Annotated in this window: 54 protein-coding genes, 1 tRNA gene and 1 riboswitch (1 of these 56 running past the window's edge); of the genes, 49 read left to right on the forward strand and 6 right to left on the reverse strand. The window is 41.8% G+C overall.

Annotation, left to right across the window (positions count from 1 at the left end; genetic code table 11):
• The 8 genes from HMPREF3108_RS01950 to HMPREF3108_RS01985 all read left to right on the forward strand — a co-directional run.
• Nucleotides 1–868 carry the 3' portion of a YeiH family protein gene (locus HMPREF3108_RS01950; protein WP_012130517.1) on the forward strand. The gene continues 110 nt to the left of window position 1, outside the view, so only the last 868 of its 978 coding nucleotides appear in the window; its start codon lies beyond the left edge, outside the window; it ends in the stop codon at nucleotides 866–868.
• A gap of 12 nt (nucleotides 869–880) precedes the next feature.
• Nucleotides 881–2113, forward strand: a complete 1233-nt coding sequence (locus tag HMPREF3108_RS01955; RefSeq protein WP_012130516.1) for an FtsW/RodA/SpoVE family cell cycle protein — start codon at nucleotides 881–883, stop codon at nucleotides 2111–2113.
• Nucleotides 2114–2126: 13 nt separating this feature from the next.
• Nucleotides 2127–2675, forward strand: coding sequence for a DJ-1 family glyoxalase III (locus HMPREF3108_RS01960; RefSeq protein ID WP_048779844.1), 549 nt, complete (start codon nucleotides 2127–2129; stop codon nucleotides 2673–2675).
• 152 nt (nucleotides 2676–2827) lie between these two features.
• On the forward strand, nucleotides 2828–3406 hold the full coding sequence (locus tag HMPREF3108_RS01965) for an HAD-IA family hydrolase (RefSeq protein ID WP_048779846.1): 579 nt from the start codon (nucleotides 2828–2830) through the stop codon (nucleotides 3404–3406).
• Between the two features lies 1 nt (nucleotide 3407).
• Nucleotides 3408–5357 (forward strand): DNA topoisomerase (ATP-hydrolyzing) subunit B, encoded by a 1950-nt coding sequence (gene gyrB / locus HMPREF3108_RS01970; RefSeq protein WP_048779848.1) that lies wholly within the window; start codon nucleotides 3408–3410, stop codon nucleotides 5355–5357.
• A gap of 85 nt (nucleotides 5358–5442) precedes the next feature.
• Nucleotides 5443–7167, forward strand: coding sequence for a septation ring formation regulator EzrA (gene ezrA, locus HMPREF3108_RS01975; protein ID WP_012130512.1), 1725 nt, complete (start codon nucleotides 5443–5445; stop codon nucleotides 7165–7167).
• A gap of 293 nt (nucleotides 7168–7460) precedes the next feature.
• Complete coding sequence (gene serB / locus HMPREF3108_RS01980; protein ID WP_012130511.1) at nucleotides 7461–8108, forward strand: phosphoserine phosphatase SerB; 648 nt, start codon at nucleotides 7461–7463, stop codon at nucleotides 8106–8108.
• Nucleotides 8109–8117: 9 nt separating this feature from the next.
• Complete coding sequence (locus HMPREF3108_RS01985) at nucleotides 8118–9236, forward strand: glycerate kinase (RefSeq protein WP_048779852.1); 1119 nt, start codon at nucleotides 8118–8120, stop codon at nucleotides 9234–9236.
• Here the strand turns inward: HMPREF3108_RS01985 and HMPREF3108_RS01990 are convergent.
• The gene (locus HMPREF3108_RS01990) at nucleotides 9233–9571 is read right to left on the reverse strand and encodes a nuclear transport factor 2 family protein (protein ID WP_048779854.1); all 339 of its coding nucleotides are present in this window, start codon (nucleotides 9569–9571) and stop codon (nucleotides 9233–9235) included. The two genes, HMPREF3108_RS01985 and HMPREF3108_RS01990, sit on opposite strands and share 4 nt — an antisense overlap.
• 1 nt (nucleotide 9572) lies before the next feature.
• Nucleotides 9573–10022 (reverse strand): DUF1694 domain-containing protein, encoded by a 450-nt coding sequence (locus HMPREF3108_RS01995; protein WP_048779916.1) that lies wholly within the window; start codon nucleotides 10020–10022, stop codon nucleotides 9573–9575.
• A gap of 205 nt (nucleotides 10023–10227) precedes the next feature.
• Between HMPREF3108_RS01995 and eno the strand changes: the two genes are divergently transcribed.
• The 3 genes from eno (at nucleotide 10228) to HMPREF3108_RS02010 (ending at nucleotide 12706) form a co-directional block, all read left to right on the forward strand.
• On the forward strand, nucleotides 10228–11532 hold the full coding sequence (eno, locus tag HMPREF3108_RS02000) for a surface-displayed alpha-enolase (RefSeq protein WP_048779856.1): 1305 nt from the start codon (nucleotides 10228–10230) through the stop codon (nucleotides 11530–11532).
• A gap of 80 nt (nucleotides 11533–11612) precedes the next feature.
• Nucleotides 11613–12203 (forward strand): hypothetical protein, encoded by a 591-nt coding sequence (locus HMPREF3108_RS02005; RefSeq protein WP_048779859.1) that lies wholly within the window; start codon nucleotides 11613–11615, stop codon nucleotides 12201–12203.
• A gap of 98 nt (nucleotides 12204–12301) precedes the next feature.
• On the forward strand, nucleotides 12302–12706 hold the full coding sequence (locus HMPREF3108_RS02010; RefSeq protein WP_046165370.1) for a PaaI family thioesterase: 405 nt from the start codon (nucleotides 12302–12304) through the stop codon (nucleotides 12704–12706).
• Between the two features lie 121 nt (nucleotides 12707–12827).
• Here the strand turns inward: HMPREF3108_RS02010 and HMPREF3108_RS02015 are convergent, their stop codons facing one another.
• Nucleotides 12828–13013 carry a hypothetical protein gene (locus HMPREF3108_RS02015; RefSeq protein WP_045503673.1) on the reverse strand — a complete coding sequence of 62 codons (186 nt, stop codon included), beginning with the start codon at nucleotides 13011–13013 and terminating at the stop codon, nucleotides 12828–12830.
• Between the two features lie 73 nt (nucleotides 13014–13086).
• The gene (locus HMPREF3108_RS02020; protein WP_061596640.1) at nucleotides 13087–14097 is read right to left on the reverse strand and encodes a lactonase family protein; all 1011 of its coding nucleotides are present in this window, start codon (nucleotides 14095–14097) and stop codon (nucleotides 13087–13089) included.
• A gap of 275 nt (nucleotides 14098–14372) precedes the next feature.
• Between HMPREF3108_RS02020 and HMPREF3108_RS02025 the strand changes: the two genes are divergently transcribed.
• The 28 genes from HMPREF3108_RS02025 to HMPREF3108_RS02160 all read left to right on the forward strand — a co-directional run bounded on the left by HMPREF3108_RS02025 (nucleotide 14373) and on the right by HMPREF3108_RS02160 (nucleotide 46778).
• On the forward strand, nucleotides 14373–14636 hold the full coding sequence (locus HMPREF3108_RS02025) for a hypothetical protein (protein ID WP_008809359.1): 264 nt from the start codon (nucleotides 14373–14375) through the stop codon (nucleotides 14634–14636).
• 30 nt (nucleotides 14637–14666) lie between these two features.
• Nucleotides 14667–15920 (forward strand): efflux RND transporter periplasmic adaptor subunit, encoded by a 1254-nt coding sequence (locus tag HMPREF3108_RS02030; RefSeq protein ID WP_061596638.1) that lies wholly within the window; start codon nucleotides 14667–14669, stop codon nucleotides 15918–15920.
• Nucleotides 15907–16587, forward strand: coding sequence for an ABC transporter ATP-binding protein (locus HMPREF3108_RS02035; protein WP_061596636.1), 681 nt, complete (start codon nucleotides 15907–15909; stop codon nucleotides 16585–16587). Before HMPREF3108_RS02030 ends, HMPREF3108_RS02035 begins: the two co-directional genes overlap by 14 nt.
• Nucleotides 16588–16594: 7 nt before the next feature.
• A complete protein-coding gene (locus tag HMPREF3108_RS02040; protein WP_008809356.1) occupies nucleotides 16595–17812 on the forward strand; it encodes an ABC transporter permease in 1218 nt (405 codons plus the stop codon).
• Nucleotides 17813–17830: 18 nt separating this feature from the next.
• The gene (locus tag HMPREF3108_RS02045) at nucleotides 17831–18487 is read left to right on the forward strand and encodes a response regulator transcription factor (protein ID WP_008809355.1); all 657 of its coding nucleotides are present in this window, start codon (nucleotides 17831–17833) and stop codon (nucleotides 18485–18487) included.
• On the forward strand, nucleotides 18484–19845 hold the full coding sequence (locus HMPREF3108_RS02050; RefSeq protein ID WP_061596634.1) for a sensor histidine kinase: 1362 nt from the start codon (nucleotides 18484–18486) through the stop codon (nucleotides 19843–19845). The genes HMPREF3108_RS02045 and HMPREF3108_RS02050 overlap by 4 nt, the downstream gene beginning before the upstream one ends.
• A gap of 644 nt (nucleotides 19846–20489) precedes the next feature.
• Nucleotides 20490–23663: a CocE/NonD family hydrolase gene (locus HMPREF3108_RS02055; RefSeq protein WP_060553364.1), complete on the forward strand. Its 3174-nt coding sequence runs from the start codon at nucleotides 20490–20492 to the stop codon at nucleotides 23661–23663.
• A 391-nt stretch (nucleotides 23664–24054) separates the two neighbouring features.
• Nucleotides 24055–27336 (forward strand): ATP-dependent nuclease subunit B, encoded by a 3282-nt coding sequence (gene rexB, locus HMPREF3108_RS02060; protein ID WP_048779867.1) that lies wholly within the window; start codon nucleotides 24055–24057, stop codon nucleotides 27334–27336.
• Nucleotides 27333–30983: a helicase-exonuclease AddAB subunit AddA gene (gene addA, locus HMPREF3108_RS02065; RefSeq protein ID WP_070493081.1), complete on the forward strand. Its 3651-nt coding sequence runs from the start codon at nucleotides 27333–27335 to the stop codon at nucleotides 30981–30983. The genes rexB and addA overlap by 4 nt, the downstream gene beginning before the upstream one ends.
• Before the next feature lie 33 nt (nucleotides 30984–31016).
• On the forward strand, nucleotides 31017–31322 hold the full coding sequence (locus HMPREF3108_RS02070; RefSeq protein ID WP_045503652.1) for a DUF4298 domain-containing protein: 306 nt from the start codon (nucleotides 31017–31019) through the stop codon (nucleotides 31320–31322).
• Nucleotides 31323–31793: 471 nt separating this feature from the next.
• Entirely contained in the window at nucleotides 31794–32852 is a 1059-nt protein-coding gene (gene hisC / locus HMPREF3108_RS02075; RefSeq protein WP_070493084.1) for a histidinol-phosphate transaminase, read from the forward strand.
• Between the two features lie 55 nt (nucleotides 32853–32907).
• Nucleotides 32908–33897, forward strand: coding sequence for an ATP phosphoribosyltransferase regulatory subunit (locus HMPREF3108_RS02080; RefSeq protein WP_070493087.1), 990 nt, complete (start codon nucleotides 32908–32910; stop codon nucleotides 33895–33897).
• Nucleotides 33894–34538 (forward strand): ATP phosphoribosyltransferase, encoded by a 645-nt coding sequence (gene hisG, locus HMPREF3108_RS02085; protein ID WP_070493090.1) that lies wholly within the window; start codon nucleotides 33894–33896, stop codon nucleotides 34536–34538. The genes HMPREF3108_RS02080 and hisG overlap by 4 nt, the downstream gene beginning before the upstream one ends.
• The gene (gene hisD, locus HMPREF3108_RS02090) at nucleotides 34535–35827 is read left to right on the forward strand and encodes a histidinol dehydrogenase (RefSeq protein WP_083277165.1); all 1293 of its coding nucleotides are present in this window, start codon (nucleotides 34535–34537) and stop codon (nucleotides 35825–35827) included. Before hisG ends, hisD begins: the two co-directional genes overlap by 4 nt.
• A gap of 11 nt (nucleotides 35828–35838) precedes the next feature.
• The gene (gene hisB, locus HMPREF3108_RS02095; RefSeq protein WP_048779878.1) at nucleotides 35839–36423 is read left to right on the forward strand and encodes an imidazoleglycerol-phosphate dehydratase HisB; all 585 of its coding nucleotides are present in this window, start codon (nucleotides 35839–35841) and stop codon (nucleotides 36421–36423) included.
• A 34-nt stretch (nucleotides 36424–36457) separates the two neighbouring features.
• Nucleotides 36458–37081 (forward strand): imidazole glycerol phosphate synthase subunit HisH, encoded by a 624-nt coding sequence (hisH, locus tag HMPREF3108_RS02100; RefSeq protein ID WP_070493093.1) that lies wholly within the window; start codon nucleotides 36458–36460, stop codon nucleotides 37079–37081.
• A complete protein-coding gene (gene hisA, locus HMPREF3108_RS02105) occupies nucleotides 37059–37781 on the forward strand; it encodes a 1-(5-phosphoribosyl)-5-[(5-phosphoribosylamino)methylideneamino]imidazole-4-carboxamide isomerase (RefSeq protein ID WP_048779884.1) in 723 nt (240 codons plus the stop codon). The genes hisH and hisA overlap by 23 nt, the downstream gene beginning before the upstream one ends.
• Before the next feature lie 2 nt (nucleotides 37782–37783).
• Nucleotides 37784–38542 carry an imidazole glycerol phosphate synthase subunit HisF gene (hisF, locus tag HMPREF3108_RS02110; RefSeq protein ID WP_048779886.1) on the forward strand — a complete coding sequence of 253 codons (759 nt, stop codon included), beginning with the start codon at nucleotides 37784–37786 and terminating at the stop codon, nucleotides 38540–38542.
• Nucleotides 38542–38886, forward strand: a complete 345-nt coding sequence (gene hisI, locus HMPREF3108_RS02115) for a phosphoribosyl-AMP cyclohydrolase (RefSeq protein ID WP_060553374.1) — start codon at nucleotides 38542–38544, stop codon at nucleotides 38884–38886. The genes hisF and hisI overlap by 1 nt, the downstream gene beginning before the upstream one ends.
• A 117-nt stretch (nucleotides 38887–39003) precedes the next feature.
• A complete protein-coding gene (gene hisE / locus HMPREF3108_RS02120) occupies nucleotides 39004–39318 on the forward strand; it encodes a phosphoribosyl-ATP diphosphatase (protein ID WP_048779891.1) in 315 nt (104 codons plus the stop codon).
• 33 nt (nucleotides 39319–39351) lie between these two features.
• Nucleotides 39352–40101 carry a PHP domain-containing protein gene (locus HMPREF3108_RS02125; protein WP_060553375.1) on the forward strand — a complete coding sequence of 250 codons (750 nt, stop codon included), beginning with the start codon at nucleotides 39352–39354 and terminating at the stop codon, nucleotides 40099–40101.
• A 212-nt stretch (nucleotides 40102–40313) separates the two neighbouring features.
• A complete protein-coding gene (locus HMPREF3108_RS02130; protein WP_045773250.1) occupies nucleotides 40314–41576 on the forward strand; it encodes a UDP-N-acetylglucosamine 1-carboxyvinyltransferase in 1263 nt (420 codons plus the stop codon).
• Nucleotides 41577–41623: 47 nt separating this feature from the next.
• The gene (locus HMPREF3108_RS02135) at nucleotides 41624–42175 is read left to right on the forward strand and encodes a GNAT family N-acetyltransferase (protein WP_060553376.1); all 552 of its coding nucleotides are present in this window, start codon (nucleotides 41624–41626) and stop codon (nucleotides 42173–42175) included.
• Entirely contained in the window at nucleotides 42168–43445 is a 1278-nt protein-coding gene (spxR, locus tag HMPREF3108_RS02140; RefSeq protein ID WP_060553377.1) for a CBS-HotDog domain-containing transcription factor SpxR, read from the forward strand. Before HMPREF3108_RS02135 ends, spxR begins: the two co-directional genes overlap by 8 nt.
• Nucleotides 43446–43466: 21 nt before the next feature.
• Nucleotides 43467–44324: a methionyl aminopeptidase gene (locus HMPREF3108_RS02145; protein WP_008809335.1), complete on the forward strand. Its 858-nt coding sequence runs from the start codon at nucleotides 43467–43469 to the stop codon at nucleotides 44322–44324.
• 148 nt (nucleotides 44325–44472) lie between these two features.
• Nucleotides 44473–45366 (forward strand): YihY/virulence factor BrkB family protein, encoded by an 894-nt coding sequence (locus tag HMPREF3108_RS02150; RefSeq protein ID WP_070493096.1) that lies wholly within the window; start codon nucleotides 44473–44475, stop codon nucleotides 45364–45366.
• 237 nt (nucleotides 45367–45603) lie between these two features.
• The gene (locus tag HMPREF3108_RS02155) at nucleotides 45604–46053 is read left to right on the forward strand and encodes a MarR family winged helix-turn-helix transcriptional regulator (RefSeq protein ID WP_070493099.1); all 450 of its coding nucleotides are present in this window, start codon (nucleotides 45604–45606) and stop codon (nucleotides 46051–46053) included.
• Between the two features lie 17 nt (nucleotides 46054–46070).
• Complete coding sequence (locus HMPREF3108_RS02160; RefSeq protein ID WP_070493102.1) at nucleotides 46071–46778, forward strand: B3/B4 domain-containing protein; 708 nt, start codon at nucleotides 46071–46073, stop codon at nucleotides 46776–46778.
• A 96-nt stretch (nucleotides 46779–46874) separates the two neighbouring features.
• On the opposite strand, the gene HMPREF3108_RS02165 is transcribed toward HMPREF3108_RS02160, so the two are convergent.
• Together HMPREF3108_RS02165 and HMPREF3108_RS02170 are read right to left on the reverse strand one after the other, a co-directional pair.
• Nucleotides 46875–47297: a GNAT family N-acetyltransferase gene (locus HMPREF3108_RS02165; RefSeq protein WP_045635357.1), complete on the reverse strand. Its 423-nt coding sequence runs from the start codon at nucleotides 47295–47297 to the stop codon at nucleotides 46875–46877.
• A gap of 31 nt (nucleotides 47298–47328) precedes the next feature.
• A complete protein-coding gene (locus HMPREF3108_RS02170) occupies nucleotides 47329–47766 on the reverse strand; it encodes a GtrA family protein (protein WP_045635189.1) in 438 nt (145 codons plus the stop codon).
• Between the two features lie 28 nt (nucleotides 47767–47794).
• Nucleotides 47795–47929, forward strand: a riboswitch (PreQ1 riboswitch).
• On the opposite strand from HMPREF3108_RS02170, the gene HMPREF3108_RS02175 reads away from it, so the two are divergent.
• From HMPREF3108_RS02175 to HMPREF3108_RS02220, 10 genes are all read left to right on the forward strand, one after another.
• Nucleotides 47927–48436 (forward strand): QueT transporter family protein, encoded by a 510-nt coding sequence (locus HMPREF3108_RS02175; RefSeq protein ID WP_045635190.1) that lies wholly within the window; start codon nucleotides 47927–47929, stop codon nucleotides 48434–48436. It overlaps the preceding riboswitch by 3 nt.
• 146 nt (nucleotides 48437–48582) lie before the next feature.
• The gene (gene ligA / locus HMPREF3108_RS02180; RefSeq protein WP_060970174.1) at nucleotides 48583–50541 is read left to right on the forward strand and encodes an NAD-dependent DNA ligase LigA; all 1959 of its coding nucleotides are present in this window, start codon (nucleotides 48583–48585) and stop codon (nucleotides 50539–50541) included.
• 9 nt (nucleotides 50542–50550) lie between these two features.
• Nucleotides 50551–51507: a diacylglycerol kinase family lipid kinase gene (locus HMPREF3108_RS02185; protein ID WP_048776139.1), complete on the forward strand. Its 957-nt coding sequence runs from the start codon at nucleotides 50551–50553 to the stop codon at nucleotides 51505–51507.
• 18 nt (nucleotides 51508–51525) lie between these two features.
• Complete coding sequence (gene pulA / locus HMPREF3108_RS02190; protein WP_070493105.1) at nucleotides 51526–53823, forward strand: type I pullulanase; 2298 nt, start codon at nucleotides 51526–51528, stop codon at nucleotides 53821–53823.
• A gap of 189 nt (nucleotides 53824–54012) precedes the next feature.
• Nucleotides 54013–55395, forward strand: a complete 1383-nt coding sequence (gene sufB / locus HMPREF3108_RS02195; protein WP_012130473.1) for a Fe-S cluster assembly protein SufB — start codon at nucleotides 54013–54015, stop codon at nucleotides 55393–55395.
• Between the two features lie 483 nt (nucleotides 55396–55878).
• Nucleotides 55879–56145 carry a chorismate mutase gene (locus tag HMPREF3108_RS02200; RefSeq protein ID WP_012130472.1) on the forward strand — a complete coding sequence of 89 codons (267 nt, stop codon included), beginning with the start codon at nucleotides 55879–55881 and terminating at the stop codon, nucleotides 56143–56145.
• Nucleotides 56142–56516 (forward strand): fluoride efflux transporter CrcB, encoded by a 375-nt coding sequence (gene crcB, locus HMPREF3108_RS02205; RefSeq protein ID WP_070493108.1) that lies wholly within the window; start codon nucleotides 56142–56144, stop codon nucleotides 56514–56516. Before HMPREF3108_RS02200 ends, crcB (HMPREF3108_RS02205) begins: the two co-directional genes overlap by 4 nt.
• Nucleotides 56513–56839 carry a fluoride efflux transporter CrcB gene (gene crcB / locus HMPREF3108_RS02210; protein ID WP_012130470.1) on the forward strand — a complete coding sequence of 109 codons (327 nt, stop codon included), beginning with the start codon at nucleotides 56513–56515 and terminating at the stop codon, nucleotides 56837–56839. Before crcB (HMPREF3108_RS02205) ends, crcB (HMPREF3108_RS02210) begins: the two co-directional genes overlap by 4 nt.
• Before the next feature lie 115 nt (nucleotides 56840–56954).
• Complete coding sequence (gene rplS / locus HMPREF3108_RS02215) at nucleotides 56955–57302, forward strand: 50S ribosomal protein L19 (RefSeq protein WP_008809321.1); 348 nt, start codon at nucleotides 56955–56957, stop codon at nucleotides 57300–57302.
• A gap of 39 nt (nucleotides 57303–57341) precedes the next feature.
• Nucleotides 57342–57413, forward strand: a tRNA-Arg gene (locus HMPREF3108_RS02220).
• Nucleotides 57414–57671 lie beyond the last annotated feature (258 nt).

Consider the following 57671-nt stretch of genomic DNA (forward strand, 5'->3'; position numbering starts at 1 on the left):
ACTTGGTATTCTGTTGAATCATTTTTGGAAAATTCCTCAGAAATTTCATCTAGGTTTGGCTTTTTCGGGTAAGAAACTCTTGCAGTATTCTATTATCTTGCTAGGTTTTAGTCTCTCTATTTCAAAAGTTTCTGCAACTGGCTTATCATCTTTAAAAATCAGTATTCTTACGATTTTACTAGCCTTTTTATCCGCTTATCTTATTGGGCGCTTTTTGGGAATGGGACGAGTCTTAACCTTGTTGATTGGATTTGGAACTGCTATTTGTGGGGGTTCTGCTATTGCGGCAGCTTCACCTATTTTAGAAGCTAAAGAAGAAGAGATTGCTCTTTCGATTTCAACTATTTTCTTCTTCAATATTTTGGCAGTTTTCATTTTTCCTTTTCTTGGACATGTTATGCAGATGTCGGCCGAAACCTTTGGAACCTGGGCAGGAACAGCTATCAATGATACTTCGTCTGTAGTAGCTGCTGGCTATACCTATGGTCAGACCGCTGGTGATTTGGCAACCATTGTTAAATTAAGTCGAGCTCTAATGATCGTGCCGGCTTGCCTCATTTTTGCAGGTGTTCGGTATCTTAAGTCCCAGTCATCTAAGCAAAAAGTAGATCTAAAGAAAATTTTCCCTTGGTTTATTTTATGGTTTGTCTGTGCATCTCTGATTAGTAGTACGGGTGTTTTACCTGCTTCCTTTATTTCCTTTACAAAAATTCTATCTCAATGGCTGATGGCAATGGCTTTAGCAGGAATAGGCTCTCGGGTCTCTTTTGCTCAGTTTAAACAAGCGGGAGCAGCTCCACTTTTAACTGGCGCCTTTGCTTGGTTTGTTGTTGCAGTATCTAGCTTGATTATTCAGTATTTTTTCTAGATAGGAGTGAGTATGTCTTATTTTAAACCCTCGATTGATTCGCGAGTGGATTATAGTTTAATTTTACCAGTTATTTGTTTATTGATTTTTGGCATCATGGCCATTTATATAGCAGTGAATCATGACTACCCTGCTAGTGCCTGGGCAATAGTTGGACAGCAAATTGCTTGGATAGCTTTAGGGATTGTGATTAGTTTTGTCGTCATGTTTTTTAACACCAAATTTCTTTGGAAGATGACTCCCTTTCTCTACGTTCTAGGTTTAGGTCTCATGGTTCTACCCCTGGTCTTTTATAGCCCGTCTCTTGTTGCTTCAACAGGAGCTAAAAACTGGGTAACTATTGGTGGTACGACCCTCTTCCAGCCGTCAGAGTTTATGAAAATCTCTTATATTCTGATCTTATCGCGTTCAGTTGTTCAATTCAGCCAACGAAATAAAGACAAGATTAGGACGATCAAAATGGATTGGCTATTGATTTTAGAGCTCTTTCTCTATACTGTGCCAGTCTTGATTTTATTGACTTTACAGAGTGATTTGGGGACGGCTCTTGTTTTCATGGCCATTTTTTCAGGAATTGTTCTCTTATCTGGAGTCTCTTGGAAAATTATTCTTCCTATCTTTCTAACGGGCGTTTCGCTTTTTATAGCTTTTATGCTAATCTTTACCTGGGAAGGTGGTAGGGCATTTCTTCACAATCTAGGCATGCCGACTTACCAAATTAACCGGATTTTAGCATGGCTTCATCCTTTTGAATATGCCCAAACGACTACTTATCAACAAGCTCAGGGCCAGATTGCTATTGGTAGCGGTGGAATCTGGGGGCAAGGTTTTAATGTATCCAATTTATTAGTGCCGGTGCGAGAAAGTGATATGATCTTTACGGTAATTGCGGAAGACTTTGGTTTTATGGGCTCGATCTTCCTGATTGCCCTCTACCTTTTGCTTATTTATCGCATGTTAAGGATTACTCTGAAATCAAATAATCAATTTTATACCTACATTTCTACTGGGCTCACTATGATGCTGATTTTCCATATTTTTGAAAATATTGGAGCTGTGACGGGCTTACTTCCTTTAACAGGAATTCCCCTGCCCTTTATTTCCCAAGGAGGCTCCTCTATTATCAGTAACCTAATCGGAGTAGGTCTCTTGCTTTCTGTTAGTTATCAAAATAATCTTTTAGAAGAGCAACAGACAGGATATTCTAGGAGACGAAAGAAAATAATTCTGAAAAAATTAAAATAGGAGGATAGAATACATGACGAAAGTTGCTGTTATATTAGCTAATGGCTTTGAAGAAATAGAAGCTCTCACGGTTGTGGATGTTTTGCGTCGGGCCAATATTACCTGTCATATGCTTGGATTTGAGCAAGTAGTGACAGGTTCTCATGGAATTAGTGTTCAAGCTGACCGATTGTGGCAAGGAAATTTAGACGATTATGATATGGTTGTTTTGCCGGGTGGAATGCCTGGGTCTGCTAATCTTAGAGATGACCAGGACCTGATGAAAGCTCTAACTAAGATGCAGGAAGAAGATAAGTGGATTGCTGCAATCTGTGCCGCTCCCATAGCACTTGAAAAAGCAGGAGTATTGGAGAATAAAAAATTCACCTGTTATGATGGCGTTGAGGAGAGTATTAAGAGCGGGAATTACCTGAAGGAGACAGTGGTCACTGATGGCAAACTTATTACAAGTCGAGGTCCCTCAACTGCGCTTGCTTTTGCTTATACTATAGTGGAGAAGCTAGGCGGTGACGCGGATTCCTTACGCCAGGGCATGCTATATACAGATGTTTTTGGAGAATAAACCAGGAAACCCATTTATCAATAAGTGGGTTTTTATTTATTCATATAAATGAGAAATCTATACTTTATTTTTATTTGGTTTAAAAGGATTCTTATCAGTATATTTTACCAATATTAGAGCTTTTTCAGGAAAAATATGGTATAATAAAAGCTATGGATTATCAAGATTATATCTGGGATTTAGGCGGTACGCTTCTCGATAATTATGAAACTTCCACAGCTGCATTTGTACGAACTTTAGCGTCATTAGGCATAGAAGCTAGCCATGATGAAGTATATCAAGCTTTAAAAGTTTCAACGGACCATGCAGTGCAGCAGTTTGCACCGGGAGTGAAAGATTTTTTGAGATCTTACAAGGCCAATGAAGCTAAGGAACTTCAGCATCCTGTTTTATTTAACGGAGCAAAAGAGCTATTAGCAACCATAATTAAGCAAGGTGGCAGAAACTTTTTAGTCTCCCATCGGGACAATCAGGTTTTAGAAATTATCTCTAAAACAGGAATTGATTCCCTCTTTACGGAAATTGTCACAGCTGATAATGGTTTTAAGAGAAAACCTGACCCAGAATCCATGAATTATCTCAAGGAAAAGTACAAGATTAGCTCCTGTTTAGTTATTGGTGATCGCCCGATAGATATAGAGGCTGGTCAAGCCGCAGGTTTTGATACTTATCTTTTTGATAGCATGGAACATCTAAAGAATTATTTACATTTAAATACAGAAAAGGAATAAAATGACAGAAGAAAAGCAACAAGACATCCAATCTCAAGAATATGATGCCAGCCAGATTCAGGTCCTTGAAGGACTTGAAGCAGTTCGTATGCGTCCGGGTATGTATATCGGATCAACTTCTAAAGAAGGTCTGCACCATTTGGTATGGGAAATCGTTGATAACTCTATTGACGAAGCCTTGGCTGGTTTTGCTAGTCATATTCAAGTCTTTATTGAAAAAGACAATTCTATCACAGTAGTTGATGATGGACGCGGGATCCCTGTCGATATTCAGGAAAAAACAGGTCGTCCTGCTGTTGAAACTGTCTTTACGGTCCTTCACGCTGGAGGGAAATTTGGCGGTGGCGGTTACAAGGTTTCAGGAGGCCTTCACGGTGTAGGTTCTTCTGTTGTAAATGCTTTGTCCACCCAACTGGATGTTAAGGTATATAAAAATGGTCAAATTCACTTCCAAGAATACACTCGTGGCCATGTCGTGGCTGATTTGAAAGTGATCGGTGAAACAGATCAGACAGGTACAACGGTTCATTTTACGCCAGACCCAGAAATCTTCACCGAGACTGTTGAATTTGATTTTGAAAAACTCAATAAACGGATCCAAGAACTTGCTTTTCTCAACCGAGGCTTGTCTATCTCGATTACTGATAAACGAGATGGTATAGAACAAAGTAAAGACTACCATTACGAAGGTGGGATTGCTAGTTATGTCCAGTATATCAATGAAAATAAGGAAGTCATCTTCGACAATCCTATTTATACAGATGGAGAAATGGAGGATATAACCGTGGAAGTAGCTATGCAGTATACGACAGGCTACCATGAAACGGTGATGAGTTTTGCTAATAATATCCACACACATGAAGGTGGGACACATGAGCAAGGTTTCCGTACAGCCCTAACTCGTGTCATCAATGATTACGCTAAGAAGAATAAACTTCTCAAAGAAAACGAAGATAATCTCACAGGTGAAGACGTTCGAGAAGGCTTGACAGCAGTTATCTCTGTTAAACACCCGAATCCTCAGTTTGAAGGACAAACCAAGACCAAACTGGGAAATAGCGAAGTTGTTAAAATTACCAACCGTCTATTTAGCGAAGCATTCTCAGATTTTCTTTTAGAGAATCCTGCAGTTGCTAAGAAGATTGTTGAAAAAGGAATTTTGGCTTCAAAAGCTAGAATAGCTGCAAAAAGAGCGAGAGAAGTCACCCGTAAAAAATCTGGTCTGGAAATTTCGAATTTGCCAGGTAAACTGGCGGATTGTTCGTCAAATAATCCTGTTGAAACAGAACTCTTTATCGTAGAGGGAGACTCAGCTGGAGGTTCAGCTAAGTCAGGACGGAACCGTGAATTTCAGGCAATTTTGCCAATTCGAGGTAAGATTCTTAATGTTGAGAAGGCCAGCATGGATAAAATATTGGCCAACGAAGAAATCCGTAGCCTTTTCACAGCTATGGGAACTGGTTTTGGTGCTGATTTTGATATTAGCAAGTGCCGTTATCAAAAATTGGTTATCATGACTGATGCCGATGTCGATGGAGCTCATATTCGTACCTTACTTTTGACTTTGATTTATCGCTATATGAAGCCAGTCTTGGAAGCAGGCTATGTTTACATCGCTCAGCCACCTATCTATGGTGTTAAGGTTGGAAGTGAAGTCAAAGAATATATTCAGCCAGGAGCTGATCAAGAAATAAAACTTCAAGAAGCTTTGGCTAGGTATAGTGAAGGTCGCTCTAAGCCTACAATTCAGCGTTATAAAGGTTTGGGAGAAATGGATGATCACCAACTGTGGGAAACAACCATGGATCCAGAACACCGCTTGATGGCACGTGTTTCAGTTGACGATGCTGCAGAAGCAGACAAAATCTTTGATATGCTGATGGGAGATCGGGTAGAACCACGTCGCGAATTTATCGAAGAAAATGCTGTTTACAGTACATTAGATGTATAGAAATGAAGAAATTGTATACAAGACTAATGAAATTATGATATAATCATTATGTTTATTCTCAAGTAATAATACGAAGGAGTTTTATATGTCTAACGGACTAATTATTCTAATCATAGTGATTGCAGTAGCTTTAATTCTTGCTTATGTAGCTGCTGTTGTCCTAAGAAAGAGAAATGAGACTCTACTTGATAGTTTGGAAGAACGTAAAGAGAAACTATATAATCTTCCTGTGAATGATGAAGTAGAGGCGATTAAGAATATGCATCTCATCGGTCAAAGTCAGGTGACTTTCCGTGAGTGGAATCAAAAATGGGTCGATCTTTCCCTTAATTCTTTTGCAGATATTGAAAATAATATCTTTGAAGCAGAAGGTTATAACAATTCCTTTCGCTTTCTAAAGGCAAAGCATGCGATTGATAGTATTGAAAGTCAGATTAATCTGGTTGAAGAAGATATTGAGTTAATCCGTGAGGCTTTAGCTGATTTAGAAAAGCAAGAAGCTAAAAATAGCGGACGTGTTCTCCATGCTTTGGAATTGTTTGAAAATCTACAAGTTAAAGTAGCTGAAGACACAGAAAAGTATGGACCAGCAGTTCAAGAGATTCAAAAGCAATTGCAAAATATTGAATCTGAGTTCTCCCAATTTGTTACCCTTAATTCTTCTGGGGACCCAGTAGAAGCTGCGGATATTTTGGATAAAACCGAGAACCATATCCTTGCTTTAACTCATATTGTTGATAAAGTGCCAAGTATTGTCACTGAACTAAGAGAAGTTTTACCAGACCAGCTGGAAGATCTTGAATCTGGTTATCGGAAATTGGTGGAAGCTGGATATCATTTTGTTGAAACGGATATCGAGTCTCGCTTCTCACAACTCCACTCTAATATCACTCAAAACTATGAGAATATTGCTGCTTTGGAGTTGGATAATGCCCAATATGAAAATACTCAAATTCAAGAAGAAATCAATGCTTTGTATGACATCTTTACGCGAGAAATTGCTGCTCAGAAAGTTGTTGAAAAATTACAAGAAAACTTACCAGCTTATTTGAAACATACAAAAGAAAACAACCAACACCTTCAAAGTGAGTTGGATCGTTTGTCTAAGATGTATCTTCTATCTGATGAAGAAGATGAGAAAGTTCGTGATTTACAAAGTGAATTGTCTGCATTAGAGGCAGTTGTTTTAGCTACTGTAGAAGACTCAGCTGAAAATAAACAAGCTTATTCGTTAACTCAGGAAGCACTTGAAGCAACTCAAGAACGCTTGAAAGAAATTGAAGACGAACAAATCACTCTTGGTGAGCGTCTAGAGAGAATTGAAAAAGATGATGACAATGCTCGTCAAAAAGTCAACATCTACATCAACAAGCTTCACACAATTAAGCGCTATATGGAAAAACGCAATTTACCAGGAATTCCAAAGAGTTTCTTAAGTCTCTTCTTTACAGCCAGTGATCATACAGAGGCCTTGCTTACAGAGTTGGAGCAATTGCGCGTAAATATTGACAATGTTAATTTGTTACTTGAAAATGTTACAAATGACATTCATGATTTGGAAACTGAAACCTATCAGATTGTTCAGTACGCAACTTTGACAGAACAGCTTCTTCAGTATTCTAATCGTTATCGTTCCTTTGATCAAAGTATTCAGGAAGCTTTTAATAAAGCTTTGGATATCTTTGAAAATCAATTTGATTATGAAAGTTCATTCGAAGTGATTTCTCAAGCTCTCGAGGTTGTTGAGCCTGGCGTAACAAGTCGTTTTGTTACATCTTATGAGAAAACCCGAGAAAATATTCGATTTTAAAAGAGTTCCTAAGGGAACTTTTTTATTTTTATTCTCTCCATTTTCTTATGTTATAATGGGGATAAGGATGGTCTTTTCTGAAGATTTTCCCCATTAGTTGACTCTTTAACAAAAAGCTTTTGCTCTTGAATATCTTACATTTTAAGCAATAGACTTCAAGATTGAGAAAAGAATGTCCTGGAAGGAGGAAAATTTTTGTAGGAAAAATCTTATATGAAAAAATAATGATAAGAAAGCTTCCTGATTCATGGAGTGAATTATAACATAATGTAAGCATATAATGAGGTGAAAGAATGGAGCAAATAAAAGGTCTCTTAGTCATGGACGTTGACAGCACCTTAATCATGGAAGAAGGAATAGACCTGCTAGGAGAGGAGGCTGGTGTAGGAGCTCAGGTTGCGGCTATTTCCGAGCGTGCCATGCGAGGAGAGTTGGACTTTGAAGCTGCTTTACGTGAGCGGGTCGCCCTTTTAAAAGGGCTGCCAGAGGATATTTTTGCTCGAATTGCTGAAAGGATCCACTTCACGCCAGGAGCTGAGGACTTGGTCAAGGAGCTACATAAACGTGGTTATAAAGTAGGCTTGGTGTCAGGTGGTTTTCATGAGACGGTGGACAGACTGGCTGAGCAGCTTGGAATTGACTACGTCAAGGCAAACCGTTTGGAAATCAAGCAGGGCCTTTTGACAGGTCAAGTCTTAGGAGAGATTGTCACTAAGGATACCAAGCTTGCCATGTTAAAAGCATGGGCAGTTGAAAACAATTTAGAATTAAATCAAACGATTGCTATGGGGGATGGCGCCAATGATTTGCCGATGATTCAGGCGGCGGGGATGGGAATTGCCTTTATGGCCAAGCCAATCGTGCGTGAGCAGGTTCCTTACCAGATTCAAGAACGCAACCTCTATCGGGTTATTGATCTTTTAGACAATAGAAAAGAATAGGAGAGAAGTATGCATATCCTAATTGCACCAGATTCTTTCAAGGAAAGTTTATCAGCTGCTCAGGTTGCTCAGGCTCTACAGAACGGATTTTCTCAGGCCTTGCCAGATGCCAGCTTTGACTTGCTACCGGTCGGTGACGGGGGCGAGGGAACAATGGCTGCGCTGACATCAGCCTTGGGCTGGACTGAATTTTACCACATTGTGACTGGTCCTTTTGGCCAGCCAGTAAAAATGCCTTATGCTAGGAACGGTCAGCAAGCACTGTTTGAGATGGCTGACTTGGTCGGACTCGCCTCTATTCCTCATGAAAAAAGAAACCCCTTGGCCATAGAGACCAAAGGATTGGGAGAATTGATTTTGCAGCTAGCTGAAGACGGTGTCAGAAAAATTTTAGTGGGTGTTGGAGGTTCGGCCAGTAACGACGGTGGGATTGGATTGGCAGCTGGATTGGGCTATGAATTTTTCGATGTGGGCAATCATAGATTGCGCCCCATTGGCTCGTCTTTGGGAAAGGTCGCTCGAATATCAGCTGAGCAGGTTCCTGCTTTCTTGAAAGAAGTTGAGATTGAGATTTTGACTGACGTTGACAATCCTCTTTGCGGTGAGCGTGGTGCGACAATTGTTTTCGGAGGTCAGAAAGGTCTAGCACCCTTATTATTCTCTCAAGTGGATCAAGCTATGGCAGATTTCTATCAGTTGGTTGATCCTCAGGTGATTGATATGGATGGAGCTGGAGCCGGAGGCGGAATGGCTGCAGGACTGGTTGCTTTTGCTGGAGGAAAAATCGTTTCGGGTATCAAAACCTGTTTAGATTTACTGGATTTTGATGACAGAGTTAAAAAAGCGGACTTGGTCGTCGTTGGCGAAGGACGGATGGACCGTCAGACTTTGGCGGGTAAGGCACCTGTTGGGGTCGCAAGACGAACACCTGAAGGTATCCCTGTACTGGCTATTTGCGGAAGTCTGGAAGATGATTTACCTGATTTCCCAGTTGAAAATATCCAGGCAGCTTTTCCGATTATTGCGCGAGCAGATAGTTTAGATAAGATACTAGAGCAGGCTGAGCAAAATTTGATTCGAACAGCTAGAAATATTGGTAATCTACTAAAAATGAAAAAAAGCGGTTAGTCCGCTTTTTTTAGTAGGTATTCAATTTCTTTAACTATCAAACCCTTTTCAAAGAAGAAGATGTCACAAGACAGGTCGCCAAAGTCATTTTCTAAGAGAGTCACAATCCGATTCTGGTCAGGACTAAGCTGATAATAAGTACAACGAAACTGGACGGGGTTCTTATAGTAGATTTTTTGAATTTTAGTCAGGTAGTCCGCTTTGCCTTTGATAATTTCGGTTGTGTCACCCTGTAATTCCCAGCTAACATAGTCAGAAAGAAAGGTCTGATAGGTTTGCCAATCTCGCTGATTTTCTGCATCAAAAAAAGCAAAAAGTTTCTCTATATTAGTCATCTTATTCAAACCACTTTTTCCAGATAGTTCGCTTTTCCTTTACAGGTTCTTCTACTGGTTGAAACAAGCTAGCAAACTGTTGGTACATATCTTTCTCATCTACCTGGACAAGATGGTCACTGTGGATAATGAGTCCAAATGGAGAAGTTTGGCAATCACCAGAAACAATTGTTGCCTCACAACTAAGATCTTTAGATATTTTCAAATAAAAGATTTGATTGCTAGACTCCACTTCTGGTGAAATTTTGACTAGGACAGGCTGATAGTTTTCTACAATCTTGCTGAGCACTTCTTTGAAGTGACTACGAACGAGAGAGTCATTTGCTTGCTCAATAGAGCAGGAGACCAGTACTCGTTCCTCAAAAGTTCCTAAAAATTTTCGTTGCTCATCAGGGTTAAGTTTGGCACCGCCTTGGGCTTTCTCCATGATTACTTTATTAATATCTGTCATAGGTTTAGTATAGCATAAAGTCATAGGGGCTGCAAAAATACTTATTTTCATAATATTTCATAAAGATAGAAAAAGCATGCAAAGTGTAAGCGGTTGCTTGATAAAACTAGATTTTTTAAGGTTAAGAGACGATTTTTTCTTGAAAAAAACGCTTATTTAGAGTATGATAGAAGAGTAAATAAAAAAACTCAAAGGAGAGTAAGAAATGTCAATTATTACTGATGTTTACGCTCGCGAAGTCCTAGACTCACGCGGTAACCCAACACTTGAAGTAGAAGTTTATACTGAATCAGGTGCATTCGGACGTGGAATGGTTCCTTCAGGAGCTTCTACAGGTGAACACGAAGCAGTTGAACTTCGTGATGGCGACAAATCTCGTTACGGTGGTCTTGGTACACAAAAAGCAGTTGATAACGTAAACAATGTTATCGCTGAAGCTATCATCGGTTACGATGTTCGTGACCAACAAGCTATCGACCGTGCAATGATCGCTCTTGATGGTACTCCTAACAAAGGTAAATTGGGTGCAAACGCAATCCTTGGTGTGTCTATCGCTGTAGCTCGTGCTGCTGCTGACTACCTTGAAATCCCTCTTTACAGCTACCTTGGTGGATTCAACACTAAAGTTCTTCCAACTCCAATGATGAACATCATCAATGGTGGATCTCACTCTGATGCTCCAATCGCATTCCAAGAGTTCATGATTTTGCCAGTTGGTGCTCCAACATTTAAAGAAGCTCTTCGTTACGGTGCTGAAATCTTCCACACTCTTAAGAAAATCCTTAAATCTCGTGGTTTGGAAACTGCCGTTGGTGACGAAGGTGGATTCGCTCCTCGTTTTGAAGGAACTGAAGATGGTGTAGAAACTATTATCGCTGCTATCGAAGCTGCTGGTTATGTTCCAGGTAAAGACGTATTTATCGGATTTGACTGTGCATCATCAGAATTCTACGATAAAGAACGTAAAGTATACGACTACACTAAATTTGAAGGTGAAGGCGCTGCTGTTCGTACATCTGCAGAACAAATCGACTACCTTGAAGAGTTGGTTAACAAATACCCAATCATCACTATCGAAGATGGTATGGATGAAAATGACTGGGATGGTTGGAAAGCTCTTACTGAACGTCTTGGTAAGAAAGTACAACTTGTTGGTGACGACTTCTTCGTAACAAATACTGACTACCTTGCACGTGGTATCAAAGAAGGTGCTGCTAACTCAATCCTTATCAAAGTTAACCAAATCGGTACTCTTACTGAAACTTTTGAAGCGATTGAAATGGCTAAAGAAGCTGGTTACACTGCAGTTGTATCACACCGTTCAGGTGAAACTGAAGATTCAACAATCGCTGACATCGCAGTTGCAACTAACGCAGGTCAAATCAAGACTGGTTCACTTTCACGTACAGACCGTATTGCTAAATACAACCAATTGCTTCGTATCGAAGATCAACTTGGTGAAGTTGCTCAATACAAAGGTCTTCAAGCTTTCTATAACTTGAAAAAATAATTCATTCTCAATGAATGAAGAAAAAATCCCTCAAGCTTGACTTGAGGGATTTTTGAATAAAGTAAAGGGAGACTCGGGAGATGATTTATTTTCTTCTATATATTCTAAGTAGAGAGTGGCCAGCTCTTATTCTCTTGATTGTTGGACTTCTTGTAGCTCATCAATGGAAGTCTAGGAATCTGGCACCTTTGGCGGTTCTTTTATTCTTTTTGGTCACCAGTATATTGTGGCGACCTCAGTTGAGTCCGTGGCTTGCTTTTCTCTTTTTATTCCTCGCTTTCTATTTATTGATTAAAAGATACAAATGGGTTCTTTATCCTGCTCTTGCTTTAGGTTTGTTGCTGTTGGCAGTTTCTCCTATAATTGGCTATCTTTTTACAGTTTATGTTCCAGTAAGCCATTATGCCTATCTCGAGGAGAAAGGACAGACGGTAGTGGTTCGAGAAGACTACTATGGAGCTTTTTTTAGTGATAGTAATATAGAGATTATAACTTATGGCGAAGGGAAGCTTATACCAGTAAATGTAAAGCAGTATGATAATGTTCCTATGCATGAATTTAATGAAAGCAAAGATGTTAACGAAGAAGCTTTTCTTGCTCAATCGCTAACAAGAGAACGATTAGAAGAATTAAAAGACTTTATTAATAAAAGAAATCAGCAAAGACAATAGATTAGCTAGAAGCAGATTTTTATAGATTTGTTGGGAACTTTCCTTGCTTGAATCAATGAAAAGTAGTATGATAAGACACAGATTGTAAGGAGAAATAAATGAAAGATTTTCACTTTGATGCGATTTCAGCATTTGAGAACTATGAAATTGAAAAAATGAAGGATGGCCAAGTCATTGTTACGACCGAAGTCGTTCAGTCCTCTTTGAACTATTACGGTAATGCTCACGGGGGTTACCTTTTTACTCTCTGTGATCAGATTTCTGGTCTAGTTTTGATATCTCAAGGTTTAGATGGAGTAACGCTCCAGTCTTCAATTAACTACCTGCGAGCAGGACATGCTGGTGATAAGCTTACTATCTCAGGGACCTGTGTTCATCCAGGACGTAAAACGAGAGTAGTAGATGTGGTTATTAGCAATCAAGAAAAAGAAAATGTCTGCAAGGCAACATTTACCATGTTTGTTACAGGGCAAAGAAAAGAAGAAAGTCAGATTAATATTTAGTACTTAAGTCCCTGTTTTTAAATAGAAACTGGGATCTATTTTTTAAAATGCCTAGCCAGTATCTGAAATTTGTGTATATATAAAAAAGCATCTCTCAATGAGGATGCTTTTTATAGTTTGCTTAAAACAAACCTTTGATTTTATCGATAGCGTCACTGGCCATTTCATTTCCAGCTACTAATTTTTTGGCTTGGTCTAGGTATTCGCCAAGTTTGTCTTTATTATCTTCAACAAACTTTTTAGCTGCATCGAAATCTTTCTTTTCGATCATTTCTTTTACTTGGTTAAATAAATCTAGGGGATTCATAATAGGCTCCTTAGTCATTTTTTCATACGGTAATAATTTAATCAAACTTTTAAATAGAAAGCAAGGAATCTGCTTATTTAAAGGTGACACAGACAGATTCAGGAACATAAAAGTCATGAGAGACTTCTGTTAATTTACCGCTTTCTATATCACGTTTGAAAACTGTCGCATTGTCAGAATCTTGGTGAACAGCAATAATGTAGTTTTGATCAGGTGTGATATTAAAATCACGTGGATTCTTTCCATTGGTTGGTGTAATTTCGACTAATTCCAAGCTGCCATCCTTGAGAATTTTATAGACAGCGATTGAATCATGCCCACGATTGGATCCATAGAGAAACTTGCCATCTGCAGAAAGTCTGATAGCAGCAGTACCATTTGCTCCAGTGAAGTCTTCAGGTAGGGTCGAGATAGTTTGTAGGTGTTCAAATTGACCAACACCATCATAGATAAGAACTTCAATCGTTGAGTTTAGTTCACAAATGAGATATGCCATTTTGTAATAATTATGGAAGACTAGATGGCGTGCTCCAGCACCTGGCGCACAATTGTATGTATCTAATTTTTCCAGTTTCCCATCTTTTGAAAGGTCATAGGTTACCACTTGGTCAGTTCCTAAATCACAAGTAACTAGGTATTGATCAGGTGTTAAGTCAGTGAAGTGAACATGAGCAGAAGCTTGATTCTCATGTGGACCAGATCCTTCATGTGTATCTGAATCTGCTAGTTCCAGACGGCCATCAGATAAACGTTTGTAGACTAGGACTTGCCCCTTATGATAGTTGGCTCCATATACCAAATCACGCTTTTCATCTACTGCAACATAACAGAGTGGAGCTCCTTCTTCAACGACATGATTTAAAAGCTTGAAATCCTTATCATATGCAGCAATTCCTCCTTGCCCATTTTCAGCCCCAACAGTATAAAGATGATCAGCTGCATCAAATGCAAGATAGGTCGGACTGGCTTCTTCGGCCACTAGCGCTAAGTTTGACAAAATTCCATTATTTGAGTCAAAATCTGCCTTGTAAAGACCTTTTGACTCCCGTCGGGTATAGGTACCAAAGTAAACTGTTTGTGTCATAATCTTACCTCGTATTGGTGTTTATTAAAGATATTGTCATTATATCATAAAATAGCTTGGATTGGTTTTCATGATAGGATATGCAAAAAATTCAAAAGAATAGTATCAGTTTAAAAAACACAAAAAAAACAGATGGCAGGTAGGAGGGTCTTAGATAGCTTTGTTAGAATAGATTTGTTCAAACAAAACAAAAAGGTTAAAAAGCTGTTTATGTTTGTTGATTAAAACATTTACAACAGATTTTAACCCAATAACTTACTAAAAAGGAGAACATCATGAACTTTAAAAAATTAGCTACTCTTATCGCTGTCTTAGGACTCTCAATTATATTTTTAGCAGCTTGTGGAAATAAGGATAAGCAAAAAACAGAGACCTTAGATGGCAAGCCAATTGATTACAAGAAGGATGCTGTAGATAAGAAAAACAAAGTAGTTGATGGGAAAGAAGTGACAGAATATACCATGCCAGATGGTAATATTGTTCAAATTCCGGTTGATAATGAAGAAGATACAGATACAGCAGATTCAAGTGCAGAATAATAATGAGTGGTCGTGAGACTTGGAGGCAGTATGTTACGAGGAAAAAAGAAAAATTCTAAAATTATTTTAATCAGTAGTGTAGCTTTATTGACTTGTGCAGCTGTGGGAGGGTACTTCCTTTTGCAGCCAGGTCAAAATCAATCTGTTGTTGTCAACAATAAAGTTGACTCTAAAACAGTTCAAGAAGCAGTAGATGAAGCCAAGAAGAAAAGTTTGGTTTTATCTGGTGAAGTTGCACCGAATAATAGCAGTAAGGTTAAGATCGATCCATCAAAAGGTGAGGTCAAGGAAGTATTCGTCAAAAATGGCGACACTGTCACACAGGGACAACCTCTCTTTTCCTATGTAACTTCCCAAGAGCTGACGGCTCAATCAGCTCAATATGATGCTCAGGCTAAGTCTAATAGTATTAGTACGGCGCAAAGTAATGCCTCAATTAAGTGGGAGACTTATAATCGTAAATTAGCAAATTTGAACAGCTTGCGTGAAAAATATAATGCGAATAACGATGAGTCCCTACTAGATCAGATCAAATCTGCGGAAGATGAAGTTGCACAAAGTTTAAGCGATGCGAATTCAGCTGATAATGAAGTAAAAAATGCTCAGATTGAAGCGGAAAAAGCTCAGGCAACTGCTCAAACTGAATCAGACCGAATGAAATATGATACAGTAACAGCAGATACAGCGGGCACTATCACTTCTATGAATGAAGACTTACCGACTCAATCAAAAGCTAAGAAAGAAGAAGAAAACTTTATCGAAATCATGGACAAGTCCAAGACTTTTGTAAAAGGGAACGTTAGTGAATTTGATCGCGAGAAATTACAAGTAGGACAAAAAGTTGAAGTAGTTGACCGTAAGAGCCCTAAGAAAAAATGGACAGGTACAGTAACTCAAGTCGGTACTCTTACAGCGGATGCAGCGGCAAATGGTAACAAACAACAACAGGAAAATCCAAATCAAGCTAAATACCCATATAAAGTAGAGTTAGACCAAGCCGAAAATATGCCTTTGATTGGTTCTCATACTTATGTCAATGTTATTGAAAATGCGCCTGAAGCTGGCAAGGTTGTTGTGAATAAATCTTATGTGTTCACAGAAAACGGTAAATCTTATGTTTGGAAAGTAGAAAACAAAAAGATCAAAAAACAAGAAGTCAAGACCAAGGCTCTTAAAGGTTCGCTTATTGAAATCACAGAAGGTTTGAAGATGGAAGACAGTATCTCTAGTGTTAAGAACGGCATGAAAGAGGGCATGGAGGTAGGAGCAGATGTTAAAGCTTAAAGAAATTCATAAATCTTACCAACAGGGCAGTCAGGAATTTCCTATTCTAAAAGGAATCGATCTTCATGTAAAAGAAGGTGATTTTCTAGCTATTATGGGTCCGTCAGGATCCGGTAAATCAACTCTGATGAATATCATAGGGTGCTTGGACAAGGCTAATGCTGGAAGTTATCATATTGAAGGTACAGATGTATCCAATCTATCAGATAATCAATTGTCAGATTTACGAAATCAAAAGATTGGTTTCGTATTTCAGAACTTCAATCTGATGCCAAAATTAACGGCTTGTCAAAATGTGGAATTGCCTTTAACTTATATGAAGGTTCCCAAAAAGGAAAGACGGGAACGGGCAATGGAAATGTTACGTTTGGTAGGCTTAGAAGAGCGGAGCGAATTTAAGCCAATGGAATTATCAGGGGGACAAAAGCAGCGGGTAGCCATTGCCCGCGCTTTGGTTACTAACCCAAGTTTTATTCTAGGTGATGAACCGACCGGTGCCTTGGATACCAAGACCAGCGTACAAATCATGGAACTTTTTAAGCAGTTTAATGAAGCTGGAAAAACAATCGTGATTATTACCCATGAACCAGAAGTGGCTCAAATGTGCAAGAAAACAGTTGTTTTACGAGATGGAAATATTGAACACAAAGAGGTAGAAAGGAATTAAGACATTTATGGAAGATATTTTTGTAGCTCTAAATTCCATTTTATCGCATAAAATGCGCTCAATGCTGACCATGCTGGGAATTATCATTGGGATCGGTGCCATCATTGCTATCTTTTCAATTATCGAAGGAAATACAGAAAATACCAAGAGACAGTTGATCGGTGGCAGTAATAATACCATCAAAGTGGTCTATGACAAGAAGAATGTGATTGACCCTAGTATTCCTGAAAAGGCTCAGGCAAAAAAACCTGGTTACATCCCTTTCATGGGTGAAGATATACTGAATAAGATTCGAGAAATTCCTGGTGTTAAAAATGCTCTTTTAACCTATGGAACGGATGACAAGATTTATCATCTGGAACAAAAAACATCTGGTAAGGTACAGGCTGTTTCTCAAAATATTGCAGAAATCAAGAAAATGCGGACCGTAGAGGGTGCAGATTTTTCGGATCCTGCTTTTCAAAACCAAGAGCAGGTTACTTATCTGGAAAAATCTCTCTATGATAGTCTCTTTCCAAATGGAAATGGTATTGGAAAATACATTGAAGTCAAGGGAAGTCCTTTCAAGGTAATTGGTGTTTTTGAGTCTACGGAACAAAGTGGCTTGACAGCGGGAGCTGATCGGGTTGCCTATATTCCACTCCAACAATGGCACAGACTTTTTGAGGAGTTGAATGTTAATCCAGAGGTGACAGTTCAAACCTATAAAGCAGATGACCTGAAGAAGGTGGCAAAAAAAGTTGGAGATTATCTCAATCAACAAGTTCCTAGTTCTGATTATATGTTTGGGGTGCTAAATTTACAGGAATTTGAACGTCAATTGGATAATTTGAACCAATCAAACTTTGTACTTTTGGCAGGGATTGCCAGTATTTCCCTTCTGGTTGGAGGGATTGGTGTTATGAACATCATGCTAGTCTCTGTTACAGAAAGGACTCGTGAAATTGGTATTAAGAAGGCTTTGGGAGCAAGACGAAAAATCATTCTCAAGCAGTTTTTGATTGAAGCAGTTATCTTGACCTTGATGGGTGGATTTATAGGAGTAGTGGCTGGAATCCTATCTGGTTTTGCTATTACCCAGTCATTGGCTTATCCTTACATTCTTTCCCTCTTCTCAGTCTTTGTAAGTTTGCTATTTTGTTGTATAATAGGGGTAGTATTTGGATTGCTACCAGCCGTCAAGGCGTCCAAGCTTGATCCAATCGAAGCTTTGCGCTTTGAATAGAAGTAATAAGGAGTCGTTATGTATAAGATTTTGGTCGTAGAAGATGATACTACTATCAACCAAGTCATATGTGAATTTTTAAAAGAAAGTAACTACAGTGTTACGCCGGTTTATGATGGCGCAGAGGCTCTACGTCAGTTTGAAGAAGAGACTTTTGATTTAGTCATTTTAGATATGATGTTGCCATCCGTTAGTGGTTTAGATGTTCTCAAGGAAATCCGTAAGACATCGCAGATCCCAGTCATGATTTTAACTGCTCTAGATGATGAATATACCCAGCTAGTGAGTTTTAATCACTTGATTAGCGATTACGTGACTAAGCCTTTTTCACCCCTCATTTTGGTGAAAAGAATAGAAAATATTTTACGTCGGACTGCTGTTTATTCTGAAATTGTCATCGGTGACTTGCGCGTGGTTTTAGAAGATTGTACGATTTTCTGGCAAGGAGAAAAGCTAGCTCTGACCAAGAAGGAGTACGAAATTCTAGAAGTTCTTGCTAAACGTAAGGGCCATTTAGTGACAAGAGACCAGCTTATGAATACTATTTGGGGCTATAGTGAGCTAGATAGTCGTGTCTTGGACAATCATATCAAGAATATTCGCAAGAAAGTTCCTGGAATTCCTTTGTCAACCATTACTGGTATGGGCTATCAATTGGGTGGAGATCAGGCGTGAAGATTGTAAAAAAGAATTTCCTGCTGACCAGTTCGATTATCTTTGTTGTTGTCACAGTAGTGCTTGCTAGTCTCTATTTTGCTATGCCAATCTATTATGAGCAAGTAAAGAGTAGAGAAGCTAATCATGAATTTGAACAAGTAACTCAGCAAATGAAGGGGAAGTCGATTGACGAAATGAAATCTCTTCTCACTGATTATAGTCATAAAAATAATCGTATCTGGTTTAATTTGACAGATGCCAAAGACCAGGTCGTTTACCCGACTGTTGAAGTAAGTGAGACCCAAGATTCCTTACAACTAACAATCCTTCCTACCATGGCTGATGGAACAGCTAAGCATAAAAGTATCAGTAAGAAGCTTAAAACATCTGATGGAAAAATCTTGACCCTGCAGGGAGAATATTCTCTGCAGCCCGTCAGTGATGCCAGTCATATTTTGCTCAATCTATATCCTTTTGTTTTAGTCGTATCCCTTAGCCTAGGAGGACTTTCTGCCTATCTTTACAGCCGGACCTCTAGTCAGCGGATAAAGGATATATCGGCTGCAACTCGTCAGATGACCAGTTTAGCGCCAGATGTTGTTTGTGTAGCTAAAGGAAAGGATGAAATCGCTGAACTCGCTCAGGATATCAATCACCTTTATGCTAACTTGCTGACAAGTATGGAAGCGTTGAAAGTGGAAAATGAAAAGGTTGCTGAGAGTGAAAGGGAGAAGGCTGAGTTCCTTCGTATGACTTCCCATGAGCTGAAGACGCCAATAACCAGTATGATGGGAATGATTGACGGTATGATATACGGCGTAGGGGAATTCAAGGATCGAGATACCTACCTTCATAAATGTCGAGAAATTTTAGAAGAGCAATCCGCTCTGGTTCAGTCCATCTTAGCTATCTCTAAAATGGAGATGGGAACAGAGGTGACTGAGGAAGTCTTTTCATTGAAGCAGGTTCTAGAAGAAAATCTCGGCGCCTACAAACTGATGGCAGACATGAGGCACTATCAGTTCCAAGTTAGTTTAGAAGAGGCTGAGATGAAGGGCAATAAGATCTACTTGGTCAAGGCGATCAAAAATCTCATTGATAATGCTTTTAACTATACTGTTCAAAATGGGAAAATATCAATCCGCCTTGAAGAACACCTCTTGTTCATTGAAAACCAGGCTGAGCGTGTTTTAGATGAGACTCAGATCCAGCAGATCTTTCAACCATTTTACAGGCCGGATTATAGCCGAAACCGGAAAGATGGAGGGACTGGTCTGGGACTCTTTATCGTTCAGCAAATTTTGGATAAGCATCAGTTTGCATATAAATTTGAAGCTGTTGATGGCAAATGGATGCGATTTAGCATTTCCTTTTAAATGAAGCCTATCAAAGTCTCAGACAAGCAGGAAGAAACTTTACAATCTAATAAGAACACCACAAACAATGTGGTGTTTTAATTTTTTTTATTATGTGCAAAAATAGACAAAAATACATTGACAGCGCTTACATATAGTGTTAGAATGAAGCTGTAGTTTGCTGAAGAATAATAGTAAGAGGCCCTCAGAAAGCCTCTTTGACTGTAGTTAAATGAGAGTCAATAGGATTTATTTGATTAAGAGGTGTTTTCAGTATAACGTGAGTCTTAGAAAAGTATGATGAGTAGTTTGGCTTGATTTATCAGTAATTTGCTAGTTTATGTTTTGCAGTATCTGATACTAATTGGCCTTTAAAATAGTGTATTACAGTTTAATTTCCTAATTGTTTCTCCTCTTCAATGATCTTGCTTTCTATTTAAGTTTAAGAAATAGAGCAGATATTTCCAATAAGGAGGGGGAGTCATCTTGCCTTTTTAAAAGAGGCGTTTTGTAAAGTGAAAGAGGGGTGGAGCGCTTCAAGCTTTTGAAAGTCCTGAATGTATTTAAAAATTTTTTCGTTATTTGTTTATCAGACGGCAGTGAAGGAAATTGTATTTACTAGCCTTGACTGCTGATTTTGAAAACATGGTATAAGGAGTCATTTTATGAAAAAATCAACCATTGTTTCGATTGTAGCTGCAAGTTTATTGATTAGCCCTCTTGTTTTAGCGCGTCACGTTCAAGCTGATGAAGTTGGCACAAATAGTGTCGAGCCAGCCTTGGCGACCAGTACGGATCAAGAGTCTAGTCCTGATAAATCGGTATCTGAGCATGTAGAATCAAGTGAGAATGCTGAAGTTAATAAGGAAAGCTCTAATGAAGGTGTAGAGCAAAAAGCGGTCGTTGAGGAAGCAATCGATTCCAATCAATCTATAGGTGAGAAGGAAAATCATTTCGATAAAGCAGTCCCTGAGTCTTCAAATGTGTCGGATAAATCAGCTATGGACAAGGGAGCGGTTCCTGAAAAGCCAGTAGCAGATACTGGTAGTGATACTGAAAAGAAAGTTGATCCAAGAGAAGAGAACAATTCAGCAACTGTAACTTCGAATAAAGAGCCAGGAAATGATAGAAGTGCTACTAGAGTGTCTAATCCACCTAAGACGACCTTAGCAGACTTGTCAGAAGTAACTGGTCAAGCAAGGACTGAGGAAGATTCTAAGAAGGAAGCAACAATCAGCGAAGCTGTTAATCAACTCTTGAAATGGGCATCGACAAAAGAAGGACAAGTCGGTTCAACTGACCAGGATCGTTTAGCCTTTGCTAAGAGTCTAGGAATGATTGACCAAAAGGCGAAAGGATCCGATCCAGTTACAGACCTTGTTACTATGGTTGCTGCAGCTAAAAAACTCCATGCTGCTTATAGAGCAGAGCGCAAGACACCCCTCTTTATGAATGGAAGAGCACAGCCTATTTTCCCATTTACTCGTGGTGATGATCCTGAACATTATTCATATGAGAATAGTGATATTGTTCGTTATGTTGTTTATGTTGAAACGGACTATGATACAGATGGAGATGGGAAACCAGACTTGGTAAAGACTTTCGTCCAAGTTCCGAAAGCTGCTGTTAAAGGTGATTATAAAGCTCCGACAATCTTTGAAGCTAGCCCATACGTTGCAGGTACGACAGAAGAACGTACCCTAGAAGGGCTTGGTCTCAAAGAAGGTGGCAAATTTGACATGGCTAAGCTCTATACCAAGCCAGACAAGAGAAAAGCAGTCAAAGAAGTTTCGACAGAAGAGGTGGCAAAAGCGACTAAACCTAAAGATTGGTACTATGTCAATCCACGTGAAAGTTCAGCAGATTACACTCATTATGATTATGAAAATCTGAACTGGTACAATTATTACCTGGTCCGTGGTTATGCGGTTGTAACAAGTAGTGGATTGGGCTCAAAAGGGTCAGATGGAATCAATACAACAGGTTCTGATTTAGAAGTTGCTGCCTACAAGAGTATTATCGAATGGTTGAATGGCAAACGCAAGGCCTATGCAGATAAAACAAGCAATCGTGAGGTTAAGGCGGATTGGTCGAGTGGCAATGTTGCCATGACTGGTTTGTCTTGGGCTGGAACAACTACTTTTGGAGTTGCGTCTACTGGTGTAGAAGGGCTCAAAACCATAATACCAGCAGCGGGAATTGCCAGTTGGTATGATCACTTTAATAGTCAAGGTTCTCCACTTGATACGGGGGCTTCAAATGATCTATCTTGGTTGTCTGTTTATACCTCTGGTCGGATTTTAGACAAGGATGACTGGGATAAAATTAAAGACTACTATGCTGCTTATATCACAAAACTCAACGAGCTACAACACAAGGATGGTCATAATTATAATGAAGAATATGCTAAGCGTGACTATACCTTAAATGCAGCCAATCTAAAAGCTGCTCCTTTGCTAATCCAAGGGCTTAATGATGATAATGTTAAACCAAAACATTTTGAATTAATGCTAGAAGCATATAAGAAGGCTGGTATAGATCCAAAAGTATTGCTGCACCAAGGAAATCACGTTTATCCATCCACTCGCTGGGCAGGAACCACAGTGGCTGGTCAAGCATTTAATGATTTAATGAACCAATGGTATAGTCATTATTTATTTGGTCTTCAAAATGGCATTGAACATCTTCCACAGGTGACTGCTCAGGACAACCTAGATCCAACCAAGTGGCGTCGATTTGATAAATGGGAAACAGACAATAAAATCACTGCTCGTGCCTATTCCAAGAGAGAAGATGTGACTGTATCCAGTGATTTTTATGGCACGGGTGAAAATTGGACTACGAGAAACCAAGACGCAGCCTTTCATTCATCCGCCGTCAGTGCTTCATATGCGGCTCCTGTTGATCGTGATATTACTATTAAAGGCCATATTCCTCTTCATTTTAGTGCAGCCTTCTTGAAAGGTGATAAGAAGCATGCTCATGTCAGCGCGACTTTGATGGATGTATCTGATGAGGAATTTGATGTTGTCAAAGAAGAAATCACTTATGATAAGAACGGTTATAGTACTCGTACACTAGAAAAAGAAACGGTTGATGAAAAAGGAGATTGGCATGGTAGCAATCTAGACAGTCTTCCTGTTAAAGAATACAAGACGCATAAAGTGAAAAGCGTGGTTATTTCTAGAGGCTGGATGAACTTGGCTAACCCAGATTCAGGTTTTAATTCTGCAAGTTCTAGACATTCAATCGATCTAAAAGAAAATGAGTACCACAACTACACTATGTACTTGCAACCAAACTTGTATACTGTTAAAAAGGGTCACCGTCTGGTCCTAACCTTACATGCTTTTGATCCAGACTACATTTATTATGCTGATCCATACGAAGTCAAGTTTAAGACAGATTCTATTTCTGCAACGATACCAATTGTAGAAGAAAGCCAGTCTCTCTTACTTCGTTATCAGCCAAATGAGAAAGATACCGAGTACGCTAAGTTAGCAGACCGTATTCTAGCAATTGCTAAAAAGAACCCTTCAGTAGAAAAGGACAATCAGCAGGACAAGGGAAGTGGCTCTGATCTTAAGCCAGGAGGACAAATGGATCAACAACCACCAGTAGGACGGGACTCTATGGACTTCCGTAAGGAACAAAAGGTTGAAATCGCTAATCTAGAACACAAAGAAAATGATCCTTCTTCAAAAGAAGTAGCTCTTTCAAGAAAAGCAAGTCTTCCTGAAACTGGGGGAAAAGCAAATCTTTGGTCAGTCTATGGTATGCTAAGTTTACTTTTAGCCGGCTTGTGGAAAGTGATTAGTGGACGTAAAGAAGAGAAATAATAGGATTGAATCATTTTATTTACACTTGGCTTTTCACTTCTTGCTTACTAGATTAAATTCTAAGCCTAAATAGGAATTACCGAACTCTAATGAATCTTCAGTAGTTTGGAGCAAACCGTTTTTATAGAAAAAAGACTGGTTTTGCAATCTAGCTGATAAATCGCACCCTGAAAGTTAGAAATGATCTAACCTTCGGGGTGTTTTCATTTGAAATATTCTAAGCTGGTTGAAGTTTCCGCTGTTTAAAGAAGTAGGAAAAATAAGTAGATGCAAGACGTCTCATCTAGTTGTTAGGGGATGAAAAAGGATTAGTTGAATGTGTATAGCTAAGAGTCAAATCCCTTCAAAAATGATATAATAAACCTATATTTTCTAGAGGAAAAGGCAGGCTATGAAATTACTTTATACAGATATTCGCCATTCTTTGACCAAGGTTTTAGTGGCTGAGGCTGAGAGTTTGGTGGCGACTGGTAAGCGAGTCTTTTATATTGCGCCAAATTCGCTTTCTTTTGAGAAGGAGCGGGCGGTTTTGGAGTGCCTGAAGAACAAGGCTTCCTTTGCCATTACGGTGACGCGCTTTGCCCAGATGGCTCGGTATTTTGTCCTCAATGATGTCCGAAAAGGGCAGAATTTGGACGATATTGGTCTGGGAATGCTGATTTATCGGACCTTGACAGAGTTAGATGATGGAGAGCTTAAGGTCTATGGCAGGATTAAGAAGGATCCACAGTTTATCCAGCAACTGATGGATCTTTACCATGAACTGCAGACAGCCCAGATGTCCTTTGTGGATTTGGAATTTCTCGAGGAGCCTGAGAAGCGGGAGGATTTGGTCAAGATTTTTACTGCAGTGACTGCTGCTCTGAATAAGGGCGATTTTGATTCGTCTTCTCAGATTGCTGCTTTTGCCCAGCATATTCTGGCTGGTGATACAGACGAGGAATTGGCAGATTTGGCCCTGGTCATCGATGGTTTTACTCGTTTTTCTGCCGAAGAGGAATACCTGGTCGGTCTCTTGCATCGAAAAGGCGTGGAGATTGTTATTGGGACCTATGCTAGCCAAAAAGCCTACCGAGCAGCCTTTCGTGAGGGCAATCTCTATCAAGCTAGTGTGGACTTCCTGAGAAAGCTGGCCGAGGACTATCAGGTCAAGCCTGACTATATCCCTCATGCAGAAGCAGAAGATGCCTTTGGACAGATTTCCAAGATCTTGGAGAGTCGTTATGACTTTTCAGAATCAACGGTGAGTCTGAGTGAGACAGATCGCTCGCGCCTTCAAATCTGGGCTACTATGAACCAGAAAGAAGAGCTGGAGTATGTGGCTAAGTCCATCCGGCAGCGAGTTCATGATGGTGTGCGTTATAAGGATATTCGTCTACTCTTGGGGGACGTGGAAGCCTACCAGCTTCAGCTTAAGACCATTTTTGACCAATATCAGATTCCTTACTATTTAGGGCGGAGCGAGTCAATGGCTCAGCATCCGCTGGTTCAGTTTGTTGAGTCCTTAGAGCGACTCAAGCGCTATAATTTCCAACTGGAAGACCTGCTCAACCTCTTAAAGACAGGACTCTATGGAGACTTGACTCAGGAAGAGCTGGATCATTTTGAGCAATATCTGCGCTTTGCGGACATTAAGGGAGCCGGCAAGCTAGCCAAGGATTTCACGGCTAATAGCCAAGGGAAATTTGACCTAGACCGTCTCAATCATATTCGCCGCCGGGTTATGACTCCGCTACAAGACTTTTTCAAATCCCGCAGCCAGACGGCGTCGGGGCTCTTAGCTAAGTTTACGGAGTTCGTCCAAGCAGCCCGTTTGTCTGACAATTTGACAGCTCTGCTGCAGGAAGAAAGTCAGCAAGAACAGGAACGCCATGAGGAAGTCTGGAAGGCTTTCAGCCATGTCTTAGAGCAGTTTGCTCAGGTCTTTGCAGAAAGCAAGGTCAAACTGGATGATTTTCTAGCTTTGGTCCTCTCAGGAATGCTTTTGTCCAACTATCGGATGGTGCCGGCGACAGTAGATGTGGTTAAGGTTCAGTCTTATGACCTGATAGAACCTTTAGCAGCTCCTTACGTCTATGCAATCGGACTGACTCAAGAGCGTTTTCCGAAAATCGCGCAAAACAAGAGTTTGCTCAGTGATGAAGATCGGGCTCGACTTAATGAAGAGACGGATTCTCAGGCAGAACTGCAGATTGCTAGCTCAGAAAATCTCAAGAAGAATCGCTATACAGCTCTATCACTGATGAATTCTGCCACCAAAGAGCTGGTCTTGTCTGCGCCAGCCTTGGTCAATGAAGTAGAGGACAGCATGTCGACCTATCTGCTGGAATTGACTGCAGCTCCGCTTTCCTTGCCTATCATTGTCAAAAAGCCTCAAGCTTCCAGTGATGATATTGGCAGCTACCGAGCTCTCTTGTCTCAAATCATCGAACTCCACCAAGAGGAGATTGACCGAGAGTGGACAGCAGAGGAGCAAACTTTTTTGGCGGTGGCTGTGCGGGTTCTCCGCAAGAAGTTAGCAGCAGAAGGCATCAGCATTCCGCAAATCAGCAAGGAACTGAAAACGGAGTCTCTGCAACCGGAAACTCTGCATGCCCTTTATCCAAAAGATCAGCCCCTCCGACTTTCAGTCTCTGCTCTAAGCGAATACTTTAAAAATCAATATGGCTATTTCATCAAATACGTTCTGGGATTACAGGAAGAATGGACCATCCATCCGGATGCTAGAAGCCACGGGAATTTTCTGCATCGAATTTTTGAAAAAGTACTTCAGGAGGATACTAGTCGAGACTTTGACCAACGACTAGAAGTGGCAATAGACGAAACCATGCGGGAGACTGAATTTGAAAGTCTCTACAATGAATCTAGCGAGAGTCTCTTTACTCGTCAGTTGCTGCTAGATACAGCTAAGTCAACGAGCCAAGTTTTGGCCCAATCAGCTGGGATTGAAACGATTGGGGAAGAAACAGTCTTTGGGAACAGTAAAGAGCCTTTCCTTATCTTGGAAGATGGCAGAGCTGTTAGTGTTCGAGGCAAGGTGGATAGAATTGACCGATTGCTAGCTGATGGGAGTCTGGGAGTCGTGGACTATAAGTCCAGCGAGACTAAGTTTAGCTATGAAAAATTTTTTAATGGTCTGAATTCTCAGCTTCCGACTTATCTAGCGGCTATCCAGGAACTCCAAGGTCAGCAGGAAGGTAGAGATCTTTTCGGTGCCATGTACTTGCAAATGACGGAGCCTATTGTCGCCCTTAAAGATACCAAAGAGTTAGGAGATGCAGTCAAGGAAGTTGCTAAAACCATGCAGTACAAGGGTCTCTTTTTAGCAGACAAGCTGGCCTCTTTGGGTCCTGTTTATGAAAAGAGCAAGGTTAATAGTCTCAGTCAAGAAGAACTGGCTGTTTTACTTGCTTATAATGAAATTCTCTATAAAAAAGTAGCTGAAGGTATTCTAGCTGGTCATTTTGAGGTTAATCCCTATACAGAAAATGGTCGGAATATAGCACCTTATGTCGATCAGTTTAAGGCTATTACAGGCTTTGAAGCCAATCGTCACCTAGGACAAGCCAGACAGTTAGATAAATTAGATTTGAGTAAATTTGAAAAATGTCCAGTTGGTGAGAAATTGCGCCAAGCATGGATAGAAAAGATGAGGGAGGAGTTGAAAAAATGAGGAAAAAGTCTTTTTTAAGTCCAGAAGAAATCAGTCAGCTACAGCATTCTGAAGCTACTTCAAGTAAAGAACAGAAACGAACTGCTGAGCAGATTGAGGCTATTTATTCCTCAGGTCAAAACATCCTAGTCTCTGCATCAGCTGGGTCAGGGAAAACCTTTGCCATGGTTCAGAGGATTATTGACCAGATCCTCCGTGGAGTATCCATTCAGGAACTCTTCATCTCAACCTTTACCGTAAAAGCGGCAGGAGAACTCAAGGAACGTCTAGAAAAAGAGTTAAGTAAAGTCCTCAAAGAAAGTCAGGATGAAGAACTTAAACAGCACCTAGCCCAGCAGTTAGCTGCTATTGCCACAGCTGATATTGGGACCATGGACTCTTTTACACAAAAGCTTCTCAACAAGTATGGCTATCTTCTAGGCTTGGCCCCTAATTTTCGTATTCTCCAGTCAGCTAGTGAGCAGACTATGCTACAAAATGAAGTCTTTCAGCAGCTTTTTGAGCAATATTATACTGGTGAGCAGAAGGAAATTTTTGAAAAGTTAGTCAAAAATTTCACGGGCAAGAAAAAGAACATCACTGGTTTTCGCCAGCAAGTCTACGCCATTTACCAGTTTCTCCAATCAACCAGCAATCCTCAGAGATGGTTGCAGGACTTTTTCCTTAAAGGCTATGAGGAGACAGATTTTTCGCGTGAGAGAGACAAAATTTTACAGCAAGTGAAAGGTGCTCTTTTTGACCTCGAAGATTTTTTCCGTTTTCACTTGGATCACGAGGGACGTGAATTTGCGGGAGCTAAATACCAAGAAAATGTGTTGCTTGCGCTAGATAAATTGGGGAGTTTGCAGGAATCGTCCTCTGAGCAGGACTATTTCCGTGTCTTAAAAGACGTGGTTCTTCTATCACGGGCTAGCGGTGGCCGATCCTTGACCATCACTACTCGCAAGGAAGAATTAAAAGAGTTGGCTGATACCTTTAACCAAGGACGTAAAGAAAGAATCGAGCATTTGCGAGGTCTTGAGTCCAGCCTTTATCAATTTGAGTTCCTTGAGAAGTACCAGGATGATAGTCTGCCTCTCTTAGATTTACTGCGTGATTTCATGAGTGATTTTACTCGAACTTATCTAGAACGTAAAAAAACAGAGAATGCTTTTGAGTTTGGGGATATTAGCCATTTTGCGATACAGATTTTAGAGGACTTCCCACAGGTAAGAAGCTTCTATCAAGAACGTTACCATGAAGTCATGGTCGATGAGTATCAGGATACCAACCACACTCAGGAGCGAATGTTGGAGCTCTTATCTAACGGCCATAATCGCTTTATGGTGGGAGATATCAAACAATCCATCTATCGTTTTCGTCAAGCAGATCCCCAGATTTTCAATGATAAGTTTCGGCTTTATCAAGCAGATCCGAGCCAAGGGAAATTGATTGTCCTCAAGGAGAATTTCCGTAGTCATGTAGAGGTGCTGGAAGCAACCAATGATGTCTTTAAGAGACTGATGGATGAGCAGGTCGGGGAAATCAACTATGATGAGATCCATTATTTGGTGGCGGGAAATCCGATGAAAGCATCACATAACCCCCAAAATAGGGCTGAATTCCTCCTTTATGATTCGACGGCAGCAAGCGATGAATTAAGCGAGGAAAGTATCTCAGCTGGAGAAGTGTCTCTAGTTATCAAAGAAATCATTCGCCTGCATGAAGAAGAAGCGGTTGCCTTTAAGGACATTACTCTTTTAACGGCTTCTCGGACTCGAAATGATATAATCTTGGCTGAGTTTGCCAAGCACAATATCCCTCTTGTACCAGATGGAGGAGAAGACAATTACCTCCAGTCTGTCGAGGTCATGGTCATGCTGGACACTTTGCGAACGATCAATAATCCTCTAAATGACTATGCCTTGACAGCACTACTCAAATCAGCAATGTTTGACTTTGGAGAAGATGAGCTGGCTCGAATAGCGCTACAGAAAAGTCAGGAGAAATCGCAGGAAAATCTCTATGAGAAGATAGAAAATGCCTTGACTAATCAAGGATTGCATCCAGACTTAATCTTGCCAGACCTTAAAAAGAAGCTAGAGCTCTTTAAAAAGACGCTCTTATCGTGGAGAACCTTTGCTAAAACTCATTCTCTGTACGATTTGATTTGGAAGATTTATCAAGACCGCTTTTATTATGACTATGTTGGTGCCTTGCCCAATGGAGCCCAGCGTCAAGCCAATCTCTATGCCCTATCACTCAGAGCTAATGACTACGAGAAATCAAGCTTTAAAGGGTTGTCTCGATTCATCAGCATGATTAATAAGATTTTAGAGAACCAGCACGATTTGGCTAGCGTTCCCTATGCCGCACCACAAGATGCGGTTCATCTGATGACAGTCCACAAGAGTAAGGGACTAGAGTTCAAGTATGTCTTTCTGCTTAATATGGACAAGGCCTTTAACCGCCAAGATACCAGTTCTAGCATTATCTTGAGTCGTAAAAATGGGATTGGGATTAAATATATCGCTGATGTAGAGGTTGAATATCCAGAAGAAGTGAAACCGAGATCAATCCGTTTGTCAATGGACACTCTCCCCTACCAACAAAATTTAGAAGAAATCAAGCTAGCTAGTCTTTCTGAGCAGATGCGCTTGCTTTATGTAGCCATGACACGGGCTGAAACCAAGCTTTACTTGGTTGGAAAAGGCAGTCAAGAAAAACTTGAGAAGCGAAGCTGGGGACAGGCAGAACAGGGGCTTTTATCGGCTTCCATACGCAGTCAGCTGACTTCTTTTCAAGATTGGATTTATGCTATCCAGACTGTTTTTTCAGAAGATCACCTTGCTTTTGATTTGAGATTTGTCAGAGACGAAGATTTGACTGCTGACAAGATTGGCCAGATTCACCATTCAAATCCCTTTGATGCGGATGATTTGACAGACAACCATCAGTCTGAAGATATCGGCAGGGCTCTGGATATCTTAGAAAGTGTAGATCGATTAAATAGCCAATATCGCTCTGCCATTGAGCTACCTAGTGTGCGAACCCCAAGCCAGATTAAGAAGTTTTATGAGCCAATCATGGACACAGAAGGCTTGGATATCATGGATGAGCGAGAAGCATTTCGGCCTCAGCCTAACTTTGACTTACCTGATTTCGGCAGGAAAGCCAAAGTGACTGGGGCACAAGTCGGTAGTGCTGTTCATGAGCTTATGCAAAGGATTCCTTTAGATCAGAAGCCGGACATGTCAGTTTTAAAATTAAGTCTAAGACAAGTTCAAGCAGAAGAGTCTGTGAAAAAACAGATTGACCTCAACAAGATTGCAAGTTTCTTTGAGAGTCAGCTTGGTGAAATCTTGCTAGCTAACTCGGATAAGTTGCATCGAGAAGCACCATTTGCCATGCTCAAGAGGGATGACGCTAGCGGTCAGGAGTTTGTTTTGCGGGGGATTTTGGATGGCTACCTGCTTTTTGAGGATCGGATAATTCTCTTTGACTACAAGACGGATAAATACAAGGAGCCATCTGAGTTGATTGCTCGCTATCGTAGCCAGTTAGACTTATATGCTCAAGCTCTCAGCCGTTCTTACGGCATTTCGCAGATTGAAAAATATTTGATTCTGCTGGGAGGTGAGAAGCTTCAGGTGCTTCAGGTGGACTGATTGATTGGTTGATTTCAGAAAGGAAAAAATTAGATGGAGAAGTTAGAACGAATTCAAAAAATGGAAGAACATCTGAATAAATATGCTCAAGTCCTAGCAGATGCTCAGAAAGCTCTAGATCAACTGGAGCGCTGCCAGTCAGATTATATCCAGCTGAGGGACTACTATACTGGTCAGAAATTTTTTGATGATTTAGAATACTCAAACAGTCCGGAATTCCCTGAAAATATAGCTTGTGGCGTCTTAAGTGAAGATGCAGTCTATGACCTAATGGGGGAGCATTTTGAAACAGCGATTAGTCTGCTGGATTTGTCCAGTGCCATGCTAAAAGAACGATAATATGTTTTAAAAATACAAATAAAATTAATAATTTTCATTTTTCTCTTGCTTTTTATTTAAAATTCATGTAGAATATTCAACAATAAATTGAAAGCGATGAGAGAAAAAGTCTAAGACAAGAAACAGAGAGTGCTTAATGGTGAGACAGCATCCAATCCTTAGACGACACATTCTTGAGTGCGGGTGCGAAATCTGTCAGTAGACCGAGACTAGTGCTCGACGGCTGATTACCGTTATCAATCTGGAGTCTCGTACTCCCAGAGGGTCCTCAGGCGACTGGGGTCCGAATAAAGGTGGAACCGCGTGTCAACGTCCTTGCAAAGTTTTTTTGCGAGGGCTTTTTTTTATATTTAAACTAGAAGATTCCCCCATTTTCCTTTACCAAAGTGGTAAATTTCGTCTTTCATTTATTAGAAGTTCTAAAAGATAATCAGAGTCAGATAATGGCTAGTGTGAAAGAGAGGTGGCAAGATGGTTAAGCTAAAAGGTCTCAGGCAGATCAATCCCTATGTAGCAGGGCAGCAGCCCAATGAGCCAGACATGATTAAGCTCAATACCAATGAAAATGCTTATGGGCCAAGTCCTAAGGTGGCAGAGGCCCTGCAGAACTTTGATGCCCAGGAGTTGCGCAAATATTCCAGTTTGGATCAGTCGGAGCTCTGTCAGGCTTTGGCGGCAAACTTGGGTATTTCGCCCGACCAGCTCATTATTGGAAATGGGAGTGACGACATCTTGTCCATGGCTTTCCTGGCTTTCTTTAACAGTGGCGAGTCGGTCTTATTTCCGGACTTGACCTATGGTTTTTACAAGGTATGGGCGGACCTCTACCATGTGCCTTTTCGAGAAATCCCTCTGACAGCTGATTTTGAGGTCCATACGTCAGATTATTTTGGAGACAACGGCGGCATTATCCTAGCTAATCCTAATGCTCCGACGGGGATCTATCTGCCGCTGGATCAGTTAGAGGAAATTCTAGCATCCAATCAGGATGTGGTCGTGGTGGTGGATGAGGCCTATATTCACTTTGGCGGTCAATCTGCCCTGCCTCTTCTAGAAACCTATCCCAACCTCTTTATCACACGAACCTTTTCCAAGGATGCGGCCTTGGCTGGTCTGCGGGTGGGCTACGGCATTGGCCATTCAGACTTAATAGCTGTCATGAAAGCTGTTAAGGACTCCATCAATCCTTACTCAGTGGATCTGTTAGCAGAGCGCTTAGCCCTTGCGGCTGTTGAAGATTGGGATTATTATCTGGAGACCGGTAGGGCCATTCAAGAGACCCGAGATTGGTTTGCTGGAGAATTGGCTGCGCTGGATTTTCAAGTCCTGCCCAGTCAGACTAACTTTGTCCTAGCCCAGCCTACTAAAATTTCTGCAGCAGAGCTTTTCCAGCAGCTAGAGGAGCGTCGGATTTATGTGCGGTATTTTCCAAAGGCAGAACGAATCAAAGACTTCCTGCGCATCTCTATCGGACGGCGAGAAGAGATGGAAGCAGTCCTGGCAGCTATCAAGGGAATTTGCAGCTGCTGAGAGTTTGACTCAAAGCCAGCCAGTGTAAGAATAGAGTAAGAAAGGAAAGCAGCCTATGAATAAAATCACACTTCCGATTGGCATGCACGACAAGCTTTTCAAGAGGGCGCGCGTGACTTACGAGATTGAGCGGGACATCAGTGATTTTCTGATGGCTCAGGGCTTCAATCGGATTGACACACCGACCTTGGAGCACTTCGAGGTCTTCAGTGACCATGTGGAGGCCCATCATTATCATCTTTTTGATAAAAAAGGAGAGCTATTGGTGCTGAGGCCAGATGTGACCAGCCAGATTGGTCGGGTTATTGCTTCGACCAGGGTGCATACGCCGACCAAGTTTTCCTATTCGGGCAAGGTCTTTCACTATCAAGAAGAGCTGCGCGGTCTTGCCAACGAGCTCAGTCAAGCTGGTATTGAGATTATCGGCTATCCAGCTCGCGAAGCGGTGCTTGAGGCTATCAAGACAGCCAAGCAGTCGCTGGATTTGGCGCAGGTTAAGTCTTATCAGTTCGAGTTTTCCCATGCAGCAATCCTGCAGACAATTCTAGAGAATCTGGCCTTGGATTCGCAGGAGGAGGCCCAGCTGCTAGATTATATTCGCAAGAAAAATCGGACAGGACTCTTTGAATTCACCCAGACCAGATCTAGTGAATTTGATGATTTTTTGCAGGAGTTGCCCTATTTGTTTGGTCCTAGCCAACAGGTTTTAGCTAGGGCTAGAGAGATAGTTGACAACGAGCGGATATTGACGGCTCTAGATGATGTAGAGCAGGTTCTGCAGAGCCTATCAGGCTTGCTGGAGCAGACAACCATGGACTTGGGGCAGGTAGCGGCCATGCCTTACTATACTGGCCTTACCTTCAAGGTCTTTGGCGACCGAGTACCAGATGCCTTTCTATCTGGTGGTCGCTATGACCAGCTTTTCAAGCGCTTCGGGGCAGCAGAGCTGACAGCTATCGGCTGGTCCCTAGACATTGACAGTGTCTATCAGGCTATTCATGATGACCTGCCGGACGAGGGCGGAAAGGAAGGTGACAGCAGATGAGTCAGATTACCATTGCCCTGACCAAGGGGCGGATTGAGGAAGATACAGTCAAGCTCTTGACCCAGGCTGGCTTTGATATGTCCTTCATGGCAGATAAGGGGCGCAGCTTGATTTTTGAAAGTCCAGACAGTCGTTTTCGCTTTCTCTTGGTCAAAGGGCCTGACGTGACGACCTATGTGCGGCATGGGGGCGCTGATCTGGGTATTGTCGGCAAGGACATTCTCTTTGAGCATCCGACCGGCTATCTGGAGCTGTTGGATCTGAACTTTGGGCTTTGTAAATTTTCACTGGCCTCGGTGCCCAGCTATGACCCTCATGATCACAAGCGCAAGCGGATTGCGACCAAGTACCCAACGGTGGCGACTGATTATTTCAATCAAAAAGGGGAAGATGTGGAAATCATCTCCATCCAAGGAAGTGTGGAGATTTCACCAGTGCTGGGTCTGGCGGATGCCATCGTTGATATTGTGGAGACGGGGCATACCCTGTCAGCTAACGGCCTGCTTGTTTTTGAAGACATTTGTCGGGTGTCAGCCCGGCTCATTGCCAATCAGGCTTCCCTGAAAAATAACCCGGATATCATGCCTTTTGTGGCAAAGATTGAATCCCTAGTAGGAAGAAGAGAGGTGGCTTTTAAATGACAATTATCAAGCGTTTAAGCGGAAGTAACGAAGAAATTTCACGGATTTTATACGAAGAGCAGCTGCAGCTCAGCCAGCAGAACTTAGATGTGGAAGAAGCGGTGGCTGAGATTATAGAAAGAGTCAAACAGGACGGTGACCAAGCTTTAAGAGACTATACCATGCTCTTTGATAAGGTTGAGGTGACAGATTTTGAGATTGGGCAGGAGCTGATTGACCAGGCCTTTGAGGAGATTGATCCAGAGGTCTTGGCCGCCCTGAAAAATGCCCAAGCCAATATCGAATCCTACCACCGCCAGCAGTTGGAGATTGGTTTTGAGGATAGTCCCAGCGAGGGCGTTATTCGTGGTCAGTTGATTCGGCCGATTGAGCGGGTTGGCACCTATGTACCTGGCGGCACCGCAGCCTATCCATCTTCCGTCCTCATGAATGTTATCCCAGCTAAGATTGCCGGTGTCAAAGAAATCATCATGATTACACCACCTCAGGAGCATTTTACTCCAGCGATTTTGGTCGCTGCCAAGCTTGCTGGTGTGGATCGGATTTTCCAAATTGGCGGAGCCCAAGGTGTAGCAGCTTTAGCTTACGGTACTGAGAGCATTCCCAAGGTGGATAAGATAACGGGACCAGGCAATATCTTTGTGGCTACAGCCAAGAAGATGGTCTATGGTGTCGTGGGAATTGACATGATTGCCGGTCCTTCGGAGATTGGAGTCATTGCGGATCGTTCAGCCTGTCCCGTCTATGTGGCAGCTGACCTCTTATCGCAAGCTGAGCATGACAAGCTGGCTCGGGCTATTCTGGTAACCGACTCGGAGGAACTGGCTGATCAAGTGGAAGCAGAGCTGGACAGACAGCTGAAAGAGCTACCGCGAGAGGAAATCGCGCGTGCTTCGATTGAGAACAACGGCCGTATCATCCTTGCGCCTTCTAAGGAAGCCATGTTTGAGCTTATGAATCAGGTGGCACCGGAGCATTTGGAAATTGCCATGGACGATGCTTACAGCTATCTAGATCAGGTTGAAAATGCTGGCTCTGTCTTTCTGGGACACTATACTAGTGAGCCAATTGGTGACTACTATGCGGGAGCCAATCACGTTTTGCCGACAACCAGCACCAGCCGCTTTTCATCAGCTCTGGGAGTCTATGACTTCATCAAGCGCATTCAGTACACCCAGTACAGCCGTGCTGCTGTAGGGGCGGCTGACAAGGATATTACCAGTCTGGCCTATGCAGAAGGTCTGCAGGGACATGCCAAGGCCATCGAAGCCCGCAGACAGGAGAAATAGAAGGAGTTGCCATGAGACAAGCTGAAATTAAGCGTAAAACACAGGAGACCGATATTGAGCTGGCTGTCAATCTGGACCAACAGGAGCCGGTAGCTATCGAGACCGGTGTCGGATTCTTTGACCACATGCTGACCCTTTTTGCCCGCCACAGTCGGATTTCTCTGGCGGTCAAGGCTGAAGGCGACCTTTGGGTGGACAGCCACCATACGGTTGAGGATGTGGGTATCGTATTAGGACAGGCTCTTCGTCAGGCTTTGGGAGACAAGGCAGGTATCAACCGCTACGGTACTAGCTTTGTGCCCATGGATGAAACTTTAGGGTTGGCCAGTCTGGACTTATCCGGTCGCTCCTATCTGGTCTTTGAGGCGGATTTTGATAATCCCAAACTTGGGAATTTTGACACCGAGCTGGTAGAGGAATTTTTCCAAGCTCTAACCTTTAATCTGCAGATGAATCTGCACCTGAAAATTCTTCATGGCAAGAACAGTCACCATAAGGCGGAAAGCCTCTTTAAAGCGACTGGCCGAGCTCTGCGGGAGGCTATTACGATAAATCCAGAGATTCATGGAGTCAACTCCACCAAGGGCTTGCTCTAGCTTGCCCTTCTGAGTGAAAGGAGTTGATGTAGAGATGATGATTGTTATTGATTATGACGCGGGAAATACTGCCAATGTCCTCCGTGCTCTGGCTCAGGTCGGAGTAAAAGCGCGTCTGTCAGCTAATCCGCAGGAAATATTAGCTGCCGATGGTTTGATTTTACCAGGTGTCGGTGCTTTTCCTACGGCTATGCAGGAGTTGGAAAAGCGAGGGCTGGTGTCAGTTATTCAGGAGGCTGTGGCCGATGGCAAGCCTCTCTTGGGCATTTGTTTAGGTATGCAGCTCCTGCTGGAGTCTGGATTAGAGAATAGTCAAAGCTCTGGACTGGGCTTGATTCCCGGTGTTTGCCACCGGATTCCGGATCAGGCTGGTCTGCCTGTGCCTCACATGGGCTGGAATGACTTACAAATCCAGCAGTCGTCTGCTTTGACAGCTGGTCTCGATGGCCAGTCAGTCTATTTCGTTCATAGCTACTATACGGATGTTCCGGAGGAGTACTTGGATGTGACGGCTGATTATGGGCGACCTATCCCAGCCATGATTCACCGAGGAACGGTCTTTGGTTGCCAGTTTCACCCAGAAAAGTCTGGTGCTGTTGGCCTCGGTATCCTAGAGAAGTTTAAGGAGTATGTCTATGAAAATACTGCCCGCTATTGATATCAAAGATGGCCAGGCCGTCCGCCTTTTTAAAGGAGATTTTAGCCAGAAGACGGTGGTCAATCCCGATGTTTTGGAGCAAGCTCGAGTTTTCAAAGAAGCTGGGGTTACCATGATTCATGTGGTTGACTTGGATGGAGCCTTAGAAGGTCGGGCGGCCAATCGAGATCTGATTGCCAAGATCAAGTCGCAGACTGGCCTAGCTATCCAAGTCGGGGGTGGCATCCGCAGTCTGGAGCAGATTGAAGATTACCTAGCGGTTGGCATTGACCGTGTCATTATTGGCTCTATGGCTGTTAAGAATCCTGTCTTTGTTGAGGCCGCGCTGGAGCGCTTTGGAAGTAGCAAAATCGTGATTGGCATTGATGCGAAAGAGGGGCTGGTTGCGACTGAGGGCTGGCTGGAAACCAGCAGTCAGGACTATATCAGTCTGGCATTGGCCATGGAAAAAATCGGCGTCCGTCTCTTTGTCTATACAGATGTGGACCGAGACGGGACTCTGACTGGTCCCAATATCCAGCATTATCAAAAATTGCTAGTAGCTCTCAAGCATGCTCAAGTCATTGCCTCTGGTGGCATCCAGTCAGCAGATGATTTAGAAGAGCTGAAAAAACTGGGCTTGGCTGGAGCCATTGTAGGCAAGGCCTACTATAGTGGACGAGTTAGCCTAGAGCAGATCAAGGAAGCAGAAAGGGGTTAGCCATGCTGAAAAAACGAATCATTCCCTGTCTGGATGTCAAGGATGGACGGGTGGTCAAGGGCATCAACTTTGTCAATCTGACTGATGTGGGAGATCCAGTTGATGCGGCCAAGGCTTACTATGAAGCTGGCTGCGATGAGTTGGTCTTTCTGGACATCACCGCCACCCATGAGGAGCGGGACACGACGGTCGAGATGGTCCGGCGCGTGGCGGAGCAGGTTTTCATTCCCTTTACCGTTGGTGGAGGCATTCGTACGGTTGAGGACATGAAGCGGATGCTCCAGGCTGGGGCGGATAAGGTTGCGGTTAATTCCTCAGCTTTGGCAAATCCTCAGCTTTTGGCTGATTGCGCTGAGAAATTCGGCAGCCAATGTGTGGTGCTGGCTGTGGATGCTAAGAAAGAAGCGGATGGCAGCTGGCATGTCTATCTGGCTGGTGGCCGCAAGGACAGCGGTCGTGACCTGTTAGACTGGGTTCAAGAAGCTGTCAGTCTTGGAGCGGGGGAAATTCTTCTAACCAGTATGGACAAGGACGGGACCAAGTCTGGTTTTGACTTGCCAATACTGGAATCCGTCTCCCAAGTGGTTTCCGTTCCCATTATCGCATCTGGTGGTGCTGGCTCTAGCCAGCATATCCTAGAAGTTTTTGAAAAGACTGCAGCGACAGGTGCTTTAGCAGCCTCGATTTTCCATTATGGTCAGGTCTCCATCGCAGAGACCAAAAAAGCCATGCAGGCAGCTGGGTTGGAGGTGCGCATTTGATGACAGAAGTGAAGTTAGATTTTCAAAAGCAAGGCGGTCTTATACCTGCCATTATCCTAGACCACACTAGCAAAGAAGTCCTCATGCTAGCCTATCTCAATGAAGAAGCCTACCAGTTGACCCGCACCAGCGGTCAGATGTGGTACTGGAGTAGGTCACGTCAAGAACTTTGGCATAAGGGAGCCACCAGTGGCCACTACCAGACTGTCAAAAAAATCAATGCTGACTGCGACCTAGATACCCTGCTGATCGAGGTAGACCAGCTGGGAGCTGCCTGTCACACCGGTGCTAAATCCTGCTTTTTTCATACAATCTGGGATGAAGAAGACAGCAAAACTGACTAAAAGCTTCCTTGCTTTATTTTAGTACTTGGTTAATGCAAGAATAAAACTAAGCCATCAGCCTACCATTGGAAAGAATTACTTTTTATAGTAAAATAAGGACAGTAACAAGGAGATACTATGCTAGAAACCCTCTATCAAGAAGCACTCAAACGCAAAAAAGAGCCCAAGGAAGGCTCCTATACCAGCTATCTCTATGACAAGGGGCTGGATAAAATTCTCAAAAAAGTCGGTGAAGAAGCGACAGAAGTGGTCATTGCGGCTAAAAATGCTAACAAGGACGAGATGGCCAATGAAACAGCTGATCTGCTCTACCATCTAGCGGTCACTCTCGTCGAGACTGGCGTCAGTCTGGAAGATGTAGAGGCCGTCCTCCAGGCCCGTCAGGGCAAGCAGAGCCGGATTCACGACCGACCTGAAATTGACCATTACTAAGCGTATATAAGATTTGCAGAAAGGCGGTCCAGCATGCGCGATAACCATCTTCATACCTATTTTTCCTACGATTCTGAGGCAGATTTCTGTGACTATCTGGACCATTATGAGGGCGAGATTGTCACCACTGAGCACTATGATTTGTCTAATCCCTACCCTTACGAAGCTGCCTCGCCCCACGATGATGTGCCTGACTATGCGGCCTATTCAGCAAAAATAGCAGAGCTGAACCAGCAATATGGCAACCGCATCAAAAAGGGCATTGAAATTGGCTATTACGCTCCGCGTAAAGACGATGTTCTAGCTTTCCTAGCGGACAAGGATTATGACCTCAAGCTCCTGTCTGTCCACCACAATGGCAGCTTTGACTATCTGGAAGAGCCAGTCCTGCAGCTGGATAAGATGGAGCTGATTCCCCGATACCTGAGAGAGTTAGAAGAGGCTGTTGAGGCTGTGCCAGCAGATGTACTAGCTCACTTTGACTATGGTTTCCGAAAATTTGCGCTTACTGTAGAGGAGTTAAAAACTTTTGAACCAGAGTTGCGACGGCTTTTTCAAAAGATGATTGATTATGATCTGGCTTTTGAGCTCAACTGCAAGTCCATGTATCTTTACGGCCATGAGGAACTCTATATCTACGCTCTTTCTCTAGTCAAGGAGCTGGGTGGCCAGCGCTTTTCAGTGGGATCAGATGGCCACAAGCTGGAGCATTTTAGACTTGGTTTTGATCAAATCCAGAAAATCTTGGAAGCCTTTGAAATTGGGGAAGATGAGCTCATCTAACGTCTGTTAGACCTGCCTATGCTAATAAAGAAACAAAATATGAAATAGGACGTTCTAAAAAGTGCCTATTTACCTAACTGTTATTCAAGAGAGAAGAAAGAGTCTTCTCTCTTTTTAAAATCTCTGTCTTACGAAAAGAATAGGCAAAAACAGGTATCTGTGATATAATAGATAGGAATTCTATGTATGAAAAAGCTTGAGAGAGAAATAAAATGAGAAAAATAGTGATAAATGGTGGCCGTCCTTTAAAAGGTGAGGTTACGATTAGTGGTGCAAAAAATAGTGTAGTAGCTTTGATTCCAGCTATTATTTTGGCAGATGGCATTGTGACTTTAGATGGAGTGCCAGCTATTTCAGACGTTGATAGCTTGATTGACATCATGGTAACCATGGGAGCTAGTGTGAAGCGAGATGGAGACAGTCTTGAGATTGATCCGCGCCAGGTTCAAAGTATGGCGATGCCCTATGGTAAAATCAATAGCCTCCGCGCTTCCTACTATTTCTACGGAAGTCTTTTAGGACGCTTTGGAAAAGCAACTGTAGGTCTTCCAGGTGGATGTGACCTTGGACCTCGTCCGATTGACCTTCATTTGAAAGCTTTCGAAGCTATGGGAGCTCAGATGACTCAAGAAGGTAATGCCATGCATCTGGAAGCCGAGACTGGACGCATGCGAGGAGCAAGCATTTACATGGATACAGTAAGTGTCGGTGCGACGATTAATACTATGTTAGCTGCTGTTCGAGCATCTGGTCGGACGGTTATTGAAAATGCAGCCCGTGAACCTGAAATTATTGATGTTGCTACTCTTTTGAATAATATGGGTGCCCATATTCGTGGTGCTGGTACAGATATTATCACAATCGAAGGTGTAGATAAGCTTCATGGGACTCGTCATCAGGTTATTCCAGATCGAATCGAAGCAGGGACTTACATTTCACTGGCAGCAGCAGTCGGCCAAGGGGTTCAGATTAATAATGTCTTGTATGAGCACTTGGAAGGTTTTATCGCTAAGCTAGAAGAAATGGGCGTTAGAATGACTGTCTCAGAAGACAGCATCTATGTTGAAGAGCAAAGAGAACTCAGAGCTATCAATATTAAAACCGCTCCATATCCAGGGTTTGCTACTGACTTACAGCAACCAATCACTCCGCTTTTGTTGAAAGCTAAAGGACGGGGCATGATAATGGATACGATTTATGAGAAGCGAATTAATCACGTGCCTGAGCTTGCTAAAATGACAGCTAAAATCTCTTCAACCAGTCATCAAATTATCTATGAAGGACCAAATCAGCTACATGGTGCTGCTGTAAAAGCTACTGACTTACGCGCGGGAGCGGCATTGGTTATTGCAGGTTTGATGGCTAAAGGCCGTACAGAGATTACCAATATTGAGTTTATCCTTCGTGGCTATTCTAATATTATTGAGAAGCTGAAAAATTTGGGTGCCGATATTGAGTTGGTAGAAGAAGCGTAAGGATACAAGAATAGGATATATACGAAAGTATTGTCTAAAGGTAGCTTATGAATATTTGGACAAAACTAGCTGAATTTGCTTTTATTGAAACAGACCGCCTGCTACTCAGACCCTTCTCTTACCAGGATGCAGAAGATTTCTATGCCATAGCCTCCAATCCGCAGAATCTGGAGTTTATCTTTCCGAGTCAGTCTGGTCTGCAGGAAAGCCAGTATGTAGTAGCTAACTTTTTTATGAAGAATCCTCTTGGTGTTTGGGCAATCTGTGATAAAGAAAGCCAGCAAATGATAGGTTCTATCAAGTTTGAGAAGTTAGATGAAATTAAGCAAGAAGCTGAGCTGGGCTATTTTTTAAAAAAGGATTATTGGGGAGGGGGACTAATGACCGAATGTGTCAAAGAGATTCTCTTTCTATCTTTTAGCGAATTTGACCTAAAAAGGCTAAGCATTGTCACTCATCAGGAAAATCTAGCTAGTCAGCGTGTTGCTCAAAAGGCGGGTTTTAAAATGTGTCGACAATTTAAAGGAAGTGACCGCTATACACGCAAGATGAGAGACTATATCGAATTTCGCTATGAAAGAGGTGATTTTTATGAGTAAACACCAGGAAATTATCGCTTATTTGGAGAAACTTCCTATTGGTAAAAGAGTCAGTGTTCGTAGTATTTCGAACTATCTAGGAGTCAGTGATGGAACGGCTTACCGAGCGATTAAGGAAGCTGAAAACAGAGGCTTGGTTGAGACTCGTCCTCGTAGCGGTACTGTTCGAGTGAAATCTAAAAAAGTTGTTCTAGAGCATCTGACCTATCATGAAATCGCTGAAATTACTCGTTCAGAAGTATTAGCTGGACAGGCTGGTTTAGATAAGGAATTCAGTAAGTTCTCTATTGGAGCTATGACAGAGCAAAATATTATGCGTTATCTGACTGAAGGAGGTCTCTTGATTGTTGGGGATCGGACTGAGATTCAACGCTTAGCTCTAAAGAATGAAAATGCTGTCTTGGTTACAGGGGGATTTCGAGTTGAAGAGGATATTTTAACTCTTGCAGATCGGATGGGAATCCCGGTCATGCGGACCCAGCATGATACCTATACAGTAGCGACAATCATAAATCGTGCGCTTTCCAATATCCAAATAAAAACAGATATTTTAACAGTTGAACAGGTCTATCGTTCTAGTCATGAATATGGCTTTTTAAGGGAAACAGATACAGTTCGAGATTATTTGGAGCTGGTGCGTAAAAATCGTTTCAGTCGCTTTCCGGTCATTAATCAGCATCAAATGGTGGTTGGAGTAGTGACGATGCGGGATGCAGGAGATAAATCACCCCATACAAATCTGGATAAAATTATGACAAAAAATCCTTTTATGACAGGTTTGAAGACGAATATTGCCAATATTAGTCAACGGATGATTGCAGAAGATTTTGAGATGATTCCTGTTATACGAAGCAATCAAACCTTGCTAGGAGTCATTACTCGGCGGGATATTTTGGAAAAAATGAGTCGGGAGCAGGTATCGAGTCTGCCAACCTTTAGTGACCAGATTGCTCAGAAGTTAGTTCAGAACGCTAATGGTTTCTCCTTTACAGTAGAGCCTTTTATGCTGGAAAATAACGGGGTTTTATCGCATGGAGTTCTAACAGAAATCTTAAATACTGCAACTCATCAGCTGGTGGCTTCTAATGGACGAAGTTTAATTATTGAGCAGATGATGGTTTACTTTTTACAAGCTGTTCAATTGGATGACTACTTGACTTTGACTTCCCGTGTGGTGCATGAAACAAGACGTTCAGCAATTATAGATTATGATGTCTATTTAGACCATCAATTAGTAGCTAAAGCGACTATGACAGTGAAAATAAACTAAGAAGAGGAATAAAATCTAAGAATGATTACAATAAAATCGCAACGCGAAATTGATTTAATGGCAAAAAGTGGGGAGTTTCTCGCTTCTATTCATCGAGGTTTGAGAGACTTGATTAAGCCAGGGATCGATATGTGGGATATTGAAGAATACGTCCGCAAACGCTGTAAAGAAGCAAATGCTTTGCCCTTGCAGATTGGTGTAGAAGGCAGCATCATGGACTATCCGTATGCTACTTGCTGCTCTCTAAATGATGAAGTGGCTCATGCTTTTCCCCGTCATCAAAAGCTGGTAGAAGGTGACATTATCTGTGTAGATATGGTTGTCGGATTGGTTGATAAGGCTGAATTAGATGTTTCAAAACTGGATTTTAATAAGGTCTCAGAAGTCAAAAAATACACAGAAAGTTTTCGTGGCGGTGTTGCAGATTCTTGCTGGGCTTATGCAGTTGGGAAAGTCAGTCCAGAAGCTCAGCAACTCATGGATGTGACCAAAGAATGTCTTTACCGAGGAATTGAAGCAGCACAAGTTGGTAATAGAATTGGCGATATTGGTGCAGCAATCCAAGAATACGCTGAAAGTCATGGTTATGGTGTTGTGCGAGATTTGGTTGGTCATGGAGTTGGTCCGACTATGCACGAAGAACCAATGGTACCCCACTATGGTCGAGCAGGACGTGGTTTGCGTCTAAGAGAAGGGATGGTATTGACCATCGAACCTATGATCAATACTGGTACTTGGGAAATTGACACAGATTTTAAAACTGGCTGGGCCCATAAGACTCTTGATGGTGGTTTGTCTTGCCAATACGAACACCAGTTTGTCATCACCAAAGACGGTCCAGTGATTTTGACCAGTCAGGGTGAAGAAGGAACTTATTAGAAAACATAGGAGGTTGGGATAAGGCGTTCCTAGCCTCTTAACTTTGTCTGATATAAAATGAGAATAGTAGCGAGAAATGAACCTTGCTACTAGAAAATCAAAGAGAAATAAATGATGGGCCTTTGCCCTAGTTTTAGAAAGGAAGATCATGAAAAAAATAGTCGAAAAACTAAAACAACAGCAGTTTTTACGGGCTTTTATAGGCTTTTATGATAAGTCTGAGATAGGCATCACCAGTATAGCTGTAGCCTACTATTTTTTGATTTCGGCTCTTCCTTTATTATTGGTTTTAGCCAATATTTTACCCTATTTTCAAGTTCAAACGGATGCCCTCTTGAATTTGTTAAACGAAATGCTACCAGATTCGCTTTACCCTATGGTGGCTAAAGCTGTAAGAGCCGTTTTTGGTCAGCCGTCTTCTGGTTTACTAGGTTTCTCCATCTTGTCTGCTCTCTGGGCTTTTTCCAAATGTATCTCATTTTTACAAAAGGCTTTTAATAAGGCTTATGGTGTTACAAAAGGGCATGGCCTGCTTCGAAACCGCTTGTTTAGTTTTTTGGTGAGTATTGGTTTACAGATACTCTTGATCCTTTCCATGATTCTATCTGTTTTTGGTCGAAGTATTCTAACTGTGGTATACAATGTTTTTGATTTAGATGTCTCTTTTTACAGACAAATCACCACTATAAGTGAGGGTCTTGTTTTCCTGGTTCTCTTTCTAACCTTAGTTGCCCTCTATTATCTTTTGCCTAATGTTAAGATAAACAAACTTCGTTATGTTTTGCCAGGGACCATCTTTGTAGTGGGAATTCTCTTTGGCCTATTGAATTTATTTAGTGCCTATTTAGAAGCGTATATGAACCACTTTATTAATGTCCGTTTTTTCGGATCAGTAGTTGTGATCATCATCATGTTATGGTTCATTATTGTTTCTAAAATATTGATTATCGGTGCTATTCTCAATGCGAGTATCCAAAGTTGCTCTGAGTCCGAGTTTCAATTAGATAGAATAGGAAGTTTTTCCTTTAAAAAGAAGAACTAGCTAAATGGCAACCTAAAGGATACTCAAGAACATATTAGCTACTGTCAAGAATTTAATTCCGCATTTTTCTCTAGCATCATTACTAATCTTAATAAGAATAAGAAGATACCTTACCTATAAAGGTTTGGTATAGATTTCTTAAAGAGGAATTTTCCTCTTTTCTTTTTTATTCTATTTTATTGCATTTGCAATAAAATGTGGTATAATAGATTCAAATAAAAGTTTAAAGGAGGGGATATGTCAGTATTGCGGGAAATTGGGATTATCGCCCGAGCTTTGGATTCCATTGCTAATATTGAGTTCCGTGACATAGAGCTGGCGCGGGGGCAATATCTTTATTTGGTAAGAATCGCGGAGAATCCAGGAATTATCCAAGAGGAGCTATCGGAGCTGCTCAAGGTGGATCGATCAACGGTTGCCCGTTCTGTTAAGAAGCTAGAGGCCAAGGGCTTGGTCCAGCAGAAGGCAGCCAAGGAAAACAAGAAGAACAAGGAATGGTTTGTGACGGAAAAAGGAGAAAAACTTTATCCTTTTATCCTAACGGAGAATAACTATTCTGAAGAGACATCCCTGCAGGGCTTTTCTCAGGTGGAAGTTAAAGCCTTGGAGAAAATGCTGGTACGAGTGCGTGAAAACATCACAGGTGACTGGGAAGCAGTCAAAAAAGGACAAAAAAGAAACTATTAAGATTAAAGAGGTGCATCATGAAAGTTACAGTTGAACATGAATTTTGGCAAGTATTTCCAGAAGCTCAGATTAGTGTTTTAGTAGTCAAAGGACTGGATAATCGAGTGGATGAAAGTAAGGATCCATATTTCAAATCCCTGCTGGATAAGGGAGCGAAACGAGCTGAGGACTTTATCTTAGATGAGAACTTCACTCAAAATGAAGTCATTCAAGAGTGGCGGCAGGCCTTCAGCAAATTCAAGACCAAGAAAGGAGCACGATCCTCTATCGAAGCTCTGCTTAAGCGGGTCAGTCAGGGGCGAGGGTTCCAGCCAATCAATCCTTTGGTTGATATCTACAACAGTGTCTCGCTCTCTTATGCAGTTCCTTGTGGCGGTGAGGGTTTGGATAAGATTGTCGGAGGTCTTTATTTAGGAAAAGCCAAGGGTGGGGAAGCCTTTTTCCCATTGGGCGCTGAGAGTGACGCGCCGGCATTGCCAGAAGAAATCATCTACTATGATGAAGAGGGAGCTTTCTGCCGTTGCCTTAACTGGCGAGAAGCCCAGCGTAGCATGCTAACAGAGGAGACCAAGGATGCTATCTTGGTCATTGAGGCTATCAATGGAGAGCAGGCAACGCGTGCCCAAGCAGCGATGTCAGAACTCCAGACCTTGATTGAAGAGTATTTTGGCGTTAAAGGTGAAATCACCCATCTGACTGCTGAACATCCCAATCTGGAAATTTAAAAACAAAAAATCTGGATCAGAATTATCTGGTCCAGATTAATTTATGTAGGGTGGATCCTTTTTTTATAAATAGTTGCCAGAATGCCACCCTTATCATCAGTTCTCAGGTCCTAAGTCTTTCGTAAAATAGTACCTTTTCCCACTATAAGGATATTCTTTTAAGGTAAATACTTCTTGGTATCCATGTCTTTTATAAAAATCAGGCGCCTGAAACTGATAGGTATTGACGAATGAATAGGTACAGTTTCTGACTCGAGCCTCTTTTTCCGCCTGATCCAAAATTTTTGATCCAATACCTTGCCCACGAAGGTCTTCTTTGACAAATAGATATTCGATTTCAAACCAATTTCCAAAAGTTTCTCCGGTCAAGCCAGCTATGAGGTTTCCTTCATCATCCTCTAAATAAATGTCCAGAGCTTGGCTTTCTGACGGTTCTCTTTTTGAGCGGTTATAGGTTCTGAGTAAGTTTCTCAGTTCTTCTCTTTTAGCTGAGTCACCATTTTCAAATTTTAAGTTCATTTCTGCCTCCATGGAGCTCTTTCCGAGGTCTTTAGTTCTTTTTCTCAAAGACAAAGAGTTTGCTGAAAACGTAGTTTAGAACAATAATAAGCACCTGAGCGATAAGGGTTTCAATGGTATTGACCATTTTGATATTATGATTAACAAACTGGCCGATAATCTGCGGAAAACTAGTCACAAAGATAAAGGTCAAGAGTAAATTTAAACCCATCGTAGCCAATCGAGCTGTGAAAAACTTGACTAATCTAGCAGGCCAGCCCTTTCTTTTTTGCTTAAAAACGATGGTGTCATTGGTCGCAAAGGCAAAGAGAATACCAAGAACATCACCAATGACGGTTGCCAAGATTTCATTGCTAGTTAATTCATAACAGATCATCCTGCTGGCAACAGAAACGATAGTTGTTGCCACACCAAAGAAGAGATAGGATAGAATCTCATTATCAAAGAATTTTTTTATTAAGGATTTCATAAAGATAGTCTATCATATTTCAAATATTTATGCTATACTAGTTGAGTTGCCGAGTTTGTAAGGGAGAGGCTTGTCTTTCTTCTTATTCCTAGCAACCCTTGGCGCTTAGCTTCTTTCGCCAAGCATATTACACGCGGTAAAACCGCTAAAGGAGAATTTGATGAAAAAATTAACTGCCCGTGATATGGTGCAAATTGCTCTTGTAGCAGCTATTTACATTGCACTTACAATCACACCACCCTTCAATGCGATCAGCTTTGGTGCCTATCAGTTTAGAATTTCTGAAATGATGAACTTTATGGCCTTTTACAATCGTAAATACATTATTGGTGTAACAATCGGTTGTATGATTTCCAATTTCTTTAGCTTTGGTATCTTAGATGTTTTTGTCGGAGGGGGTTCAACTTTAGTTTTTCTAACTCTTGGGGTTGTCCTATTCAGCAAAGTTAAGCCGGGCTATCTGCTCAACGGTTGGCTTCGAAAAGACTTCTTTTTATTCTCAATTTTCTTTTCGATTTCAATGGTGACAATTGCTATTGAATTGAATATTGTTACTGGAGCACCATTCTTACTTACATGGTTTACAACAGCTATTGGAGAATGTGCATCTCTACTTGTCGGAGCTATCTTGATTGATAAAATCAGTAAGCGCATTGACCTAACCCAATAAAAACGAAAAGGCTTATTAGGTTTGTGAAATCTGAGGCCTTTTTTGTTGCCGTTAAGGCTAAGAGAAACTTTGATTGATAGGCCTTTTTCTTCGCTTTTTAAGGGAAAAAATAGGGCGAATAGAGATATTTATGATAAAATAAGAGTATGAAAGATAGAATGTCTGAGTTAGTTTCCCTGCTCAATCGTTATGCTCATGAATATTATACAAAAGATGCGCCAAGTGTGTCAGATAGTGAGTATGATCAGCTATACAGGGAACTGGTTTCATTGGAAGAGCAATATCCAAACGAGATTTTACCAGAAAGCCCAACTCACCGAGTGGGTGGAAAAGTTTTAGATGGTTTTGAAAAATACCAACACCAGTATCCTCTCTATAGTTTGCAGGATGCTTTTTCGCGTGCAGAATTAGTTGCCTTTGATGAACGAGTAAGAAAAGAATTTCCAGATGCGTCCTACCTTTGTGAACTGAAAATTGATGGTCTATCTATTTCCCTGGCATATGAAAATGGTATTTTGGTAGCAGGAGCGACTCGTGGTGACGGATCCATTGGTGAGAACATTACGGAGAATCTCAAGCGTGTCAAGGATATTCCTTTGACCTTACCAAAACCCTTGACTATTACAGTACGTGGGGAATGCTATATGCCAAAGGCATCTTTTGATGCGGTAAACCAGCTTCGTCAGGAAAATGGGGAGGCAGAATTTGCCAATCCAAGAAATGCTGCAGCAGGAACCTTGAGACAGCTGGATACATCAGTTGTGGCCAAGCGTAATCTAGCGACATTCCTTTACCAAGAAGCAAACCCGACAACTGAAGCGACTCAGGAAGATGTCCTTGAAAAACTGAGTCAACTTGGCTTTTCTGTTAATGAAAAACGGGTACTGGCTAGTACTATAGACCAAGTCTGGGACTTTATCGAAAAGATTGGTCAGGAGCGGGACAGTCTTCCTTATGAGATTGACGGTATTGTCATAAAGGTCAATGACCTAGCTGTGCAAGAGGAGCTAGGCTTTACTGTTAAGGCGCCTAAGTGGGCCATCGCTTATAAGTTTCCAGCTGAGGAAAAGGAAGCCCAGCTTTTATCTGTAGACTGGACAGTGGGTCGGACCGGAGTGGTAACACCTACAGCTAATCTAACACCAGTTCAGTTGGCAGGGACAACTGTTAGCCGTGCGACTCTACACAATGTTGATTACATCAGGGAAAAGGACATTCGCAAAGATGATACAGTTATTGTCTATAAAGCTGGAGATATCATTCCAGCCGTCTTGCGTGTGGTAGAAAGCAAGCGTGTTTCAGATGAACACTTGGATGTACCTAGCCAGTGCCCGAGTTGCCAGAGCGACTTGCTCCATTTTGAAGATGAGGTCGCCTTGCGATGTATCAATCCGCTCTGCCCCGCCCAAATCATGGAAGGATTGGCTCACTTTGCCAGTCGTGATGCTATGAATATTAGTGGCCTGGGGCCGGCAGTGGTTGAAAAGCTCTTTGCTAAGGATTTGGTTCGAGATGTGGCAGGCATTTACCGCTTAAGCATCGAAGATTTACTCCAGTTAGAGAACTTTAAGGAAAAATCAGCTAATAAATTATATAATGCTATTCAGGCTTCTAAGTCAAACTCAGCCGAAAAACTCTTGTTTGGCTTAGGTATTCGCCATGTTGGTAGCAAGGCCAGTCGGATTTTACTGGAGAAATTCCATGATATACCAAGCCTTGCTCAGGCAGAGCAAGAAGAGATTGCCAGCATTGATAGTCTTGGCATGGTGATTGCTAAAAGCCTGCACAGCTATTTTGCCCAAGAAGGGACACAGATCCTGCTGAAGGAACTAGAAGAAGCAGGAGTTAATCTGGCCTACCTTGGTGAAAAGGTGGCGGCAGATGCAGTCCTATCGGGTAAAACAGTTGTTTTAACAGGGAAATTAGAAACATTAACACGAACACAAGCTAAAGAAAAACTTCTTCGTCTAGGAGCCAATGTTGCTGGCAGTGTTTCCAAGAAAACGGACTTGGTTATTGCTGGAGCGGATGCAGGTAGCAAGTTGGCCAAGGCCCAAGAATTGGGAATCGAAATCCAAGATGAAGCATGGCTTGAACAGTTATAGAGGCGCTGTATGAAAGATGTAATAAAAAGAGCAAGACTCATTTATAACCCGACATCTGGTCAGGAAATTATCAAAAAGAATATTGCGGAAGTGCTGGACGTTTTAGAGGACGTAGGCTATGAAACCAGTGCTTATCAAACGACGCCAGAGCCTCTTTCTGCGCAAAAAGAAGCAGAGCGGGCAGCTAAGGCTGGTTTTGATTTGATTATCGCAGCAGGAGGGGACGGCACCATCAATGAAGTCGTAAATGGAGTAGCCCCCTTGGAAAATCGTCCTCGTTTGGCCTTCATCCCGACAGGTACGACCAATGACTACGCGCGTGCGCTGAAGATTCCTATGGGAAAACCTGTCGAAGCTGCGAGAATTATTGCTAAAAATCAGACCATCAAAATGGATATCGGCCGTGCCTTTGGGCAAAAATATTTCATCAACATCGCAGCAGCTGGTACTTTGAGTGAGCTGACCTATCGTGTTCCGAGTGAAGCTAAATCTCGCTTGGGCTACTTTGCCTATGTTGCCAAAGGTGCGGAAATGTTGCCACGTTCTAAATTCCGCAAGGTGCGTATTACTCATGATCATGGTGTTTTTGAAGGTAAGATTTCACTCATGTTTGCAGCACTGACCAATTCTATTGGAGGCTTTGAGCGAATCGCTCCTGATGCCAAATTAGACGATGGCAACTTTACCTTGATTTTGGTCAAAACAGCCAAACTTTTTGAAATGTTAGCCCTACTGATTCAGGCCATTAATGGTGGCCAACACGTGACAGATGTCAATGTCGAATACTTAAAAACAAGCAAACTAAAACTAGAAGTTTTAGACAGCAAAGAACCATTTATGCTTAATCTTGATGGCGAATATGGTGGAGACACCCCAGTTGAATTAGAAGTCTTCCACAATCACTTAGAATTTTTTGCCAATATCGATGAAATCAGCGACGATGCTCTTTGTTCAGAAAAATCATGATGAACCTAGGAGATAAAAATGCCAGACTACCAGGTCTTAGTCCATTACCATAACCCCACTGATGATTACCTTTCGTACAATATATGGCAGTGGCAGGAAAACCAAATCGGAAAGGAAACGTCATTTTCTAATTTTGATTATTTTGGGCGAAGTGGACTTGTTACTTACCAAAGTGAAACAAACTTGGATTATGTCCATTTGATTATAAAAAAAGCAGACTGGTCAAGCCAGACCATTGATTATACCATTCGTCTCTTGCCAGCCCACCTGGTTACAGAAGTTTGGATTCTTGAGGGAGACCATCAAGTCTATTATTCTAGGCAGGCGGCAGTCACTAGCCACTATTACAAATACAGAGATCCTCATGCTTTTGATATGGCAGTTTCTTCCAAAGAATTTGACCGCCATTGGGGCTATCAGGGAAGTTTAGGTGCCTTTTACCAAGCTGATAAGACTGAGTTTAAACTTTGGGCACCGACAGCAAAAGCGGTTGAAGTAGTCATCTATAAAGATGCCAGCAACCAAGCCAGCGTTTGGAAAACTATTTCTCTAAAGAGAGGCCGAGATTTTTCGACAGATCACACAAAGAATACAATTGGAGTGTGGCAAGGGAGCATTTCTGATGATTTAGCCAAGCGTGCCTACCAATATCGTGTGATCTTTGATCACGAAGAATACTTGACTCGGGATCCTTATAGCCTGGCTACTAGTCCTGATGGTAAACGAACAGCTATTGTAACAGACCAAGAACGAAATCCACTTGATTTTCAAGTTAAGCAGGGGCAAGAAGCCCACTGGCGCGTGAAGAATTCCTGCCAAGCAGTTATCTATGAGATGCATATCCGTGACTTAACAAAGTCAGAAAGCTCAGGTGTCGCACCAGCGTATCGAGGAACTTTCCTTGGAGCTTGTCAAACAGGCACAACCAATGATACTGGCCAAGCGACAACATTTGATCATATTCGTGACTTAGGTGTGAATTATGTCCAGCTCCAGCCTGTCTCGGATCGTCATAAAGACTATGATGAAAATGGACAGGTAACCTATAACTGGGGATACGATCCACAGAACCACAATGCTCCAGAAACTAGTCTTTCTAGTAACCCATCTAATCCAGCTCAGGCTATTCGTGATTTAAAAACCTTGATTCAAGCCTATCATGATGCTGGTATCGGAGTGATTCTTGATGTAGTCTATAACCACAGTTACTCTACCTTTGACTCCCCATTTCAAGCAAGTGTTCCCGATTATTACTATCGGATGAATCCAGATGGCTCGTTCCAGAATGGAACCGGAGTCGGGAGTGAAACCGCTAGCGAGCATGAAATGTTCCGTAAATATATGATTGACTCACTTTTGTATTGGGTCAAGGAGTATAACGTGGATGGTTTCCGGTTTGATTTGATGGGAATCCACGATGTAGAGACCGTGCAGATCATTCGAGATGAATTGGACAAGGTAGATCCACGTATCCTGACGTACGGAGAAGGCTGGGATATGGGGACAGGCCTCCTTCCTCAAGATAAAGCCAAGAAAGACAATGCTTATCAGCTTCTAGATATTGGATTTTTCAACGACAATGAGCGAGATGCTATTAAAGGTGCTGAGGTATTTGGAACCTTGAAAGCTGGATTTGTCAGTGGTCAAGGTACGGAAAATATCATTGCCAAGGCTATTTTAGGAAGTAGTGAATTAGGTAGCTACCTCATGCCAAATCAGGTCGTCAATTATGTCGAAGCTCATGATAATTATAATCTGCATGACTTACTAAGAGAATTTCATCCGCATGATGATCTAGAAACGCTTACCAAGCGGATTGAACTGGCAACTGCCATGAATATTCTCATGCAAGGCTTAGCCTTTATGGAGCTAGGACAGGAGTTTTCTCGAACTAAGTTGGTGGGAACTGGACCAAATGGGCAGGTGACTCAAGCAGATAAAGAAAGAGCTATGAATAGCTACAATGCGCCAGACCAAGTCAACCAGGTGGATTGGAATCTGCTTTCGAAACATCAAGACAGTGTCAACTTTATCCGCCAGATTATCCAGCTTAAAACGACCAGGAAAGAATTTTCTTACTCAACATATGAAGAAATTTACCAGCATGTCTATGTTCGTCAAGCACTGACAAATAGTGGTCTTATCGTTTTTGAGGTCAGGGACAGTAAGCATTATCTAGTCATCTTTAATGCCAGTGGCACACCTTATCGCTTGGAAAATGCGGACCAGCTCAAACTAGTCGTCAGCAATAACCGTAGCAAAATTAATACAGAAGTTGAGAACTTAACTGCCAGCGTTTTTGAGATCTTAACTTAGGTAGATTCATTTTAGATGACCCTACTTTATAAAATCATTGAAGCAGAATGGGAGTAATCAGATCCCTTCTGCTTTTTTTCTACTTCAAATGGAACAACCGGCTCTTATTTTCTGACAATTCTAATCTAGAAGAGTATAATAAGGGTAGGAACCCATGTGATTCTTTCTGTATGGAGAAAGGAGGCTTTTATGCCACAACGTGATTATGCTTTCGGTTTTCATGATGATATAGCACCGCTTTATTCGACTGGGAAAGGATTGACAGAAGCAGTTGTTCGTGAAATATCTGCCATCAAAAAGGAACCCCAGTGGATGCTAGACTATCGCTTACGCTCCTTAGAGCTATTTAACAAATTACCCATGCCAGACTTTGGACCTGATTTGTCAGGCATTCGCTTTGAAGATGTCATCTATTACCAGAAACTAAGCGGACAGCCAGCTCGTAGTTGGGATGACGTTCCTGAAGAGATAAAAAGGACCTTTGATCGTCTGGGAATCCCAGAAGCAGAAAAGCAATTCCTATCTGGTGCTGTTGCCCAGTACGAGTCTGAGGTGGTCTACCACAATATGAAGGAAGAATTCGAAAAGCTAGGGATTGTTTTTACTGATACGGATACAGCAGTTCAAGAGTATCCAGAGCTAGTCAAGCAATATTTTGGAACAGTCGTGTCAAATGCTGAGCATAAGTTTGCAGCCTTAAATGGAGCAGTCTGGTCAGGTGGAACCTTTATATATGTTCCTAAAAATGTACACTGTCAAATTCCTGTTCAGACCTATTTTCGTATCAATGGAGAAAACGCAGGCCAGTTTGAGCGTTCCTTGATGATTATTGAGGAGGGTGGCTCCATCCAGTATATCGAGGGTTGTACAGCACCGACCTATACGACCAATAGTCTTCATGCTGCGACCGTTGAAATCATAGTCAAAAAGGATGCTTTTTTCCGCTATACGACCATCCAAAACTGGTCGGATAATGTCTATAATCTGGTAACGGAGCGGGGCACTGTTGAGGAAGGCGGTACCTTGGAGTGGATTGATGGCAATCTAGGTAGCAAGGTTAACATGAAATATCCTTGCAGTATTCTCAATGGCCGTAATGCACGAACTTCTGTCCTCTCTATGTCCTTTGCTAACTATGGCCAGCACTTGGATGCAGGCTGTAAGGTCTTTCATAATGCACCCAAGACATCCAGTACCTTGATTTCTAAATCAGTGGCCAAGGACGGTGGTAAGACGGACTATCGTGGCCAGGTTCGCTTTGGTGAGAATAGTGCGGGCTCCAAGTCGCATATCGAGTGCGATACCATTCTGATGGATGGTGAGTCCAGTTCTGACACCATTCCCTTTAATGAAATCCATAATTCCAATGTTGCTCTAGAGCATGAAGCCAAGGTTTCCAAAGTGTCTGAGGACCAGCTCTACTATCTGATGAGCCGCGGTATTAGCGAAGAAGAGGCAACAGCTATGATTATTAATGGTTTTATGGAACCCATCACCAAAGAACTCCCCATGGAATACGCCGTCGAACTCAACCAACTCATCAATATGAGCATGGAAGGCTCAGTTGGCTAAAACAGTCCGGGGGACTGTTTTAGGTTACGGATAAAAACTCGCCTTTGCGAGTTCTCTTTAAAAAGGTCCAGTGGACCTTTTTAATCTGCTGATGAGAACTCGCAAAAGCGAGTTGCCTTTAATAATGTCCGGGAGACTGTTTTAGGTTGCGGATAAGGACTCGCCCCTGCGAGTTCCCCTTAATCTAAGGTCTGGGGGACTGTTTTAGGTTGCTGATGAGAACCGAAGGTAGTCGGTTTACCCTGAGACAAGGCAAACGGGTATTTTTAGGTTGCGGATAAAAACTCGCCCTGGCGAGTTCCCTTTAATAAGGTTCGGGAAACCTTGAAATCTGTAGATAAGAACCGATTGTAAAAATAAAAGAGGACTCGCACTAAGAGTCCTTTTTCTTAGAAAACACTGCCAAACTTGACTTACTTTCCATGGAAACTAGAAAAACATCCAGAATTTTGATATGATAGGTAAAATATAAGGAGGTAACGAATGAATCTAGAAGAACTGAGACAAGAAATCAATCAAATAGACGATGAACTCGTAGTCTTGCTGGAAAAACGGATGAATCTCGTGAACCAAGTGGCTGCTTACAAGCAGGAGACTGGTAAGGCAGTGCTGGACACTAAGAGAGAAGAAGTTATTTTAGGCAGAGTGGCTGATCATGTTGAAAATCCAGCCTACAAAGATACGATTCTTGCTACCTTTAAGGATATCTTGAAAAACTCCCGTGCTTATCAGGAACAGAAAAAAGCATGAAGGAAGTGAAAAATTATCTCGCCATCTGCTTAGCTGCTATGCTTGGTGGCTGGCTTCGTTACTTAATCTCTTCCTTCGTCACCTTCACTGGACATTTTCCCTTTGCCACACTCTTGGTCAACTATCTGGGGACCTTCATCCTGGTTTATTTGGTAAAGGGCTATCTAGCAAATAAGCAAGTGTCTAAACGTTTTATCCTGGCCATATCGACAGGCTTTTGTGGTGGTTTGACCACTTTTTCCGGCCTCCTTTTAGACTCCATTAAACTGGTGGACCTAGGGCTATACACGGACTTTATCCTCTATCTAGTCTTGAGCATTGGCGGTAGTTTGTGGATTGCCTTGTGGGCGGGAAAGAAGGTGGGCCTATGATTTGGCTTATGATTACAGCTTGCGGTGGTGGCGCTCTCGTCCGTTATTTTCTTTCTAAGGTCAATAGCAGAGCAGTTTTGCCAGTGGGAACTTTGATGGCCAATTTACTAGGAGCTTTTTTGATTGGATATTTTTATAACCATATCCAAGACAAGCAACTTTATACTATCCTGGTAACAGGCTTTTGTGGTGGCTTGACGACACTATCTACTTTTAATGCTGAGCTGGTAGGTCTTTTTTCTAATAAGAAGAAATTCATCCATTATCTGATATTGACTTATTGTTTAGGATTTTTAGCTATTATTTTAGGAATTTTTATCTAAAAATCTTTACATTTACCGGAATTTTGATATAATATTCTTTGTGCAAATGGAGCACAAAAAAACGACTAATCCGCTTTGGTCATGAATCATAAGATTAGTAAGATAGGAGTAAAAAATGAATCCATTAATCCAAAGCTTGACTGAAGGTCAACTTCGTACTGATATCCCTGCATTCCGTCCTGGTGACACTGTCCGCGTTCACGCGAAAGTTGTCGAAGGAACTCGCGAACGTATCCAGATCTTTGAAGGTGTCGTTATCGCTCGTAAGGGTGCTGGCATCTCAGAAAACTACACAGTTCGTAAAATCTCTAACGGTGTAGGTGTTGAACGTACTTTCCCAATCCACACTCCACGTGTTGACAAGATTGAAGTCGTTCGTTACGGTAAAGTGCGTCGCGCTAAATTGTACTACCTTCGTGCATTGCAAGGTAAAGCGGCTCGTATCAAAGAAATCCGTCGTTAATCTTAGAAAGCTCTGTCACATGGCAGAGTTTTTCTCTAGGTCCCCTTAGTTCAATGGATATAACAACTCCCTCCTAAGGAGTAGTTGCTGGTTCGATTCCGGCAGGGGACATGGCAAAAGCAATGTTAACTATGTCTCAAATTAGACAGTATTTACTCTCTAAGTGATATGAGTTAATAAGAATTAATACTATTTTTACTGATAATATAATGATATGAGAGTGTTACAGCAGAGCTGTAACACTTTTTAAATGAAAAGCTATATTATCTATTGAATTTTTTTATAATTAAAACTATAATAATGTTAATATGGTATATAAAACGATTGCTATATATTCAAATTTTCATCAACCACAAAAAAGTTACATTT

The organism is Streptococcus sp. HMSC10A01 (genome assembly GCF_001807785.1).
In the GTDB taxonomy this organism is placed as follows: domain Bacteria; phylum Bacillota; class Bacilli; order Lactobacillales; family Streptococcaceae; genus Streptococcus; species Streptococcus gordonii.

Excerpts from the sequence above, each read along its gene's own strand:
- HMPREF3108_RS02200 (WP_012130472.1), top strand. The coding sequence starts at position 55,879 with ATGAATCTAGAAGAACTGAGACAAGAAATCAATCAAATAGACGATGAA.
- HMPREF3108_RS02040 (WP_008809356.1), top strand. The coding sequence starts at position 16,595 with ATGGAAGATATTTTTGTAGCTCTAAATTCCATTTTATCGCATAAAATG.
- HMPREF3108_RS02010 (WP_046165370.1), top strand. The coding sequence starts at position 12,302 with ATGAAAGATTTTCACTTTGATGCGATTTCAGCATTTGAGAACTATGAA.
- HMPREF3108_RS01965 (WP_048779846.1), top strand. The coding sequence starts at position 2,828 with ATGGATTATCAAGATTATATCTGGGATTTAGGCGGTACGCTTCTCGAT.
- HMPREF3108_RS02130 (WP_045773250.1), top strand. The coding sequence starts at position 40,314 with ATGAGAAAAATAGTGATAAATGGTGGCCGTCCTTTAAAAGGTGAGGTT.
- hisB (WP_048779878.1), top strand. The coding sequence starts at position 35,839 with ATGAGACAAGCTGAAATTAAGCGTAAAACACAGGAGACCGATATTGAG.
- rplS (WP_008809321.1), top strand. The coding sequence starts at position 56,955 with ATGAATCCATTAATCCAAAGCTTGACTGAAGGTCAACTTCGTACTGAT.
- HMPREF3108_RS01990 (WP_048779854.1), bottom strand. The coding sequence starts at position 9,571 with ATGACTAATATAGAGAAACTTTTTGCTTTTTTTGATGCAGAAAATCAG.
- HMPREF3108_RS02135 (WP_060553376.1), top strand. The coding sequence starts at position 41,624 with ATGAATATTTGGACAAAACTAGCTGAATTTGCTTTTATTGAAACAGAC.
- serB (WP_012130511.1), top strand. The coding sequence starts at position 7,461 with ATGGAGCAAATAAAAGGTCTCTTAGTCATGGACGTTGACAGCACCTTA.
- gyrB (WP_048779848.1), top strand. The coding sequence starts at position 3,408 with ATGACAGAAGAAAAGCAACAAGACATCCAATCTCAAGAATATGATGCC.
- hisI (WP_060553374.1), top strand. The coding sequence starts at position 38,542 with ATGACAGAAGTGAAGTTAGATTTTCAAAAGCAAGGCGGTCTTATACCT.
- HMPREF3108_RS02125 (WP_060553375.1), top strand. The coding sequence starts at position 39,352 with ATGCGCGATAACCATCTTCATACCTATTTTTCCTACGATTCTGAGGCA.
- hisC (WP_070493084.1), top strand. The coding sequence starts at position 31,794 with ATGGTTAAGCTAAAAGGTCTCAGGCAGATCAATCCCTATGTAGCAGGG.
- HMPREF3108_RS02025 (WP_008809359.1), top strand. The coding sequence starts at position 14,373 with ATGAACTTTAAAAAATTAGCTACTCTTATCGCTGTCTTAGGACTCTCA.
- hisH (WP_070493093.1), top strand. The coding sequence starts at position 36,458 with ATGATGATTGTTATTGATTATGACGCGGGAAATACTGCCAATGTCCTC.
- HMPREF3108_RS02185 (WP_048776139.1), top strand. The coding sequence starts at position 50,551 with ATGAAAGATGTAATAAAAAGAGCAAGACTCATTTATAACCCGACATCT.
- HMPREF3108_RS02020 (WP_061596640.1), bottom strand. The coding sequence starts at position 14,097 with ATGACACAAACAGTTTACTTTGGTACCTATACCCGACGGGAGTCAAAA.
- pulA (WP_070493105.1), top strand. The coding sequence starts at position 51,526 with ATGCCAGACTACCAGGTCTTAGTCCATTACCATAACCCCACTGATGAT.
- ezrA (WP_012130512.1), top strand. The coding sequence starts at position 5,443 with ATGTCTAACGGACTAATTATTCTAATCATAGTGATTGCAGTAGCTTTA.
- crcB (WP_070493108.1), top strand. The coding sequence starts at position 56,142 with ATGAAGGAAGTGAAAAATTATCTCGCCATCTGCTTAGCTGCTATGCTT.
- HMPREF3108_RS02005 (WP_048779859.1), top strand. The coding sequence starts at position 11,613 with ATGATTTATTTTCTTCTATATATTCTAAGTAGAGAGTGGCCAGCTCTT.
- HMPREF3108_RS02170 (WP_045635189.1), bottom strand. The coding sequence starts at position 47,766 with ATGAAATCCTTAATAAAAAAATTCTTTGATAATGAGATTCTATCCTAT.
- HMPREF3108_RS02155 (WP_070493099.1), top strand. The coding sequence starts at position 45,604 with ATGTCAGTATTGCGGGAAATTGGGATTATCGCCCGAGCTTTGGATTCC.
- sufB (WP_012130473.1), top strand. The coding sequence starts at position 54,013 with ATGCCACAACGTGATTATGCTTTCGGTTTTCATGATGATATAGCACCG.
- hisF (WP_048779886.1), top strand. The coding sequence starts at position 37,784 with ATGCTGAAAAAACGAATCATTCCCTGTCTGGATGTCAAGGATGGACGG.
- HMPREF3108_RS02015 (WP_045503673.1), bottom strand. The coding sequence starts at position 13,013 with ATGAATCCCCTAGATTTATTTAACCAAGTAAAAGAAATGATCGAAAAG.
- hisA (WP_048779884.1), top strand. The coding sequence starts at position 37,059 with ATGAAAATACTGCCCGCTATTGATATCAAAGATGGCCAGGCCGTCCGC.
- crcB (WP_012130470.1), top strand. The coding sequence starts at position 56,513 with ATGATTTGGCTTATGATTACAGCTTGCGGTGGTGGCGCTCTCGTCCGT.
- HMPREF3108_RS02035 (WP_061596636.1), top strand. The coding sequence starts at position 15,907 with ATGTTAAAGCTTAAAGAAATTCATAAATCTTACCAACAGGGCAGTCAG.
- HMPREF3108_RS01985 (WP_048779852.1), top strand. The coding sequence starts at position 8,118 with ATGCATATCCTAATTGCACCAGATTCTTTCAAGGAAAGTTTATCAGCT.
- HMPREF3108_RS02070 (WP_045503652.1), top strand. The coding sequence starts at position 31,017 with ATGGAGAAGTTAGAACGAATTCAAAAAATGGAAGAACATCTGAATAAA.
- addA (WP_070493081.1), top strand. The coding sequence starts at position 27,333 with ATGAGGAAAAAGTCTTTTTTAAGTCCAGAAGAAATCAGTCAGCTACAG.
- ligA (WP_060970174.1), top strand. The coding sequence starts at position 48,583 with ATGAAAGATAGAATGTCTGAGTTAGTTTCCCTGCTCAATCGTTATGCT.
- HMPREF3108_RS01960 (WP_048779844.1), top strand. The coding sequence starts at position 2,127 with ATGACGAAAGTTGCTGTTATATTAGCTAATGGCTTTGAAGAAATAGAA.
- HMPREF3108_RS02165 (WP_045635357.1), bottom strand. The coding sequence starts at position 47,297 with ATGAACTTAAAATTTGAAAATGGTGACTCAGCTAAAAGAGAAGAACTG.
- rexB (WP_048779867.1), top strand. The coding sequence starts at position 24,055 with ATGAAATTACTTTATACAGATATTCGCCATTCTTTGACCAAGGTTTTA.
- HMPREF3108_RS02160 (WP_070493102.1), top strand. The coding sequence starts at position 46,071 with ATGAAAGTTACAGTTGAACATGAATTTTGGCAAGTATTTCCAGAAGCT.
- hisG (WP_070493090.1), top strand. The coding sequence starts at position 33,894 with ATGAGTCAGATTACCATTGCCCTGACCAAGGGGCGGATTGAGGAAGAT.
- HMPREF3108_RS02175 (WP_045635190.1), top strand. The coding sequence starts at position 47,927 with ATGAAAAAATTAACTGCCCGTGATATGGTGCAAATTGCTCTTGTAGCA.
- HMPREF3108_RS02045 (WP_008809355.1), top strand. The coding sequence starts at position 17,831 with ATGTATAAGATTTTGGTCGTAGAAGATGATACTACTATCAACCAAGTC.
- hisD (WP_083277165.1), top strand. The coding sequence starts at position 34,535 with ATGACAATTATCAAGCGTTTAAGCGGAAGTAACGAAGAAATTTCACGG.
- hisE (WP_048779891.1), top strand. The coding sequence starts at position 39,004 with ATGCTAGAAACCCTCTATCAAGAAGCACTCAAACGCAAAAAAGAGCCC.
- HMPREF3108_RS02080 (WP_070493087.1), top strand. The coding sequence starts at position 32,908 with ATGAATAAAATCACACTTCCGATTGGCATGCACGACAAGCTTTTCAAG.
- HMPREF3108_RS02030 (WP_061596638.1), top strand. The coding sequence starts at position 14,667 with ATGTTACGAGGAAAAAAGAAAAATTCTAAAATTATTTTAATCAGTAGT.
- eno (WP_048779856.1), top strand. The coding sequence starts at position 10,228 with ATGTCAATTATTACTGATGTTTACGCTCGCGAAGTCCTAGACTCACGC.
- HMPREF3108_RS02145 (WP_008809335.1), top strand. The coding sequence starts at position 43,467 with ATGATTACAATAAAATCGCAACGCGAAATTGATTTAATGGCAAAAAGT.
- HMPREF3108_RS02150 (WP_070493096.1), top strand. The coding sequence starts at position 44,473 with ATGAAAAAAATAGTCGAAAAACTAAAACAACAGCAGTTTTTACGGGCT.
- spxR (WP_060553377.1), top strand. The coding sequence starts at position 42,168 with ATGAGTAAACACCAGGAAATTATCGCTTATTTGGAGAAACTTCCTATT.
- HMPREF3108_RS01955 (WP_012130516.1), top strand. The coding sequence starts at position 881 with ATGTCTTATTTTAAACCCTCGATTGATTCGCGAGTGGATTATAGTTTA.
- HMPREF3108_RS02055 (WP_060553364.1), top strand. The coding sequence starts at position 20,490 with ATGAAAAAATCAACCATTGTTTCGATTGTAGCTGCAAGTTTATTGATT.
- HMPREF3108_RS01995 (WP_048779916.1), bottom strand. The coding sequence starts at position 10,022 with ATGACAGATATTAATAAAGTAATCATGGAGAAAGCCCAAGGCGGTGCC.